This is a genomic window from Pelagibacterium sediminicola (assembly GCF_003390885.1).
Taxonomy (GTDB): domain Bacteria; phylum Pseudomonadota; class Alphaproteobacteria; order Rhizobiales; family Devosiaceae; genus Pelagibacterium; species Pelagibacterium sediminicola.
Genome location: NZ_QMEL01000003.1, coordinates 1 through 55,815, shown reverse-complemented (window position 1 = coordinate 55,815; position 55,815 = coordinate 1). Strand labels below are relative to the sequence as shown.

At 61.7% G+C, this 55,815-nt stretch carries 56 protein-coding genes and 3 tRNA genes (1 of these 59 only partly in view); 25 read left to right on the top strand and 34 right to left on the bottom strand.

All coding sequences use genetic code 11. The annotated features are described in order from the left end of the window. From nuoL to DQG18_RS06440, 17 genes are all read right to left on the bottom strand, one after another. A protein-coding gene (gene nuoL / locus DQG18_RS06520; RefSeq protein ID WP_116653449.1) for an NADH-quinone oxidoreductase subunit L crosses the window boundary here: on the bottom strand, positions 1–1,147 show its 5' portion. The gene continues 842 nt to the left of window position 1, outside the view; 1,147 of the gene's 1,989 nt are visible here — the first part of the coding sequence; the start codon lies at positions 1,145–1,147; the stop codon falls past the left edge of the window. A 6-nt stretch (positions 1,148–1,153) separates the two neighbouring features. Continuing rightward, entirely contained in the window at positions 1,154–1,468 is a 315-nt protein-coding gene (nuoK, locus tag DQG18_RS06515) for an NADH-quinone oxidoreductase subunit NuoK (RefSeq protein ID WP_116653768.1), read from the bottom strand. A 10-nt stretch (positions 1,469–1,478) separates the two neighbouring features. Next, positions 1,479–2,084 (bottom strand): NADH-quinone oxidoreductase subunit J, encoded by a 606-nt coding sequence (locus DQG18_RS06510; RefSeq protein WP_116653448.1) that lies wholly within the window; start codon positions 2,082–2,084, stop codon positions 1,479–1,481. A 9-nt stretch (positions 2,085–2,093) separates the two neighbouring features. Then, entirely contained in the window at positions 2,094–2,582 is a 489-nt protein-coding gene (nuoI, locus tag DQG18_RS06505; protein ID WP_116653767.1) for an NADH-quinone oxidoreductase subunit NuoI, read from the bottom strand. A 13-nt stretch (positions 2,583–2,595) separates the two neighbouring features. After that, entirely contained in the window at positions 2,596–3,630 is a 1,035-nt protein-coding gene (gene nuoH / locus DQG18_RS06500) for an NADH-quinone oxidoreductase subunit NuoH (RefSeq protein ID WP_116653766.1), read from the bottom strand. 72 nt (positions 3,631–3,702) lie between these two features. Beyond that, entirely contained in the window at positions 3,703–5,784 is a 2,082-nt protein-coding gene (nuoG, locus tag DQG18_RS06495) for an NADH-quinone oxidoreductase subunit NuoG (RefSeq protein WP_116653447.1), read from the bottom strand. Further along, positions 5,784–6,017 carry a hypothetical protein gene (locus DQG18_RS06490; RefSeq protein ID WP_116653446.1) on the bottom strand — a complete coding sequence of 78 codons (234 nt, stop codon included), beginning with the start codon at positions 6,015–6,017 and terminating at the stop codon, positions 5,784–5,786. Before DQG18_RS06490 ends, nuoG begins: the two co-directional genes overlap by 1 nt. A 5-nt stretch (positions 6,018–6,022) precedes the next feature. After that, entirely contained in the window at positions 6,023–7,330 is a 1,308-nt protein-coding gene (nuoF, locus tag DQG18_RS06485; protein WP_116653445.1) for an NADH-quinone oxidoreductase subunit NuoF, read from the bottom strand. A gap of 4 nt (positions 7,331–7,334) precedes the next feature. Next, complete coding sequence (locus DQG18_RS06480) at positions 7,335–7,535, bottom strand: hypothetical protein (protein WP_116653444.1); 201 nt, start codon at positions 7,533–7,535, stop codon at positions 7,335–7,337. Beyond that, positions 7,532–8,677, bottom strand: a complete 1,146-nt coding sequence (gene nuoE / locus DQG18_RS06475) for an NADH-quinone oxidoreductase subunit NuoE (protein ID WP_116653443.1) — start codon at positions 8,675–8,677, stop codon at positions 7,532–7,534. Before nuoE ends, DQG18_RS06480 begins: the two co-directional genes overlap by 4 nt. Further along, entirely contained in the window at positions 8,677–9,867 is a 1,191-nt protein-coding gene (locus tag DQG18_RS06470; protein ID WP_116653442.1) for an NADH-quinone oxidoreductase subunit D, read from the bottom strand. Before DQG18_RS06470 ends, nuoE begins: the two co-directional genes overlap by 1 nt. Beyond that, positions 9,867–10,466, bottom strand: a complete 600-nt coding sequence (locus tag DQG18_RS06465) for an NADH-quinone oxidoreductase subunit C (protein WP_116653441.1) — start codon at positions 10,464–10,466, stop codon at positions 9,867–9,869. Before DQG18_RS06465 ends, DQG18_RS06470 begins: the two co-directional genes overlap by 1 nt. Positions 10,467–10,478: 12 nt before the next feature. Beyond that, positions 10,479–11,057, bottom strand: coding sequence for a NuoB/complex I 20 kDa subunit family protein (locus DQG18_RS06460; protein WP_116653440.1), 579 nt, complete (start codon positions 11,055–11,057; stop codon positions 10,479–10,481). Next, entirely contained in the window at positions 11,048–11,413 is a 366-nt protein-coding gene (locus DQG18_RS06455; protein WP_116653439.1) for an NADH-quinone oxidoreductase subunit A, read from the bottom strand. The genes DQG18_RS06460 and DQG18_RS06455 overlap by 10 nt, the downstream gene beginning before the upstream one ends. Positions 11,414–11,650: 237 nt before the next feature. Next, positions 11,651–12,145 (bottom strand): outer membrane protein, encoded by a 495-nt coding sequence (locus DQG18_RS06450; RefSeq protein ID WP_157970038.1) that lies wholly within the window; start codon positions 12,143–12,145, stop codon positions 11,651–11,653. Between the two features lie 211 nt (positions 12,146–12,356). Further along, positions 12,357–12,911 carry an outer membrane protein gene (locus tag DQG18_RS06445; protein WP_245958389.1) on the bottom strand — a complete coding sequence of 185 codons (555 nt, stop codon included), beginning with the start codon at positions 12,909–12,911 and terminating at the stop codon, positions 12,357–12,359. Positions 12,912–13,159: 248 nt separating this feature from the next. Then, positions 13,160–13,714: an outer membrane protein gene (locus DQG18_RS06440; protein ID WP_116653436.1), complete on the bottom strand. Its 555-nt coding sequence runs from the start codon at positions 13,712–13,714 to the stop codon at positions 13,160–13,162. Between the two features lie 370 nt (positions 13,715–14,084). On the opposite strand from DQG18_RS06440, the gene DQG18_RS06435 reads away from it, so the two are divergent. Continuing rightward, on the top strand, positions 14,085–14,711 hold the full coding sequence (locus DQG18_RS06435) for a helix-turn-helix domain-containing protein (RefSeq protein WP_116653435.1): 627 nt from the start codon (positions 14,085–14,087) through the stop codon (positions 14,709–14,711). 3 nt (positions 14,712–14,714) lie between these two features. Here the strand turns inward: DQG18_RS06435 and DQG18_RS16010 are convergent, their stop codons facing one another. Together DQG18_RS16010 and DQG18_RS06430 are read right to left on the bottom strand one after the other, a co-directional pair. Beyond that, complete coding sequence (locus DQG18_RS16010; protein WP_157970037.1) at positions 14,715–14,909, bottom strand: hypothetical protein; 195 nt, start codon at positions 14,907–14,909, stop codon at positions 14,715–14,717. Beyond that, the gene (locus DQG18_RS06430; protein ID WP_116653434.1) at positions 14,909–15,307 is read right to left on the bottom strand and encodes a zinc ribbon domain-containing protein; all 399 of its coding nucleotides are present in this window, start codon (positions 15,305–15,307) and stop codon (positions 14,909–14,911) included. The genes DQG18_RS16010 and DQG18_RS06430 overlap by 1 nt, the downstream gene beginning before the upstream one ends. A 125-nt stretch (positions 15,308–15,432) precedes the next feature. Here DQG18_RS06430 and DQG18_RS06425 point away from each other — a divergent pair. The 7 genes from DQG18_RS06425 to DQG18_RS06395 all read left to right on the top strand — a co-directional run bounded on the left by DQG18_RS06425 (position 15,433) and on the right by DQG18_RS06395 (position 20,118). Next, positions 15,433–15,506, top strand: a tRNA-Cys gene (locus tag DQG18_RS06425). A gap of 23 nt (positions 15,507–15,529) precedes the next feature. Next, positions 15,530–16,177, top strand: a complete 648-nt coding sequence (locus DQG18_RS06420) for an NTP transferase domain-containing protein (protein WP_116653433.1) — start codon at positions 15,530–15,532, stop codon at positions 16,175–16,177. 32 nt (positions 16,178–16,209) lie between these two features. Beyond that, positions 16,210–16,284, top strand: a tRNA-Asn gene (locus DQG18_RS06415). A 161-nt stretch (positions 16,285–16,445) separates the two neighbouring features. After that, positions 16,446–17,129, top strand: coding sequence for a TerC family protein (locus DQG18_RS06410; RefSeq protein WP_116653432.1), 684 nt, complete (start codon positions 16,446–16,448; stop codon positions 17,127–17,129). A gap of 213 nt (positions 17,130–17,342) precedes the next feature. Continuing rightward, positions 17,343–18,344 carry a TerC family protein gene (locus DQG18_RS06405; RefSeq protein ID WP_116653431.1) on the top strand — a complete coding sequence of 334 codons (1,002 nt, stop codon included), beginning with the start codon at positions 17,343–17,345 and terminating at the stop codon, positions 18,342–18,344. Between the two features lie 136 nt (positions 18,345–18,480). Next, complete coding sequence (locus DQG18_RS06400; RefSeq protein WP_116653430.1) at positions 18,481–19,674, top strand: MFS transporter; 1,194 nt, start codon at positions 18,481–18,483, stop codon at positions 19,672–19,674. A 9-nt stretch (positions 19,675–19,683) separates the two neighbouring features. Then, entirely contained in the window at positions 19,684–20,118 is a 435-nt protein-coding gene (locus tag DQG18_RS06395; protein ID WP_116653429.1) for an SRPBCC family protein, read from the top strand. Positions 20,119–20,151: 33 nt separating this feature from the next. Here DQG18_RS06395 and cysN read toward each other — a convergent pair whose 3' ends face one another. Both cysN and cysD read right to left on the bottom strand, forming a co-directional pair. Beyond that, positions 20,152–22,041, bottom strand: a complete 1,890-nt coding sequence (cysN, locus tag DQG18_RS06390; RefSeq protein WP_198669692.1) for a sulfate adenylyltransferase subunit CysN — start codon at positions 22,039–22,041, stop codon at positions 20,152–20,154. Further along, on the bottom strand, positions 22,041–22,955 hold the full coding sequence (gene cysD, locus DQG18_RS06385) for a sulfate adenylyltransferase subunit CysD (RefSeq protein ID WP_116653428.1): 915 nt from the start codon (positions 22,953–22,955) through the stop codon (positions 22,041–22,043). The genes cysN and cysD overlap by 1 nt, the downstream gene beginning before the upstream one ends. Positions 22,956–23,315: 360 nt before the next feature. On the opposite strand from cysD, the gene DQG18_RS06380 reads away from it, so the two are divergent. Both DQG18_RS06380 and cls read left to right on the top strand, forming a co-directional pair. Continuing rightward, a complete protein-coding gene (locus DQG18_RS06380; protein ID WP_116653427.1) occupies positions 23,316–24,362 on the top strand; it encodes a cysteine synthase A in 1,047 nt (348 codons plus the stop codon). Between the two features lie 116 nt (positions 24,363–24,478). Further along, entirely contained in the window at positions 24,479–25,918 is a 1,440-nt protein-coding gene (gene cls / locus DQG18_RS06375) for a cardiolipin synthase (RefSeq protein WP_116653764.1), read from the top strand. A 122-nt stretch (positions 25,919–26,040) separates the two neighbouring features. Here cls and DQG18_RS06370 read toward each other — a convergent pair whose 3' ends face one another. The 5 genes from DQG18_RS06370 to DQG18_RS06350 all read right to left on the bottom strand — a co-directional run bounded on the left by DQG18_RS06370 (position 26,041) and on the right by DQG18_RS06350 (position 31,566). After that, entirely contained in the window at positions 26,041–27,108 is a 1,068-nt protein-coding gene (locus DQG18_RS06370; protein WP_157970036.1) for an amino acid ABC transporter substrate-binding protein, read from the bottom strand. Positions 27,109–27,302: 194 nt separating this feature from the next. Beyond that, on the bottom strand, positions 27,303–28,097 hold the full coding sequence (locus tag DQG18_RS06365; RefSeq protein ID WP_116653425.1) for an amino acid ABC transporter ATP-binding protein: 795 nt from the start codon (positions 28,095–28,097) through the stop codon (positions 27,303–27,305). Positions 28,098–28,102: 5 nt separating this feature from the next. After that, on the bottom strand, positions 28,103–29,236 hold the full coding sequence (locus DQG18_RS06360) for an amino acid ABC transporter permease (protein ID WP_116653424.1): 1,134 nt from the start codon (positions 29,234–29,236) through the stop codon (positions 28,103–28,105). Between the two features lie 9 nt (positions 29,237–29,245). Continuing rightward, positions 29,246–30,430: an amino acid ABC transporter permease gene (locus DQG18_RS06355; protein ID WP_116653763.1), complete on the bottom strand. Its 1,185-nt coding sequence runs from the start codon at positions 30,428–30,430 to the stop codon at positions 29,246–29,248. 113 nt (positions 30,431–30,543) lie between these two features. After that, positions 30,544–31,566 carry an amino acid ABC transporter substrate-binding protein gene (locus DQG18_RS06350; RefSeq protein WP_116653423.1) on the bottom strand — a complete coding sequence of 341 codons (1,023 nt, stop codon included), beginning with the start codon at positions 31,564–31,566 and terminating at the stop codon, positions 30,544–30,546. A gap of 180 nt (positions 31,567–31,746) precedes the next feature. Between DQG18_RS06350 and metC the strand changes: the two genes are divergently transcribed. Further along, positions 31,747–33,003, top strand: coding sequence for a cystathionine beta-lyase (gene metC / locus DQG18_RS06345; RefSeq protein ID WP_245958388.1), 1,257 nt, complete (start codon positions 31,747–31,749; stop codon positions 33,001–33,003). Here metC and DQG18_RS06340 read toward each other — a convergent pair. Next, positions 32,979–33,773 (bottom strand): phosphatase PAP2 family protein, encoded by a 795-nt coding sequence (locus DQG18_RS06340; protein WP_157970035.1) that lies wholly within the window; start codon positions 33,771–33,773, stop codon positions 32,979–32,981. The genes metC and DQG18_RS06340 overlap by 25 nt on opposite strands. A gap of 102 nt (positions 33,774–33,875) precedes the next feature. On the opposite strand from DQG18_RS06340, the gene DQG18_RS06335 reads away from it, so the two are divergent. From DQG18_RS06335 to DQG18_RS06325, 3 genes are all read left to right on the top strand, one after another. Then, positions 33,876–33,952, top strand: a tRNA-Pro gene (locus DQG18_RS06335). A 28-nt stretch (positions 33,953–33,980) separates the two neighbouring features. Further along, the gene (locus DQG18_RS06330; protein WP_116653420.1) at positions 33,981–34,286 is read left to right on the top strand and encodes an ETC complex I subunit; all 306 of its coding nucleotides are present in this window, start codon (positions 33,981–33,983) and stop codon (positions 34,284–34,286) included. Between the two features lie 167 nt (positions 34,287–34,453). Then, positions 34,454–35,365 (top strand): LysR family transcriptional regulator, encoded by a 912-nt coding sequence (locus tag DQG18_RS06325; RefSeq protein WP_116653419.1) that lies wholly within the window; start codon positions 34,454–34,456, stop codon positions 35,363–35,365. Between the two features lie 215 nt (positions 35,366–35,580). Here the strand turns inward: DQG18_RS06325 and DQG18_RS06320 are convergent, their stop codons facing one another. The 4 genes from DQG18_RS06320 to trkA all read right to left on the bottom strand — a co-directional run bounded on the left by DQG18_RS06320 (position 35,581) and on the right by trkA (position 39,810). Beyond that, the gene (locus DQG18_RS06320) at positions 35,581–35,913 is read right to left on the bottom strand and encodes an ArsR/SmtB family transcription factor (protein ID WP_116653418.1); all 333 of its coding nucleotides are present in this window, start codon (positions 35,911–35,913) and stop codon (positions 35,581–35,583) included. After that, the gene (locus DQG18_RS06315; RefSeq protein ID WP_116653417.1) at positions 35,903–36,859 is read right to left on the bottom strand and encodes a cation diffusion facilitator family transporter; all 957 of its coding nucleotides are present in this window, start codon (positions 36,857–36,859) and stop codon (positions 35,903–35,905) included. The genes DQG18_RS06320 and DQG18_RS06315 overlap by 11 nt, the downstream gene beginning before the upstream one ends. A 78-nt stretch (positions 36,860–36,937) precedes the next feature. Further along, positions 36,938–38,428 (bottom strand): TrkH family potassium uptake protein, encoded by a 1,491-nt coding sequence (locus DQG18_RS06310; RefSeq protein ID WP_116653416.1) that lies wholly within the window; start codon positions 38,426–38,428, stop codon positions 36,938–36,940. Next, positions 38,425–39,810, bottom strand: coding sequence for a Trk system potassium transporter TrkA (gene trkA / locus DQG18_RS06305; RefSeq protein ID WP_116653415.1), 1,386 nt, complete (start codon positions 39,808–39,810; stop codon positions 38,425–38,427). The genes DQG18_RS06310 and trkA overlap by 4 nt, the downstream gene beginning before the upstream one ends. A 148-nt stretch (positions 39,811–39,958) precedes the next feature. Between trkA and DQG18_RS06300 the strand changes: the two genes are divergently transcribed. The 9 genes from DQG18_RS06300 (at position 39,959) to DQG18_RS06260 (ending at position 50,058) form a co-directional block, all read left to right on the top strand. Beyond that, positions 39,959–40,198: a hypothetical protein gene (locus DQG18_RS06300; RefSeq protein WP_116653414.1), complete on the top strand. Its 240-nt coding sequence runs from the start codon at positions 39,959–39,961 to the stop codon at positions 40,196–40,198. A gap of 289 nt (positions 40,199–40,487) precedes the next feature. Continuing rightward, positions 40,488–41,951, top strand: coding sequence for an aldehyde dehydrogenase (locus DQG18_RS06295; RefSeq protein WP_281270408.1), 1,464 nt, complete (start codon positions 40,488–40,490; stop codon positions 41,949–41,951). Positions 41,952–42,072: 121 nt separating this feature from the next. Further along, entirely contained in the window at positions 42,073–43,266 is a 1,194-nt protein-coding gene (locus DQG18_RS06290) for an amino acid ABC transporter substrate-binding protein (protein ID WP_116653412.1), read from the top strand. A gap of 121 nt (positions 43,267–43,387) precedes the next feature. Beyond that, positions 43,388–44,257: a branched-chain amino acid ABC transporter permease gene (locus DQG18_RS06285; RefSeq protein WP_116653411.1), complete on the top strand. Its 870-nt coding sequence runs from the start codon at positions 43,388–43,390 to the stop codon at positions 44,255–44,257. Continuing rightward, positions 44,254–45,219 (top strand): branched-chain amino acid ABC transporter permease, encoded by a 966-nt coding sequence (locus DQG18_RS06280; protein WP_116653410.1) that lies wholly within the window; start codon positions 44,254–44,256, stop codon positions 45,217–45,219. The genes DQG18_RS06285 and DQG18_RS06280 overlap by 4 nt, the downstream gene beginning before the upstream one ends. Then, a complete protein-coding gene (locus DQG18_RS06275) occupies positions 45,216–45,947 on the top strand; it encodes an ABC transporter ATP-binding protein (protein ID WP_116653409.1) in 732 nt (243 codons plus the stop codon). The genes DQG18_RS06280 and DQG18_RS06275 overlap by 4 nt, the downstream gene beginning before the upstream one ends. Next, positions 45,940–47,565: an ATP-binding cassette domain-containing protein gene (locus tag DQG18_RS16680; protein ID WP_116653408.1), complete on the top strand. Its 1,626-nt coding sequence runs from the start codon at positions 45,940–45,942 to the stop codon at positions 47,563–47,565. The genes DQG18_RS06275 and DQG18_RS16680 overlap by 8 nt, the downstream gene beginning before the upstream one ends. Before the next feature lies 1 nt (position 47,566). Continuing rightward, positions 47,567–49,027, top strand: coding sequence for an aldehyde dehydrogenase family protein (locus tag DQG18_RS06265; protein ID WP_116653407.1), 1,461 nt, complete (start codon positions 47,567–47,569; stop codon positions 49,025–49,027). 71 nt (positions 49,028–49,098) lie between these two features. Then, positions 49,099–50,058: a 2-hydroxyacid dehydrogenase gene (locus DQG18_RS06260; RefSeq protein ID WP_116653406.1), complete on the top strand. Its 960-nt coding sequence runs from the start codon at positions 49,099–49,101 to the stop codon at positions 50,056–50,058. A 397-nt stretch (positions 50,059–50,455) separates the two neighbouring features. Here the strand turns inward: DQG18_RS06260 and DQG18_RS06255 are convergent, their stop codons facing one another. Genes DQG18_RS06255 through DQG18_RS06245 form a run of 3 tightly spaced genes read right to left on the bottom strand, consistent with a single transcriptional unit; the run spans position 50,456 to position 53,417 of the window. Then, the gene (locus DQG18_RS06255; protein ID WP_116653405.1) at positions 50,456–51,097 is read right to left on the bottom strand and encodes a DNA-binding response regulator; all 642 of its coding nucleotides are present in this window, start codon (positions 51,095–51,097) and stop codon (positions 50,456–50,458) included. Beyond that, positions 51,094–52,905 carry a sensor histidine kinase gene (locus DQG18_RS06250; RefSeq protein WP_116653404.1) on the bottom strand — a complete coding sequence of 604 codons (1,812 nt, stop codon included), beginning with the start codon at positions 52,903–52,905 and terminating at the stop codon, positions 51,094–51,096. The genes DQG18_RS06255 and DQG18_RS06250 overlap by 4 nt, the downstream gene beginning before the upstream one ends. Further along, on the bottom strand, positions 52,902–53,417 hold the full coding sequence (locus DQG18_RS06245) for a putative pterin-binding protein (RefSeq protein WP_198669691.1): 516 nt from the start codon (positions 53,415–53,417) through the stop codon (positions 52,902–52,904). The genes DQG18_RS06250 and DQG18_RS06245 overlap by 4 nt, the downstream gene beginning before the upstream one ends. Before the next feature lie 188 nt (positions 53,418–53,605). Between DQG18_RS06245 and DQG18_RS06240 the strand changes: the two genes are divergently transcribed. Further along, entirely contained in the window at positions 53,606–54,580 is a 975-nt protein-coding gene (locus DQG18_RS06240; RefSeq protein ID WP_116653402.1) for a hypothetical protein, read from the top strand. 189 nt (positions 54,581–54,769) lie between these two features. Continuing rightward, positions 54,770–55,555, top strand: a complete 786-nt coding sequence (locus tag DQG18_RS06235) for an SH3 domain-containing protein (RefSeq protein WP_116653401.1) — start codon at positions 54,770–54,772, stop codon at positions 55,553–55,555. Positions 55,556–55,815: the final 260 nt, after the last annotated feature.

Below are 55,815 nucleotides of genomic sequence, written 5' to 3'. Positions count from 1 at the left end.
TCCAGTAGGTGAAAGGGATCTTGTTCCTAAGCCCGCCCATGTTGCGCATGTCCTGCTCGTGGTGCATGGCGTGAATGACCGAGCCCGCGCCAAGGAACAGGAGCGCCTTGAAAAAGGCGTGGGTGAAAAGGTGGAACACGCCCGCCGAATAAGCCCCTACCCCGAGACCTACGAACATGTAGCCGAGCTGGGAACAGGTCGAATAGGCGATCACGCGCTTGATGTCGTTCTGGACCAGACCGACCGTGGCGGCGAAAAAGGCGGTGATCGCCCCGATATAGATGACGACCAGCGTTGCGGTCTCGCTCATCTCGAACATGGGCGAAAGCCGCGCGACCATGAAGACACCAGCGGTCACCATGGTTGCGGCGTGGATCAGCGCGGAAACCGGCGTCGGGCCTTCCATGGCGTCGGGAAGCCAGGTGTGCAGCAGGAACTGCGCGGACTTGCCCATCGCGCCCATGAAGAGCAGCAGGCAGATGACGGTGATCGCATCGAAATCCACGCCCAGGAACCATAGGGTGGCGCCCTCGATGCCGGGCAGTGCCGCAAAGGTTTCGTCGAACCCCAGCGTGCCGAGCATCAGGAACGTGGCGAGAATGCCCAGCAGGAAGCCGAAATCGCCCACCCGGTTGACGACGAACGCCTTCATGGCGGCGGCCCGGGCGCTTTCCTTCTGATACCAGAACCCGATGAGCAGGTATGAGGCCAGCCCCACGCCTTCCCAGCCGAAGAACATCTGGACGAAATTGTCGGCGGTCACCAGCATCAGCATGGCGAAGGTGAACAGGGACAGGTAGGCAAAGAACCGCGCGCGGTGCGGGTCCTCGTTCATGTAGCCGATGGAATAGAGATGGACGAGCGAGGACACGGTGTTGACCACCACCAGCATCACCGCAGTCAGCGTATCGACGCGCAAAATCCATCTCAAATCGAGATCACCGACCTCGATCCAGCGCATCACCTCAACTGTATAGGCCTGTCCGTCGCCAAGAAAGAACGGCAAGAAGACGACCCACGAAAAGACCGCCGAAACCATCAGCAGAACCGTCGTGACGATTTCAGCCGGGCGATGTCCGATGACGGGCCCCGCAAGGCCCGCAACAAGCGCGCCGATCAGGGGCAGGAAAACGATAGCCTGGATCATGCGGTCCTAGCCCTTCATCATATTGACATCGTCAACCGCGATCGAGCCGCGGTTGCGGAAGAAGATCACGAGGATCGCAAGCCCGATGGCCGCCTCGGCCGCCGCGACCGTCAGAATCAGCAGCGCGAAGACCTGCCCCACCAGATCGCCCAGATGGCCTGAAAACGCGACGAGATTGATGTTCACGGCGAGCAGGATCAACTCGACCGACATCAGGATGATGATGATGTTCTTCCTGTTGAGGAAGATACCGAACACCCCGATGGTGAACACAATTGCGGCTACGGTCAGGAAGTGACCAAGCCCGATAACCGGTGTCATCATAACCCCCTTAAAGCCCTTTTCCGCTCTCGATCCTGACGGTCTCGACGCCCGACCTGGTGCGCGCGACCTGTTTGGCGATGTCCTGCCGCTTGACGTTGGGCTTGTGGCGCAGCGTCAGGACGATCGCCCCGATCATGGCCACCAGCAGCACGAGGCCGCACGCCTGGAAAAGATAGATGTAATTGGTGTAGAGTACCCGTCCGATCGCACGCGTGTTCTCAACGCCCCCGTCGATCGGCACGACGCCCGCACCGGCGGCTTCGGGCACGATAAATGCCGAACCGGCCACCATCAGCAGCTCAAGCAGCAGGATGAGGCCGACGATGATGCCAACCGGCGCATGCTGCATGACGCCCTTGCGCAACTCGGCGAAATCGACATCGAGCATCATGATGACGAACAGGAACAGCACCGCGACCGCGCCGACATAGACGACGATCAGGATGAAGGCCAAAAATTCCGCCCCGGCCAGAAGGAAGATGCCCGCCGCGTTGACGAAAGCGAGGATCAGGAACAGGACCGAGTGCACGGGATTGCGCGATGAGATGACCATGAGCGCCGAAGCGACCACGATGGCCGAGAAGAGATAGAAGAAGAAAAGCGGCAGCGTCACATCGGGCTCCTAGCGGTAAGGCGCGTCGAGCGCGATGTTCTGGGCCAGCTCGCGTTCCCACCTGTCGCCATTGGCCAGCAGGCGTTCCTTGGAGAAGTAGAGCTCCTCGCGGGTTTCGGTCGCAAACTCGAAATTGGGGCCTTCGACGATGGCGTCCACCGGGCAGGCTTCCTGGCAGAAGCCGCAATAGATGCACTTCACCATATCGATGTCGTAGCGCACGGTACGGCGGGTGCCGTCGTTCTGGCGCGGCCCGGCCTCGATGGTGATGGCCTGCGCCGGGCAGATGGCCTCGCACAGCTTGCAGGCGATGCAGCGCTCTTCGCCATTGGGGTAACGGCGCAACGCGTGTTCACCCCGGAAGCGCGGGGAGACCGGGCCCTTCTCGAAGGGGTAGTTGATGGTCGGCTTGGGCGCAAAGAAATAGCGCATCGCCAGAAAGAAGGTCGATACGAACTCCCTGAGCAACAGCGCGTCGAAGAAACGCAGGGCATTCATCGCGTTTTCTCCTTTAAGCCATGCCGCCATGCCAGCCCCAGCCCGTAAACTGGAGGACGGCGGCGACGATAACGATCATGGCGATCGAAATGGGCAGGAATACCTTCCAGCCCAGGCGCATCAACTGATCGTAGCGGTAGCGGGGAACGATGGCCTTGACCATGCCAAACATGAAAAAGACCGCCGAAAGCTTGAGGACAAACCATACCACGCCCGGAATCCAGGTGAAAGGCGGCAGATCGATCGGCGCAGTCCAACCCCCGAGGAACAGGATGGTCGTCATGGCGCACATCAGGATGATGGCGACATATTCGCCGAGCATGAACATCATATAAGGCGTCGAGCCGTATTCGACCATGAACCCGGCGACCAGTTCGGATTCCGCCTCGGGCAGATCGAAGGGCGGGCGGTTCGTCTCGGCGAGCGCCGAAATGAAGAAGATGACGAACATGGGAAACAGCGGAAGCCAGAACCAGTTGAGGAAGGTCAGCCACGGCACGCCCAGCATGTGCGCGAGCCCCATTTCATATTGAGCGATAACGATATGGGTGAGGTTGAGCGAACCGACGCACAGCAGCACGGTGATGATGACGAAGCCGATGGAGACTTCGTAGCTGACCATCTGCGCCGCCGAGCGCAGCGCGCCGAGGAACGGATATTTCGAGTTCGACGCCCATCCGCCCATGATGATGCCATAGACGCTGAGCGAGGAGATCGCGAAGATATAGAGAATGCCGATGTTGATATCGGCCAGCGCCCAGCCCTCGGCCACAGGCACCACAGCCCATGCGGAAAGCGCCAGCAGCACCGTGATGAGCGGAGCGAGCAGGAACACCGCCTTGTCGGCCCCCGCCGGGATAACAGGCTCCTTGAAGACGAACTTCATGAGGTCCGCGAAACTCTGCAGCAGGCCGAACGCGCCAACGACGTTGGGACCGCGCCGAATCTGAACGGCCGCCCAGATCTTGCGGTCGGCGAGCAGCACATAGGCCGTAAAGACCAGCAGCGTCACCAGCAGCAGCAGCGCTTTCCAGACAAAGCCGACCATCGTGCCGAGCCCCAGGATGGGGGCGCCGAGGAGGTAGTCGAGCGCGTATAAAAACCAGTCCATATCGCTGCCTTATTCCGCTGCCTGCTTCATGCCCGCCATCAACTGCGAGCATTCGGCCATCACGGCCGACGCCCGGGCGATGGCGTTGGTGAGGTAGAAATCGCTGACGGGGGACACCAGCGCATAGCTCTTTTTCGGGGTCACGGCCCTGGCGAGCGCCGTAACGTCCTTCGCCTTGCCGGCAGCAATGCCGTCGACATGCGCCATATGGGGGAAATCGCCGTAAAGGTTTGCGCGCAGCGCCTGGAGCGAGTCGAATGGCAAGGTGTGGCCGAGCACGCCCGAGAGCGCACGCAGAATAGCCCAGTCCTCGCGGGCATCGCCGGGCGCAAAGATCGCCCGGTTGGCCATCTGCACGCGGCCTTCGGTATTGACGTAAGTCGCCGATTTTTCGGTATAGGCCGCCGCCGGCAGGATGATGTCGGCGCGGTGCGCACCGGCATCGCCATGGGTGCCGATATAAACGACCGTCGTGTTGCCCAGAGAGGACATGTCGATCTCGTCGGCCCCGAGCAGGAACAAGAGATCGAGTTTGCCTGCGCCCGCCGCCTCGACCATGCCGGCGGTATCGAGCCCGCCACGGCCCGGCACAAAGCCGATATCGAGCGCACCGACACGGGCGGCGGCGTTGTGAAGTACCGCAAAGCCGTTCCAGCCGTCCTTGCCGTCGGCAAGCGAGGCCGCGAGAGCCAGAACGTCCTTGCCGGACGCGCCGGTAATGGCCCCCTCCCCAACGATAACAATGGGATGATTGGCGTTCTTCAACACCTGGGCGAAATCGTTCCTGCCCGCAGCCAGATCGGCCAGCGTATCGATGCCGGCGCCCAGATGAGTGTAATCATAGGTGAGGTCCGCGGCTTCGCCGACGACCCCGATCGCAACGTCGCCATTGCGCCACGCCTTGCGGATGCGGGCGTTGAGCACCGCGGCTTCGCGGCGGGGATTGGTGCCGATCAGGAGGGTCGCGTCGGCCTTTTCGATTCCCGCAATGGTCGGATTGAAGATATAGGAGGCGCGGCCCGCCCTGGGATCGAGCGCGGAGCCCGCGGGGCGCGCATCGATATTGGCCGAGCCCAGCGACGCCATCAGCGTCTTGAGCGCGTACATCTCTTCGATGCCTGCAAGGTCACCGGCGATTGCGCCGATGCGGGTGCCTTCGGACTTCTTGACCGCGGCGGCAACGGCGGCGAAAGCCTCGCCCCATGACGCGGCCTGCAACCTGCCGCCCTTGCGGACATATGGCCGGTCGAGGCGCTGGGTGCGCAGGCCATCCCAGACGAACCGGGTCTTGTCCGAGATCCATTCCTCGTTCACGTCCTCATGCAGACGCGGCAGGATGCGCAGCACTTCCTTGCCCCGGCTGTCAACGCGGATGGCCGAGCCGACCGCGTCCATGACGTCGATGGATTCGGTCTTGGTGAGTTCCCACGGACGCGCCTGGAAGGCGTAGGGCTTGGAGGTCAGCGCGCCGACCGGGCAGAGATCGATGACGTTGCCCTGCAATTCGCTGGTCAGCGCCCGCTCGAGATAGGACGTGATCTCGGCGTCCTCACCTCGCCCGAGCAGCCCCATTTCGGTGATGCCGGCGACTTCGGTGGTGAAGCGCACGCAGCGGGTGCACAGGATGCAGCGCGTCATGATTGTCTTGATCAGCGGGCCGATATACTTGTCCTCGACCGCCCGCTTGTTCTCGTGGAACCGCGAGGAATCGACGCCATAGGCCATGGCCTGGTCCTGCAGATCGCACTCCCCGCCCTGATCGCAGATGGGGCAATCGAGCGGGTGGTTGATGAGCAGAAATTCCATCACGCCTTCGCGGGCCTTCTTGACCATCGGCGTGTTGGTGAAGATTTCGGGCGGCTCGCCATTGGGGCCAGGGCGCAGGTCACGCACGCCCATGGCGCAGCTCGCCTGCGGCTTGGGCGGTCCGCCTTTCACCTCGACGAGACACATGCGGCAATTGCCCGCCACCGAGAGGCGTTCGTGATAGCAGAAGCGTGGGATTTCCACGCCCGCCACTTCCGCCGCCTGGAGCAGCGTGAAGTGATCGGGAACCTCGACCAGTTCGCCATCGACCTTGATTTGCGCCATTATCTCAACTCCGGGCCAACCAGATCGAGGCGTTTTTCGATCCGGGCCACCCTTTCTTCAAGCCTGTCCATCCGCCGGTCGAGGCTGCTCAACCGTTCTTCCTGAGCGGTCATCCGAACCTTTATCTCATGCAGATCGAACTCAATGTGTTCGAGTCTTTCTTCCATGCGCGTCAGTCTGCCTTCGATCCTACGCAGCATTTCCAGCACGAGGCTTTGGGGGTCTTCAGCCATCGTTCTTACTCCGCCGCAACGGACGGCACGGCGCCGTCCGAGGTGGACTTGTAGGTGTATGCGTCGATCCGCTCTTCGATCACGTGGCGGAAGTTGCGGATCAGCCCCTGGATGGGCCACGCCGCCGCGTCGCCAAGCGCGCAGATCGTATGGCCCTCGACTTGCTTGGATACGGCGAACAGCATGTCGATCTCACGCTTTTGCGCTTCGCCGCGCACCATACGCTCCATCACGCGCATCATCCAGCCGGTGCCCTCGCGGCAGGGCGTGCACTGGCCGCAGCTTTCGTGCTTGTAGAAGGCTGAAATCCGCCAGATCGCCTTGATGATGTCTGTGGACTTGTCCATGACGATCACAGCGGCGGTGCCCAGCGAGGAGCCTGCTTCGCGCAGGCCATCGAAGTCCATATGGGCCGATTTGATCCTCTCCGCCGGCACGCAAGGCACCGAAGAGCCACCCGGTATGACGGCGAGCAAATTGTCCCACCCGCCCCGGATACCGCCGCAGTGCTTATCGATCAGCACGTCGAACGGAGTTCCCATTTCCTCTTCAAACGTCGCCGGGTTGTTCACATGGCCCGATACGCAGAAGAGCTTGGTGCCGGTGTTGTTCTCGCGGCCCAGCCCGGCGAACCAGCCTGAGCCGCGGCGCAGGATTTCCGGCACGACGGCAATGGATTCGACGTTGTTGACAGTGGTCGGGGAGCCGTAAAGCCCCATGCCTGCCGGGAACGGGGGTTTCAGGCGCGGCTGCCCCTTCTTGCCCTCGAGCGATTCGAGCAGCGCGGTTTCCTCACCGCAGATATAGGCCCCCGCCCCATGGTGGACGACGATATCGAAATCCCAGCCATGGATGTTGTTCTTGCCGATCAGCCTGGCGTCGTAAGCCTGCTGCACGGCGGCCTCCAGATGCTGGCGCTCGCGCATGAACTCGCCGCGAATGTAGATATAGGCGGTATGCGCATCCATGGCGCGGCCCGCGATCAGGCACCCTTCAATCAGGTGATGGGGGTCGTGGCGCAGGATTTCTCGGTCCTTGCAGGTGCCCGGCTCGGATTCGTCGGCGTTAACGACGAGATAGTGCGGGCGGCCATCATTGACCTTGGGCATGAAACTCCATTTGAGGCCGGTCGAGAACCCTGCCCCGCCCCGGCCGCGCAGCCCCGAAGCCTTGACTTCGTTGGTCAGCCAGTCGCGGCCCTTGTCGAGCAGATCCTTGGTGCCGTTCCACGATCCGCGGCGTCTGGCGCCTTCCAGGCCCCAGTCACCCTGGCCGTAAAGATTGGTAAAGATACGGTCCTTGTCCGTGAGCATCGGGTCAGGCCCTCCCGCGTCTGAGAATCGCGAACCACATGAGAACGCCGCCGGACCCGGCCAGCGCGCCCGCCACGGCGCCGGGCAGGACGAGCCCCAGAGCCGGCAGCATGACGGTGAAGAACGCGACGGCGAGCAGGACGCACGCAACGCCGATAATGATGGATTTCACGTTGAGAATATCTTGCCTTGCGAGCTTGCTCATCGCGGATCCTTACCGAAAACTTCGCGGTAGCGCTCGACACCACCTTCCGCCAGTGCCTTGGCCTGCCCAACCCAGTTGTCGCGTTCGACGCGCCCCCTGAAATTGAGCACCGCATCGACCCGCGCGATGTCTTCGGCGGAGAATGCCGCGACCTGCGCGTATTTCCTGATTCCGAGTGCGTGGAGCCGACCTTCGAGCACGGGGCCAACCCCCGAGATCAGCTTGAGATCGTCGGGCGTACCTTCTGGCGCCTGAAAGAGAGGCGTTACAGGCGCGGTCTTCTCGATCGCGGGAGATTCCGCGCCGGTGGCACCTTCACGCATCGCTTGACCCGGCTTGCGGCGGGCGGGCCCCGCAGCCTTCCTGTTCTCGCTCTCGGCCTCTTCGAGCGAAACCTTGGCGTTGGCGGGGGCGGGAGATTGAATTGCGGGAGCGGCCTCCTGGCCCACCTTGCGCTTGCGTCCGGGCCGAGTGGCATCAGGTCTGCCGGTGCTCACCGGTTTTGCCGTCCCTGTCCCGGCATGATTCTCCACATCGTCGAGCAGCGTCGTCTGCCCCGCGAGCGGTGCCGAAAATATGCGGCCGTTCTGCGGGCCCGGCGGAATCGTGTCGCCCTTGCCGTCGCGGAACGCGAGAACGATTTCCTCAAAGCGTTCGGGGGTCAGGTCCTCGTAGGTATCGAAGCCGATGGTGACCATCGGAGCATTGACGCATGCGCCCTGGCACTCGACCTCTTCCCAGCTCATCGTGCCGTCTTCATTGAGACTATGTGGCTCGGGATGGATGTGCTTCTGGCAGATGGCGCGAAGATCTTCGGCGCCGCGCAGCATGCAAGGGGTCGTACCGCACACCTGGATATGGGCGCGGGTGCCCACCGGCTGGAGCTGGAACTGGGTATAGAACGTCGCCACTTCGAGCACCCGGATATAGGGCATGTCGAGCATGTCGGCGATGGTCTCGATGGTGGCGCGGGAAACCCACCCATCCTGTTCCTGCGCGCGCATAAGCAGCGGGATCACGGCGGATTGCTGGCGCCCTTCGGGATAAAGGGCTATCCGCTTTTCCGCCCACGCGGCGTTCTCCGCGGTGAACGCAAAGGATGCGGGCTGAACGGATTCGTCTGCAAGGCGGCGCACGCTCATCAGCGATCAACCTCTCCGAACACGATGTCGAGGGAACCCAGAATGGCCGAGACGTCGGCCAGAAGGTGCCCGCGACTGATAAAATCCATGGCCGAAAGATGCGCGAAGCCGGGCGCGCGGATCTTGCAGCGATAGGGCTTGTTGGTGCCGTCGGCGACCAGATAGACGCCGAACTCGCCCTTGGGAGCCTCGACAGCGGCATAAACCTCGCCGGCAGGCACCCTGTAGCCCTCGGTATAGAGCTTGAAGTGATGGATGAGCGCTTCCATCGAACGTTTCATCTCGCCGCGTTTGGGCGGTACGATCTTGCCGTCGGTGGTGTTGACCGGCCCCTGCCCTTCGGGCGAATTGAGCAGATCGATGCACTGCTTCATGATGCGGTTGGACTGATACATCTCTTCCATGCGGATGAGATAGCGGTCGTAGCAATCGCCGTTCTTGCCGACTGGGATATCGAAATCGAGCCGGTCGTAACACTCATAAGGCTGGTTCTTGCGCAAATCCCACGCTGCCCCCGAGCCGCGCACCATGACCCCCGAAAAGCCCCACGCCCAAGCATCCTCGAGCGAGATGACGCCGATATCGGCGTTGCGCTGCTTGAAGATGCGGTTGTCGGTGATCAGCCCGTGGATATCATCGACCGCCTTGGGAAAATTCTCGGTGAACTTTTCAATGTCGTCGATCAGGGCCTGCGGCAGATCCTGATGAACGCCGCCGGGGCGGATATAGGCAGCGTGCATGCGCGAGCCCGAAGCGCGCTCATAAAAAATCATCAACTGCTCGCGCTGCTCGAACCCCCAGAGCGGCGGGGTGAGCGCGCCGACGTCCATCGCCTGGGTCGTGACGTTGAGCAAATGTGACAGCAAACGCCCGATTTCCGAATAAAGCACCCGGATCAACTGCCCCCTGAACGGAACCTTGATCCCGAGCAGTTTTTCGACGGCCAGCGCGAACGCGTGCTCCTGGTTCATCGGCGCGACGTAATCGAGCCGGTCGAAGTACGGAACAGCCTGAAGATAGGTCTTGTGCTCGATCAGCTTCTCGGTGCCGCGATGCAGCAGCCCCACATGCGGATCGACCCGCTCGACGACTTCGCCGTCGAGTTCGAGCACCAGACGCAGCACGCCGTGCGCAGCAGGGTGCTGGGGGCCGAAGTTGATGTTGAACGTCCGTACGTCGTGTTCGGTCATCAGTTCGCCTTTTCATCGCCCGGAAGCACATAGTCGGTGCCTTCCCACGGGGACAGATAGTCGAAATCGCGGAATTCCTGGGCGAGCTTCACCGGCTCATAGACGACGCGCTTGCGCTCCTCGTCGTAGCGGACCTCGACAAACCCGGTGAGCGGAAAGTCCTTGCGCAGCGGATACCCGTCAAAGCCGTAGTCGGTGAGAATGCGGCGCAGGTCGTGGTGGCCCGAAAACAGAATGCCGTAAAGATCGTAAGCCTCGCGCTCGAACCAGTCGGCACCGGGGAAAACGCCGGTGATCGAGGGGACCGGCGTCTCCTCATCGGTCGTGACGCGTACGCGGATACGCAGGTTCTTTACCGGGCTTAGCAGGTGATAGACCACATCGAACCGTTCCGCGCGATCCGGATAGTCCACACCGCATACGTCGATGAAACAGATGAACTGATAGTCCGGATCATCGCGCAGCAGGGTCACCAGGTCCACAATGTGTCCGGCCCTGGCTTCAAGCGTCAGCTCGCCGAACGCAACATCATAGCCATCGAGCGCATCGCCTGCCTTGCTGGCGATGTGCGCGCCAAGATCTGAAAGGGCATCTGCCATAGTCGCCAAGCCTTATCGCTCGATGGTGCCTGTGCGGCGGATCTTTTTTTGCAGAAGCAGCACGCCATAAAGCAGCGCTTCCGCAGTCGGCGGGCATCCGGGCACGTAAACGTCGACCGGAACCACGCGGTCGCACCCGCGCACCACCGAATAGGAATAGTGGTAATAGCCGCCGCCATTGGCACAGCTTCCCATCGAGATGACGTAGCGCGGCTCGGGCATCTGGTCGTAGACCTTGCGCAGCGCGGGCGCCATCTTGTTGGTGAGGGTGCCGGCAACGATCATCACGTCGGACTGGCGCGGAGAGGCGCGCGGGGCGAACCCGAACCGCTCGCAGTCATAGCGCGGCATCGACATCTGCATCATTTCGACTGCGCAGCAGGCGAGACCGAACGTCATCCACATGAGACTTCCGGTACGCGCCCAGTTGATGAGTTCGTCGGTCGAGGTGACGAGAAAACCCTTGTCGGCGAGTTCGTCGTTGATCTCGACATAATAGGGGTCGGTCGCGCCCACCGGCCGGTTGGTCGCGGGATCGATTACACCGCGCGGACTGGGTGCAATCAGGGTGTCGCTATCGGTCAATCCCATTCGAGTGCCCCTTTGCGCCATTCATAGATGAAGCCGATGGTCAGGACGCCAAGAAACGTCATCATCGACCAGAATCCGAACCAGCCCAGTTCCCCGAACGCGACCGCCCACGGGAACAGGAACGCAACCTCGAGATCGAAAATGATGAACAGGATCGCGACCAGATAGAATCGCACGTCGAACTTCATGCGGGCATCGTCGAACGCCTCGAAACCGCATTCGTATGCCGATACTTTTTCGGGGTCGGGACGTCTGATCGCGATGAGAAATGGAGCGACCAGCAGCGCGAGGCCGATAACGCCCGACAGCCCCACGAAAATCAGAATTGGCAGGTAGTTGCTGAGCAATTCATTCATAAGACAGCCATGCCTTGTCGATGAGCCCGGAAAAGAGAGCCCGGGCGCGGCGAATCCTGTCATTGCGTGATGACAGGCAAACCGTTCGGTGTGGGCTTAACCCACACCCATAGCGGTTTCAAGGGGGCATAAACCTGATGATTTATATCATGTTTCTGAATCGCAGAAACCGCAGCGCGTTCCCCGTGCTGCGGCAAATTCAAAGCGGTGGCCGACAATGGTGCCGGCGGCAGTCAGTCAGAGATGAAAGGCAAGCCCCACCGCCAGCCGCATATCGGACGGCCCGCCACCCCAAGCGCCAACCCCCAGGGCCTCGCCGCGAGCCGACATCGAGTTGGTGAAGGCGTATTCAGCGCCCGCGCCGAAAGCATAGCCGAAACTGCCCTGCACGAAGCCCGTGCCGGCCGTACCGTACACCAGCGCCTCGCCGAGCGAGAGGCCGCCCTTCCCCATGATCAGCGCATCCATGCTGGTCGAGGTCCCGAAATCGCCGCCAAGCTGGGCCTCAACACCGAATACGGCGCTGTCGACGGCAATATTGACGCCCGAGAAGATACCCGCACTCCACGATCCGCTTCCGGTCGGCACGCCGCCGCCATAAACACCGGCGTAAAAACCGTCCCAGTCAAAGCCGGTGCCATAGCCATAAGGGCCATAGTCCTGCGCCGCTGCAGGCACGGCAGCCACCCCGATCATCGCAAGGGCCACGATGAGTTTGCGTCCAGCAGACATGCGCATCACTCCCAGTTAAGGTTAACTGGATGCATTATTGCGTACGAGCGCGACGCGGCAAGCAAAGCCTCCGAACGTGCCTAAGACTTTACTAAAATTGCAGCGATCGCACCGCCCTGCCCCGCGCCAGCCAGTTGCGCCACCTATCGTGCAAACAAAAAAGGCCACACCGCGAACGGTGTGGCCCTGATCGAATTGAGTCGACTTCCGACTAGAAGTGGAAGTTGGCGCCGACCGTGAACTTGTGGATGTCGGTCTTGCCAGCGGTCTGCGACCAGCCATAGACGTAGCGCGCATCGAGCGAGACGCTGTCGGTGACGGCGAATTCCGCACCCAGACCCGCAAGGACGTGAGCACCTGAAGCCTGAGGAACGGTCGAACCGAAGTCGGTGCCGTAACCGACAGTGCCGTAGACCAGGACTTCAGGAGCAACCAGCACACCGCCGCGAGCGGTGATCTCACCGTAAGCGAAAGCGTCGGGCTGCTCGAAGACGGCGTCAACGGCCAGTTCCGCACCCATGACGAACATGTCGTAGGCAGCGTTCACACCGATTTCAACACCAATGAGCCAATCGGTGTCGCTGATGGGAGCAACCTGATTTTCTGCACCAACGCGGACACCGGCGTAAAAGCCGTTCCAGTCAAAGGCGGCCGGGATCGGCGCAACCGGAACAACCGGAGTGGGCATGATGGGGTCGGCGGCAAGCGCAGCACCGGAGACGGCTACGACGGCGGCACCTGCGAGAAGAATGGACTTGAGTTTCATGATTCACCTCAACGAACGCGATTGGAGTTGACATCTATATAACGCACGCGGCCCCAAACGCACAGTCCCGCCCCTATCAAATTTTCACATTCAGGCCCGATTACGGACGCATTGCCGTCAAATGTTGCCATTTCAGCACAACCAATCGGGTAACCCTAACCGTTCATTAACGTACGAAAAAGGCGGCCCGCGAAATTTGCGGGCCGCCTCGAAAGACTCAGGCGGGCGTCGAACGCCCCTCGCGATTCCTAGAAATGGAAGTTCGCGCCGACCGAGAACTTGTGGACGTCGTTGCCGGCACCCGACTGTTCCCAGCCATAGAGGTACTGACCGCGGATCGACACGGCATCGGTTGCTGCGAATTCGAGACCGCCACCCGCAAGGATGTGCTCGCCCGAACCGGTTGCCGCACCAAAGTCGGTGCCGTAACCCACGGCGCCATAGGCCAGAAGGTCGTTGGTCACGAGCGCACCGGCGCGGCCAAGGACCGTACCATAGGCGTAGCTATCGGGGGTATCGAAGATGCCCTCGACACCGAGTTCGGCACCGACCACGAAGAAATCGAAGGCCGCGTTGAAACCGGCATGAGCGCCGACCGCCCAGCTGGTGTTGCCGGTAACTTCGTTCTGGGCGCCAACACCCAGGCCGGCATAAAAGCCATTCCAGTCAAAACCGCTATAATCGACGACGGGAACTTCCGGAATCGGCGGCGGCGGCGTGGTGATGGCGTCGGCAGCAAGAGCGCTACCGGTCGCGGTTGTGGACAAAAGAGCGACGAGAGCCACTTTCTTGAGCGTGTTCATGAATATTCTCCTTTTATACCGGCGTGGAAACACAATGAAGCCGGTGGGCATGGGTTCCGGTCCGTCCTCGGCCCGATAACGCAAGACGCGGGAGGTGTTGCCTTGCGGCCACAACAGCGTCGGACGGATCGTCTCCATACGATTGGCGGACTGTCACGCCGGAGTGCGGACGAAGTGGGGCCCGCCCATGGCGAGAATGGGGCAAGCGCGCAATGTTGCTCAAAAGCAACGCAATCGTGGTTAGCACCCGGTTAAATCAGGATTATTGGGCAAAGCCCGCCCTTTTCCCTGTCTGCGGATTGGCCGTTGTCATCCTGGCCATAGCCAGTAGAATCGCGAACGGGGACAGGCAGGGGGCCAGGATTTCAGCATGGACGGTATGGCCAATACCTCACAGGCAGCAAGGGTGGGCGCACTCATCCGGGCGCGCCGCCACGCCTTGCGTATGACGCTGCAGGCGCTGGGGCAGGAAGCGGGGGTATCGGTCGGGTATCTCAGCCAGGTCGAGCGCGATCAGGCATCGCCTTCGATCAGCACGCTTGCTGCGATTGCCCGGGCGTTGAAACTGGGAGTGGATTATTTCATTGCAACCCCCAGCACGCAGGACGCCCTGACGCGATCGGGGCGCAGGATGCCGTTCTCGGTCAGTGACCCTCGTATCTCCTACGAACGCCTGCACGCCGAATTCCCCGGTAACGTCCTCTCGTCCTTTCTCATCACCATCGCGCCCGGCTACCGGTCCGAGAACGCCAGCCATGAAGGGGAGGAACTGGTGTTTGTCACGGCGGGCGAGTTGACACTCATGATCGAAGACGAGGAAATGCGCATTGGGCCGGGTGACAGCATCCACTTCCGCGGCAACCGCATCCATAGCTGGGCCAACAACAGCACACTCCCCGTCAAGCTCTTGTGGGCCGGCACGCTCACCATGTTCCGCTCTTCGCAGGAAGGCTCCGCCTTCCGGACGGCATCGCCGGAAAACGAAGCGCCGGATTAACGATCAACGAGTGTGTCGAGCCCTGAACTTGCCTGCGCACCAGAAGAACGGCGCCACGGCAAGATAGACAACGCCAAGGACAAGCAGGACAGCACCGATCCCGATGCCGCGCAAGGCTGCGGCCAGTGGATTGGCCCGCGCCACGATTCGCCGCGATGAACCCAGTGGTGCAATGACTATCGTCGTGCGCAGGGACATTATCGCGTACCTCCCCCCGCATCGTGCTTTTTAGTGCCCTTGAAGCTGGGAAGGGCAAAAAGCCCCAGGACGATGGTACCCCAGATCCAGAGCATGATCAGATACCCCACCCCGAAGCCGCCTCCCACGGGGGTGCCGGCAGCATCACCCCCTCCCAGCGCCGCGCTGAGGATACGCGGGGCGAGCAAATCCGTCTTCCCGGCAACGAGATAAAAGGCAAGCCACCCGATCATGAGGGTATTGAAGGCAACGAAGGCCCAGACGAACACCGGGCGCGCCACATCGCGCGGCGGCTGGCGCAACGGCGCATGGCAACCGGGACAGACGGTGCTCTGGGGACTGATCTTGGAGCGGCAATTGGGACATTCGGCAAGCATGAGCGCTTCCATCGTGGACATGCGATAAAAACGCCAAACCCAAAGAAGCGGTTCCCAGGCCAGACGTACGCTTGAAGATAATTCGCCGGGCGGCGCGCCTGAGCCCTTGCCTCGGGCTTCGCGCTAACATAGAACCCTGCGCCAGAGGCCTCGTGGCGGAGTGGTGACGCAGCGGATTGCAAATCCGTGTACACCGGTTCGATTCCGGTCGAGGCCTCCATCTTTCCCTCGGAAAGACCGGCAATGATTGCAGGGCTGATTCTGGCGGGCGGCGGCGGGCAGCGCCTGGGGGGCGTGCGCAAGGCGCATCTGCGCCTGGGCAACACGCCGCTCGTGACATGGAGCGCCGCGCGGCTGGACCGTCAGGTCGATGCGCTGCTGCTCTCGGTCGCTGAAAATGCCTCCGAATATGCCGATCCTGCCATTACCACCCTCCCCGATTCATCGGACGGCATTACCGGCCCCGCAGCGGGGCTGGCGGCGGGCGCGCAATGGTGCATCGCTGCGAGCGGATTCGATCTCATGGTATCCATGGCGGTCGATACGCCATTTTTTCCGCGTGATTTCGTCAAACGTGCACGTCCCCTGCTCGATTCCGGGGTCGGCTGCGTCATGGGCAGCTACAAAGGACGCAACTTTCCCACCTGCGCGCTCTGGCACGTCCCTGCCCTGCACAACGCGCTGGCGGGCGAACAGCGCACCACGAAAGGCCCACGGCTCCGCGACATCGCATCGCGAATCGGGGCCGCGCCATGCAGCTATGACAAGTTGCCGGAAAACCCTTTTGCCGGGATCAATACACTGTCAGACCTGATGGCGCTTTCAGACATCATCCGCGATGGTGGCAAGCTGCGCGAATTGGGGGTTGGCAAGCGCAACCAAATTGGCTAGATGGACGCACCTGCCAAGCAGTGCTGCCTTGTTCCCCGGTAGCTCAGTGGTAGAGCAACCGGCTGTTAACCGGTTGGTCGCTGGTTCGAATCCGGCCCGGGGAGCCATTCATTCCTTTTATATCCGACGCCTCTTATGCGCGGTCGCCGCTGGGCCGCTGCATATTTCCGTGTTTGAAAAATCTCTTCGCAGGCATCTTGGCATTGAGTCTCGATCGGACTTATAGACAGGTCCCCTTCCTTGTTATCTTCCCCCTGTTGAGGCCCCCATGTTAGGGATAGATCCCAGTTTCCTGAGTTCTCTAGTTCAGGTCATCCTGATTGACCTGGTTCTTGCCGGCGATAATGCCGTTGTCATCGGTCTGGCTGCGGCAGGGCTTCCCGCCGATCTGCGCCGGCGCGCGATTCTGATCGGCATCATCGCCGCCACGGTCCTGCGCATCGGCTTTGCGCTCATCACCACCCAGTTGCTTTCGCTGGGCGGTGGGTTGCTGATCGCGGGCGGCATCCTGCTGCTCTGGGTTTGCTGGAAGATGTATCGCGAACTCACCGTTCCCCTCGAGGAGGAACACGAGGCGACCGAGGCGCTGGCCGAAGCCGATCTCAATGCGGACGGGTCCGTTGCCGGGCGCGCGCCGCGCAAGACGCTCCGGCAGGCGGTTATCCAGATCATCATCGCCGACGTATCGATGTCGCTCGACAACGTGCTGGCCGTGGCCGGCGCCGCACAGCACCATTTCGAGGCGCTGGTCTTCGGCCTTGCCCTTTCGGTCGTCCTGATGGGCGTTGCCGCCACATTCATCGCCCGCCTCCTGCACAAGCACCGCTGGATCGCCTGGATCGGACTTATCCTCATCCTCTATGTCGCTGCGAAGATGATGGTGGAAGGCGCGGGAGACTTTATCGATATTCCGGCCATCCCGCTGTTCTATTCGCCACACACACCGGCGTAAATCAGGCCGTTCAATCCGCATTCCCATTGCCCGGTACAGCCCGGGCAATGGGCCTTCCGGCCTCATGGCCAGAAAAAAATCCATGCAATCCCCTTGAAAGCGGGTTTTGCCTTTCCCACATTTCTGCCCGCAGTCCGGGCCCCTCTGGCGTAGCGCCCTTGAGCGCCGCGTGATGTCGGAGCTGCTCCAACAACACATGGAGATGGTCCGGCGATGGAAATCCTCGCACAATTTTTCACCGATCAATTTCTCGGCACGCCGGTCTGGTTCTGGCTGGCCTTCATTGTCGTGGTTGCGGCAATTCTGGTTTTCGATCTGGGGTTTCTGCACAAGGAACAAAAGGAAATCAGCGCGAAAGAAAGCTTCCTGCTCTACGGCATGTATGTTGCCGTCGCGCTCGCTTTCGGTGCATGGGTCTGGTTCGCGCGCGGCGCGGAATCCGGGCTTGAATATTTTACCGGCTACATCATCGAGCAGTCGCTGGCGATGGACAACATCTTCGTCATCGCTTCGATCTTCACCTTTCTGGGCGTGCCGCGCGTGTACCAGTACCGGGTACTGTTCTGGGGCATCATCGGGGTGCTGGTCTTCCGCGCCCTGCTGATCGGTGCGGGTGTGGCGCTGGTGATGGCGTTCGAGCCGATCCTGTTCGTGTTCGGCGCTTTCCTCGTCTTCACCGGGATCAGGATGTTCTGGAAAGTGGAGGAAGACGACGACATCGAAAACAACAGGATACTCGTCTTCCTGCGCCGGCGCTTCCGGATCACGCCCCAGTTCCACGGCAACAAGTTCATCGTCGAGCAGCCCCATCCCCAGACCGGCAAGATGGTACTCTGGCTGACCCCGCTGGCCGTGGCGCTCATCATGGTCGAGTTCGTCGACGTCATCTTCGCGGTCGACAGCGTGCCGGCGATCTTCGCGATCACGCAGGATCCGTTCATCATCTACACCTCGAACGTATTCGCGGTCCTCGGCCTGCGGGCACTGTTCTTTGCGCTTTCGGCGGCGCTGGCGCGCTTCCGCTACTTGCAGTTCGCGCTGGCGGTGGTGCTGGTCCTTGTCGGTATCAAGATTTTCCTCGTGCCGCTCCACATCCATATCGACACCGCACTGTCCTTGCTTGTCACGATTCTCATTCTGGGCGCGGGCATCGGCTATTCGCTCTGGAAAACCCGTAGTGAAGGCACGATGATCGAAGATAGCGAAGCCAAATAACGTCTGCCGCTTCGGGCGATGACGCCCGAAGCGCTCCCCTTCGGCCATATGGGTGTGAGTTGACAGCATCCTGCGGGGGGACTACCGCTGGCAAAGCAGCGCTCGGGCTGCCGACGATTTTATAGGCTTGCATCAAATGTCCACGACCACGGCCGGGCCGGTTCCCGCCGCGCGGAGCACCTCGCTATGGGTGATATTCGCGGTCAGCTTCTCTCATTTCCTCAATGATCTGATGCAGGCATTGCTGCCGGCGGTCTATCCCCTGCTGCGCGATCTTTACGCGCTCGATTTCACCCAGGTCGGGCTGATCACGCTGACCCACCAGTTGACCGCCTCCTTCCTCCAGCCGCTTGTAGGTTTTTATACCGACAAGCACCCCCAGCCCTATTCGCTGCCCATCGCCATGTGCTTTACGCTTTGCGGGCTGTTGCTACTGGCCAATGCAGATACCTATCCCGCCCTGCTCTCGTCAGCGGCGCTCATCGGCGTCGGCTCGGCCATCTTCCATCCGGAAGCCTCGCGGGTTGCGCGCATGGCATCGGGCGGCAAGCTGGGCTTTGCGCAATCGCTGTTTCAGGTCGGGGGCAATATCGGCACGGCGCTCGGCCCGCTGATGGCGGCATTCATCATCATACCGCGCGGGCAGGGAACCGTGAGCTGGTATGCGCTGGTGGCGCTGACGGCGATTGCTGTGCTCTGGGCAGTCGGACGCTGGTACGCGACCCAGAACCGGATCAGCAAGGCTGCGCCGAGACCAGCACGCGACCCGAGCATCTCACAGCGGCATCTGTTCTGGATTTTCATGATTCTTGGCCTGCTGGTCATCTCCAAGAACGTTTACATGGCCTCGATGACCAGCTTTTATGCCTTCTTCCTCATCGAAAAGTTCGCCCTTACCGCAAGTCAGGCCCAGGTGTACCTGTTCGTCTTTCTGGGCGCCGCTGCCGCCGGGACCTTTATCGGCGGCCCGATCGGGGACCGTATCGGGCGCAAGGCGGTGATCTGGGTTTCTATTCTCGGCCCCCTGCCCTTCACCCTTGTCTTGCCCTATGCAGGGCTCGAATTGTCCATCGCCCTGACAGCCATCATCGGCTTTGTGCTGGCATCCGCGTTTTCCGCCATTGTGGTTTACGCTCAGGAACTGCTGCCGGGCCGGGTGGGAATGATCGCGGGGCTGATGTTCGGCACGGCCTTTGGCGCGGGCGCGCTGGGCGCGGCGACTATGGGCGTCATCGCCGACCAGACCAGCATCATCTTCGTTTTCCAGCTTTGCGCTTTCCTGCCCGCCATCGGCCTGCTCACCATTTTTCTGCCCGATACGAAGGTATAGGATCAGACCATGAGCACTGACGGCGAAAAGAGCATAACGCTTACCCGGACCATCGACGCACCCGCCGAAGAGGTCTTTGCGGCATGGACAGACCCGGCCCTGCTCGAACAATGGCAGGCCGACCACGCCGATTTCGAGGCTTTCGAGGGCGGCACGCTTCGCTTCGAGACCGCCGATGAGGACGATCCTTCCGTCAGCCATGTGGTGAATGGTCAGGTGGCAGCCTATGAGCAGGACCGCAAGCTCGTGGAGATCTGGCGTTTCGGCGAAGAAGGTGACATCGAGGAATCAACGCTCATCATCACCTTTCGGCCCCTTGATGACGAGCGCACCGAGATCACGCTGGTCGAAGTCGACGAAGCCCACACCGACCCCGAATCCCGCATCTTTTCGATCGAAGCGTGGAGCGCGGCGCTGGATGAACTGGCCGAACTGCTGGAATAGATCGAGCATCTCTCGAGCCGTTTTGGCAGCCCCCTACCCACTCACCCTTTCATAAAGCTCCTCGGCCATGTCCTGCGGTGATTTGGTTGCACCCTTGAGGATGACATCGGGGGTTTCGGGCGGCTCGAAGGGGCTGTCGATGCCGGTGAAGTTCTTGATCTCGCCCTTGCGGGCGCGGGCGTAGAGGCCCTTGGGGTCCCGCGCCTCGCAGACTTCGAGGGGGGTATCGACAAAGGCTTCGATGAAGGTGATCTCCCCGGCGATCTCGCGGGCCAGCCGCCGCTCGTTGCGGAACGGGGAGATGAACGAGACGAGAACGATCAGCCCCGCATCGGCCATCAGCTTTGCCACCTCGGCCACCCGGCGGATGTTTTCGATACGCGCCGCGTCGGTAAAGCCCAGATCCTTGTTGAGCCCGTGCCGCACATTGTCGCCATCGAGGATGTAGGTGTGCTTGCCCTCAGCTGTCAGCCGCTTTTCCATGAGGTTGGCGACCGTCGATTTGCCCGAGCCCGACAGCCCGGTGAACCAGACGATGGCGGGGGTCTGCCCCTTTTGCTGCGCGCGCACGTCGCGTGTGACGTCGAAGGACTGATAGGAAAGGTTCTCGGCCCGCCGCAAACCAAAACTGATGGTGCCCGCCCCCAGCGTCTGGTTGGCGATGCGGTCGATGAGGATGAACCCGCCCATGGCGCCGTTCTCGGCGTAAGGGTCGAAGGCGATGGGCCTGTCGGTGGCGATGGTGAGCGTGCCGACCTCGTTGAGCTCGAGCCGCTTGGCGGCGGTTTTTTCCAGCGTATTGACGTCGGTGCGGTGCTTGAGGTCGGTGATGGTCGCCGGGATAAGCTGGGCGCCGAGCTTTAAAAGATAGGAGCGCCCCGGATAGGCCGGCTCGTCCGCCATCCACACCATTTCGGCCTGGAACTGGTTGGAATAGTGCGGCGTCCGGCCCGGATGGACCAGCACATCGCCGCGCGAGACGTCGATCTCGCGGTCCAGCACCAGCGTCACCGCCTGCCCGGCCACGGCGCTTTGGAGATCGCCGTCCATGGTGACGATGCGGGCGATCCTGGCGGGTTTGCGCGAGGCGGCGTCCAGCACCTCGTCGCCGGTCCTCACCGTCCCCGAAGCGACCGTCCCCGAAAAGCCGCGGAAGTCGAGATCGGGCCGATTGACCCATTGCACCGGAAAGCGGAAAGCGGCCTTTGAGCGATCCTCATCGACAAGGAGCTCTTCGAGATAGGGCAGAAGCGGCGCACCCTCGAACCAGGGGGTGCTGGCGCTGTTGGTGACGATATTGTCGCCCTTGAGCGCGGAAACCGGCACCGCGGCGATCGAGGCAAAGCCCAGATCTTTGGCAAACTCCCGGTACTGGCTCTCGATGCCTGCGAACACATCGGCGTCATAGCCGACAAGGTCGATCTTGTTGACGACGAGGACGACGTGCTTCACCCCGAGCAGCGAGAGGATGAAGCTGTGGCGCCTTGTCTGGGTCAATATCCCCTTGCGCGCATCGACCAGCAGCAGGGCCAGATCGGCGTTGGAAGCACCGGTGGCCATGTTGCGGGTATATTGCTCGTGGCCCGGCGTATCGGCGACGATGAACTTGCGCCTTGCGGTTGAAAAGAAGCGATAGGCCACATCGATGGTGATGCCCTGTTCGCGCTCGGCAACCAGCCCGTCGACCAATAGCGAAAAATCGATGCCCTCATCGCCCACGTGCCGGTTGCGGCTTTCCTTCTTGAGCGCGGCAAGCTGGTCATCAAGGATCAATTGGCTGTCATAGAGCAGCCGCCCGATGAGCGTGGACTTACCATCGTCGACCGACCCGCAGGTCAAGAACCGCAGCAGCGATTTATCGGTCTGCTCGGCAAGCCAGTCCGCAATACCGGCGTCGGGGACGAGAGGAGAGGTGGCCATCATCAGAAATAGCCCTCCTGCTTTTTCTTTTCCATCGAGCCGGCCTGATCGGAATCGATCAGCCGCCCTTCGCGCTCGGAGGTGCGCGAGGCCTGCATTTCCATGATGATCTCGGGCAGCGTTGCCGCAGGCGAGCGGATCGCCCCGGTCAGCGGATAGCAGCCCAGGGTCCTGAAGCGCACCAGCTCCTCGCGCGGCGTCTCGCCCGCTTCGAGCCGGAACCGCTCGTCATCGACCATGATCAGCGTGCCTGAACGCGCAACGACAGGCCGGTGCTGCGCGAAATAGAGCGGCACGATGGGGATGTCCTCGGCATGGATATAGGTCCAGATGTCGAGCTCGGTCCAGTTGGAGAGCGGGAAGACCCGCATCGATTCCCCCGGATTGAGCCGTGTGTTGAACACCCGCCAGAGTTCTGGCCGCTGGTTCTTGGGGTCCCAGGCGTGGGCCGCGTTGCGGTGCGAGAAGATGCGCTCCTTGGCGCGGCTCTTCTCCTCGTCGCGCCGCGCCCCGCCAATCGCCGCATCGTACTGCCCCGCGCCCAGCGCCTGCCGCAAGGCTTGCGTCTTCATGATGTCGGTATAGCGGGCCGAGCCGTGATCGAAGGGGTTGATATTGGCGGCCAGCCCCTCGGGGTTGGTGTGCACGCGCAGCTCAAACCCGTATTCCTCCGCCATGCGGTCGCGAAAGGCGATCATCTCGCCGAACTTCCAGGTCGTATCGATGTGGAGCAGCGGAAACGGGATGCGCGAGGGATAGAACGCCTTGCGCGCCAGATGCAGCAGAACGCTCGAATCCTTGCCGATCGAATACATCATCACCGGCCGCTCAAAACTCGCCGCAACCTCGCGGAAAATCTCGATGCTCTCGGATTCAAGACGAGAAAGGTGTGTGAGACTCGCGCCGGAAATCGCCATGGCTGGGCACCCGCAATCGATCAGGAAGACAAACCGACTACGATGAATGGAAGGCCCCGACAAGCGCGCGTGCCCGCCGCTCTTGCCGTCTCCGCGCCGCTATTGCGCGTGCCGGGACGTTGACGCGGTCGCGGTTCCACGCAACTCGCAATCGGTGGGTGATCGATGCGCCAGCGGCCGCCAAATTCAGAAATCAATTTCCCTCGGGGTATGGTGTTTTGCCTTTACCGCCTTGCGCGGCATGGCTTTCTGCCGAACCGGACGACAGGGAAAAGCCTTCCCGAACAGGCTCAGTCCGCTTGCCGTCGACAGGGGCGCTGGCTACCATCCGGGCTTTCTCCCAACGTTTCCTCAGGTTCCATGTCCCGCTATTCCGATATTACCCAGGCCATCGGCAACACGCCCCTCATCCGTCTCAACAAGGTGTCGGAGGCGACGGGATGTGAAATCTGGGGTAAGGCGGAATTTTTGAACCCCGGCCAGTCGGTCAAGGATCGCGCGGCACTGTTCATCATCCGCGACGCGGTGGCGCGCGGCCTGTTGAGGCCGGGTGGAACGATCGTCGAGGGGACGGCCGGAAACACGGGGATCGGGCTTGCGCTGGTCGGCAACGCGCTGGGTTTCGAGACGGTCATCGTCATCCCCGAAACCCAGAGCGAGGAAAAAAAGGACGCCATCCGGCTGGCCGGCGCGGAACTGATCGAGGTGCCCGCCAAGCCCTACAAGAACCCCAACAACTACGTGAAACTCTCGGGCCGGCTGGCGGAAAAGCTCGCGGCGGAGCGCCCTAACGGCGCAATATGGGCCAACCAGTTCGACAATGTGGCCAACCGTCAGGCGCATGTCGAAACGACAGGCCCGGAAATCTTCGAGCAGACCGGGGGCCGGGTCGATGGCTTTATCTGCGCGGTGGGCTCGGGCGGCACGCTGGGTGGCGTTGCCATTGCGCTCAAGGAGCGCAATCGCGACATCAAGATCGGCCTTGCCGATCCCGAAGGCGCTGCTCTTTTCAGCTATTACAAGGACGGCGAGCTCAAATCGGAGGGCAATTCGATCACCGAGGGGATCGGCCAGGGGCGGATCACCGCCAATCTTGCCGATCTCGAGGTCGATTTGCCATACCGTATTCCAGATTCCGAAGCCCTGCCCTATATATTCGATCTGATAAGGGAAGAAGGGCTTTGCCTGGGCGGTTCCTCCGCGATCAATATCGCAGGGGCGGTGCGCATGGCACGGGATCTGGGGCCGGGAAAGACAATCGTCACCATTCTGGCCGATTACGGGAACCGCTATCAATCCAAGCTCTTTAACCCTTCGTTCCTGCGGCCAAGGGATCTTCCCGTGCCCGCATGGCTGGAAGCGGCGGCGACGGTCGATGTCGGAGAGGTAATCGAACCGGACGCATAGAGTGCGGTCAGGAAAAGTTGCAGACTTTTCCGGTTCGACCGCACGATCTCAACAGGTTGGAGTTTGATCCGGATTCATCGAAACCGGATCAAACTCTCGGAGCAAAGACGGTATACGTGGATCTGGTCCGGGCGTTCATCGATAATTTCAGCTTTATCGCAACGCTCTACGCGATCAATTACGGTCTCGCTTTTATCTGCGCGGTGCGCGAGATCATGAATTCGCGGACCTCGCAAGGCACGATCGCCTGGCTGATTTCGCTGCTTGTCCTGCCCTTCCCCACCACCTTCATCTATCTCGTCTTCGGCTGGAAGCTGTTCGACGATTATGCCGAATCCCAGACCCATTCGGGCCGGTCCTGGCGGCTGGCACGGTCGGAGGATCTGAGGATCGTCGATGTGGATTCGGGCAAGGACTGGCCGGTGCTCCACCGGGTCGCCGAACTGCCCTTTCTTTATGGCAACGCCGCCAATCTCCTGATCGATGGCGACGAAACCTTCGCCTCGATTCTCGACGGCATCGCGCGCGCCAGGGACTACATCCTCATGCAGTTCTATATCATTCGCGACGATGCACTGGGGCGGCGCGTCGCCGATGCGCTGGTCGCGCGGGCGCGGGCCGGAGTGAAGATTTACGTGCTCTATGACGATGCCGGGGCCCACCAGCTCCCGCGCGCTTATAAAAGGCGGCTGAGGGATGCCGGCGTCCACATCTATTCGTTCAATCACCGCCATCCCTATCTCCGGCTCTACGGGCTGACGCGCATCAACTACCGCAATCACCGCAAGAACGTCGTGATCGACGGCAAGGAAGCCTGGGTGGGCGGGCACAATATCGGTATCGAATATCTCGGGCAGGACCCCAAATTCGGGCGCTGGCGCGATACGCACGTCCACGTCACGGGCCCGGCAGCGCTGGCCTGCGTCCTGATGTTCCGCGAGGACTGGCACTGGGCGACCGGCAAGGAACTGCCCGCGCGCTACCCTTCGGACATTCCGACCCCCGGCAACCAGCCCGTGCTGGTCATGCCCACCGGCCCCGCCGACAAGCTCGAGGATTGCGCGATCGCCTTCACCGAAGTCATTTCGCGGGCACGTGAAAAGCTCTGGATCGTCAGCCCCTATTTCGTGCCGGGCATCGAGGTTCAGACCGCGCTTTATGCCGCTTCCCTGCGCGGAGTCGACGTCCGCATCCTGCTGCCTGAAAAGGCCGATCACATGCTGGTCTGGCTCGCCAGCTACGCCCACGCCGACCAGATGGTCTCGCACGGCATCAAGGTGCACCGCTACGAAGGCGGATTCCTGCACCAGAAGGTGATCCTTTGCGACGACGAGATCGCCGGCGTCGGCACCGTCAATTTCGACTACCGCTCGTTCAACATCAATTTCGAGGTGACGCTGTGGTTCACCGGCGAACAGATGATCCGGAACGTCAAGGAAATGCTCGACATCGATTTCGCATCCTCGCGCCTGACGACGGAAGAAAACCTCAAGCGCCGCTCCTTCACATTCCGCCTCGCCTGCCAGGCAGCGCGCCTGTTCTCGCCGGTGCTGTAAAGGCCGTCCCGTTGCCGCAGGGCCATTTTTCCGAAGCGAACAGGAAGAAGTGGTTGCCCCAAGTCTTTGTTATATTGCGTTTCATAACCGCATAAGTGGTATCCACTTATACTGGAAACACTCTAACTGATCGGCGGCGCGAAAATCAGGCCGCCATGGGTCCAAAGGGCGTTCTGGCCGCGCCGGAGCGGCGTGGTGTTGCCCGATCCGAAATGGCGCTCATAGAGCTCGCCATAGCTGCCGACCGCGCGGATCACCTCGCGCATCCAGGTAGGTGCGAGCCCGAACGTCTGGCCGAAATCGCCCTCGACGCCAAGCAGCCGCCGGATCGCCGGGGTCCGGGCCGAGAGCATGGAGTCGATATTGACCGAGGTCACGCCCAATTCCTCTGCATTGATAATGGCGAACAACGTCCAGCGCACGAGGTCTTCCCATTGAGTGTCGCCGCTACGGACAACGGGGCCATAGACCTCCTTGGACAAGCGCTCGGGCAGAATGCGGTGGATGCCCGGCTCGGGCATGGTGCGTCTTATGGCGTGCAGCCAGCTCGCCGACCCCGTGATGGCTTCGCAGCGGCCCGAGCGGTATGCCACGGCGAGGTCTTCCCGGTCTTCGTATAGCAGTTCCTCATGGTCGACCTGCTCGGCAGCAAAGAAGGCGCGCATGCGCATGAGGGCTTCCGAACCCGCCGGCGCGCAAACCGTGACGTCGCCCAGTTCATAGGCCGAAACGGCCTCGACCCGATCCGAGATCATGAATGCCTGGCCGTCATAAAAGGCGGGCGCAACATAGGTAGCGCCGTAACCTGTATCGCGCGTCATGGTCCAGAAGGCATTGCGCACCACAAGGTCGACTTCCCCCTGCTCGAGATGAGCAAAGCGGCTTTCCCCAGAGAGCGGTCGGAACTCGACGCGCGAGGGATCGCCGAAGATGGCCGCCGCGACAGCCCGGCACAGATCGACGTCAAAACCGGACCACAGGCTGTCGGCGCTGATCTGGGCAAAGCCGGGCAAGGGCCGCGCCGCCGCGCAGATGACATAGCCCCGGGCACGCACCGTTTCGAGTGTCGAGATGGAAAAGGGCGCCGCACTTGTCCCGGATTCCGGCTGCGCCATGGCTGGCATGGCCGATCCGCACACCAAGGCAATCGCAACGATTGCACGCACCAGCCGGTTCAGTATTTTTCCCATGGCGTGCAATACAAATGCGGCGCGAACCGCTCCCTGGAGTCGATGGCGCATATTGGCATCGCACTATCGAGGGTCAAGGCACCGCGCATGCAATCGGATTGAATTTTAAGTGTAATCGACCGATTTCTTGCGATGTCCACAATGCGGAAACAGCGGCCCGAGGGACCGCCGCTGGTGGTTTCCGATGCGCCCGGTCAGTGCAGGATCTGACTCAGGAACAGCTTGGTGCGCTCGTGCTGCGGATTGGAGAAGAACGCCTCTGGCTCGTTCTGCTCGATGATCTGGCCCTGATCCATGAAGATCACGCGGTTGGCGACCTGCCGGGCAAAACCCATTTCGTGGGTGACGCACAGCATGGTCATGCCGTCCTCGGCGAGTTGGACCATCACGTCGAGCACTTCCTTGATCATTTCCGGATCGAGCGCCGATGTCGGCTCGTCAAACAACATAATCTCAGGGTTCATGCACAGCGAGCGGGCAATGGCCACCCGCTGCTGCTGCCCGCCCGAAAGCTGGCCGGGGAATTTGGCGGCCTGCTCGGGAATCTTGACGCGCTCGAGATATTTCATCGCGAGTTCCTCGGCCTCGGCCTTGGGAATACCACGTACCCAGATCGGAGCGAGCGTGAGATTTTGCAGGATCGTAAGGTGCGGGAACAGGTTGAAGTGCTGGAACACCATCCCTACGTCGCGCCGCACTTCATCGATACGCCTGAGATCGGATGTCAGTTCGACACCATTGACGATGATATCGCCTGTCTGATGCTCCTCAAGGCGGTTGATGCAGCGGATGAGCGTCGATTTGCCGGACCCGGACGGCCCGGCAATGACGATGCGTTCGCCCCGCATCACCTTGAGATCGATGTCGCGCAAGACGTGGAAGTCGCCATACCACTTGTTCATCGAGCGTATCTCGATGGCAACGTCTGTGGTCGAAACCGACATTTTCGGACGGCTGGGCGTATGGTCGGTAGCGGTTTGGGTTTGCATGACGATTACCTCTTGTGTCCGGTATGCAGCCGGCCTTCCATGTAGATGGAATAGCGCGACATCCCGAAGCAGAATATCCAGAACATGAAGCCGGCAAAGACATAGCCCGTTATGTCGCTGGTCGGAGACGACCAGTTCACGTCGCGGGCCGCGGACCTCACGGTATTGAGCAGTTCAAACAGGCCGATGATCGTCACGAGCGACGTATCCTTGAACAGCGCGATGAAGGTGTTCACGATGCCGGGAATGACATGCTTGAGCGCCTGGGGCAAAACGACGAACACCATCGTCTTGACCTTGCTGAGGCCAAGCGCCGACGATGCCTCGAACTGGCCGCGCGGGATGGCCTGCAACCCTCCGCGCACGACCTCTGCCATATAGGCCGATTCAAATAGCACGATGCCGATGATGGCGCGCAGGAGCGTGTCGGGCGTAACGCCCTGGGGCGTGAACAGCGGAAACATCACCGAGGCCATGAACAGCACGGTGATAAGCGGCACCGCACGCCACACCTCGATGAACCCGACGCAAAAACCCTTGATGATCGGGAGCTTCGATTGCCGTCCGAGCGCGAGAAAGATGCCCAGCGGCATCGAGACCGTGATGCCGATCACCGAAATGATCAGCGTCAGCGTCAGTCCGCCCCACTGCGCGGTCGGCACCTGCCGAAGCCCTAGAATACCGCCCGACATGAGGATAAAGGCAACGACCGGAAAGACGAGGAAGAACAAGAGCGCCGCCGTCCGCCCGAATGGGGCCTTGGGGACGAGCATGGGAACCAGAAGGACGATGGCGATCACGAACATCAGGTTGATGCGCCACAATTCCGAATTGGGAAAGAACCCGTAGATGATCGTGTTCCAGCGTCCCTGGATCATGACCCAGCATGCACCGACACCCTCGAAGCGGCAAGCCTCGCCGCGAAGACCTTCAGGATCGGAAAAGACCGCATCGCCGATCAGGAATCCATAGAGCGGAGGGATGATCCAATAAAGGAACAGCACCGCGAGGATAGTGACGATCGTGCTGGGGACCGAGGAAAACAGGTTCGTCCTCAGCCACAGCACCACTCCGCTCGTGCGATGGGGCGCCGGTAGCGGCGGCTGAATGTGATCGCGGACAAAAAGGAGATCTGACATCGCCGCCCCCTATCGCTGCACAAGCGCGACGCGCGCGTTGTACCAGTTCATGAACACCGAGGTCACAAGCGAGATGACCAGATAGACCAGCATCGTCATGCCGATGATCTCGACTGCACGCCCGCTCTGATTGAGTGCGGTACCCGCAAAGACACTTACGAGTTCGGGAAAGCCGATGGCCGCTCCGAGGGACGAGTTTTTCGTCAAGTTGAGATACTGGCTCGTCAGCGGCGGAACGATGACGCGCATGGCCTGGGGGATGATGACCAGTCGCAACCGATCGCCTTCCTTGATCCCGAGCGCGGCGGCGGCTTCGGTCTGTCCATAGCTTACCGACTGGATGCCGGCACGCACGATCTCGGCGATAAAGGCGGCAGTGTAGATCACCAGACCCATCATAAGCGCAGTCAATTCGGGTGGCGCCGTGAAGCCGCCACGATAATTGAATCCTTGCAGGGCCGGCGCATCGAACGTGACCTCGGTTCCGCTCAGCACAAAGGCAACTGCCGTCGGTACGATGAATATGCCCATCACCGGCAACCATACGGGATAGCGGTTACCGCTTTCCTCGGATCGCCGCAGGGCGAACCTACGCCAGAAAAACCCGGCAAGAAGCGCCAATACGCCGATCACGGCAACCCAGACGAAGCTGTCGTCGAGGATCGGCATGGGAAAGGAAAATCCGCGCTGGTTGAGCACGAAATCGCCGAAGACGATGCTCTGGCGTACCGACGGAAGGGCATTGAGACTCAGGAAGTACCAGAAGAACAACTGCAGCAGCAGCGGCGTGTTGCGCACGACCTCGATATAGATCGTGGCCCCGGTGCGGATCAGGAAGTTCTTCGATAGCCGCGCGACACCCATGACAAAGCCGAGTACGGTGGCAATGGCAATACCGATCACCGCAACAAGCAGCGTGTTGGTAATCCCGACGAGGAACACCTGCATGTAGCTCGAAGCCCGGTCATAGGGCAGCAGCGTAAAGCCGATCTCGAAGCCGGCGGCTGAATTGAGAAAGCTGAAACCTGTCGCCTTGTTCTGACGGGCAAGGTTTGTTGCAGCGTTGTTACCGAGCCACCAGAAGAGCGCGACAACGGCAACGAGAAGCAAGGCTTGATAGACAAGTCCACGAAATTTCGGATCGTTGATAATCGCCGACGCCTGTTCGCGCCGCGTTTGAACCCCCGCGGTCATCTGCACCCTCTGTTCCATTCGGCATTGGATGATGCCCCGGGCCCCATATCGGGACCGCTGGACGAGGATCCGGCACGGGGTGAACCGTGCCGGATTATCACACTATGAACGTGTCACCGAATTGGCATCGGATAGTGAAGGCCACCATTCGTCCAGAGCGCGTTCAGGCCACGGTCCAGCCCCAGAGGCGTCGAGGGGCCGACATTGGCCTCATAGGACTCACCGTAGTTACCAACCTGCTTGACGATGTTGTAGGCCCAGTCCGCAGAAAGCCCGATGGGGGCGCCGAAATCGCCTTCCACGCCGAGCAGGCGGCGGATTTCAGGGTTTTCCGATTCGAGCATCTCGTCGACATTGGCGGAGGTCACGCCCAGTTCCTCGGCACCCAGCCAGGCATTGAGAACCCAGCGGGTGATATTGAACCAGCGGGTATCGCCGGAACGGACAGCCGGCCCAAGGGGCTCCTTGGAGATGATTTCGGGCAGGATGATGTGATCGCCGGGCACATCGAACTTCGTGCGGTCGCCAGCAATGCCCGATGCGTCCGTGGTATAGGTATCGCAACGGCCCTCGATATAGGCCTGCACCGTTTCAGGACGCGAGGCGAAGGTCAGGAAGTTGGAGGCATCCATCCCGTTCGCGGCGAAATAGTCGGTGGCGTTGAGTTCGGTGGTGGTGCCGGACTGGATGCAGACCGCAGCGCCATCGAGTTCGAGTGCCGAGGTGACCCCGTCGGCGGAGCGCACGATGAAGCCCTGACCGTCATAATAGGTCACGCCCGCAAACGAGAGGCCCAGATCGGTGTCACGGCTCATGGTCCATGTCGTGGTGCGCGAGAGCACGTCCACGTTGCCGTTGGAAAGGCTTTCAAAGCGGACCGCCGTGGTCAGCGGCGTGTAGCGCACGGCATCGGGATCATCGAAAATGGCAGCAGCGAGAGCGCGGCAGTAATCGACCTCAAGACCTGTCCATTCATTGTTGTCGTCGGGGTTCGAAAAGCCCGGAAGCCCCTCCGTCACGCCGCACTGGACGTACCCCCGCTCCATCACGTCATCAAGGAGATCGGCCTGAGCGACCGACGTCCCCGCCATCAGCACCGAGGTTGCAACCGCGACGCTAAACAGGTGTTTTTTCATATCTTTGCCTTTGTTTCCTAACCCTTTGACTATCCGGCTTGCTGACCATGGATCCCAAGCCGTGCCCAATATTGATATTGAGCTCAATCGCCCTATTGCCATTGGACGATTTGATGGTCAGCATCGAAACTCTGTTTGTTGTCCGCGTCAAGGGCTGTCGATAAGAATTTAACCAGTTGAATGGTTGCGCCTAAAATAGCAGCAACAACCCTGACCTATCTCGCCCAGCACAAGTCGATCCCCATGAAGAAGTCGAAAATACACAAAGATCATCCAACCCGGACGGAGACGTTGCTTACCCATGGGGGGCGCGAGCCCGCCGCGCATGGCGGGTTCGTGAACATGCCGGCCTATCGCGGCAGCACGATCGTTTTCGAGGACCTGGCGAGCCTTGATGACCACACCATCCGGCATCGCTACGGGCGACAGGGAACGCCACTGACCGCCGGGCTCGAAGACATCGTCACCGAACTCGAAGGCGCCGTGGGAACCTGCTTGGCCCCGAACGGGGTCAGCGCCATCTCGCTCGCGCTGATGGCCTGTCTCGATGCCGGCGACGAGGTTCTCATCACCGACAGCGTTTACGAGCCGACCCGCAAGCTGGCCGACAAGCTCCTCACTCGTTTTGGAATTTCCGCGCGCTATTTCGATCCCCGCATCGGCGCCGGGATCGCGGACCTGCTCGGCCCGGCAACGAAAGCCGTCTTTCTTGAAAGCCCAGGCTCGCTCACCTTCGAGCTGCAGGATATTCCCGCGATCAGTTCGGCCGTCTCGGGCCGGGATATCGGGATCATCGTCGATAATAGCTGGGCGACGCCTCTCTCCTGCCGCCCGCTGGCGCTGGGGGCGGATATTGTCGTCCACTCGGGCACCAAGATGTTCGTGGGCCATTCCGACGCCATGCTCGGCACGGTCTCGGCCAATGAAAAACATTGGCCGCGCATTCTCGAAACCGCCCACGCGCTGGGCATCATCGCTTCACCCGACGACAGCTTCCTTGCCACGCGCGGCATGCGCACGCTGGGGGTGCGCATGAAGGAGCACGAACGCCGCGCCCTCGACCTCGCCCGTTGGCTCGAATCACAGGAAATCGTCACACGCGTCCTGCACCCCGCCCTGCCCTCGCACCCCGACAAGGCCATTTTCGACCGCGATTTTTCGGGCTCGGGCTCGCTGTTCTCGTTCGTCCTGCCCCTGGCGGAACGCAGCGTCATCGCCGAATTCGTCGACCACCTTGCCCTCTTCGCCATGGGCTATTCATGGGGCGGATTCGAGAGCCTGATCCTGCCGTTCGATCCGACAAAGATCCGCACAGCGACACCGTGGAACGAGCACGGCAATGCGTTTCGGGTTCATGTCGGCTTCGAGGATATGGATGATCTCAAGGCCGATCTGGCCGCCGGTCTCGAACGCTACCGCAAGAGTTTGGGGACATGACCGCGCCGCAGCGCGCGCCATAAGGGCCCAAAGCCGGAAAACAGCCGGAAACGCACTCTCCTGTTTTCGATGCGCATGCCCAGCCCCCGGCTCGCGAACCAGTCGCGCACCAGCAGCCCCCCGACCGTTCCCCAGAACATGCCGGCGAGAACATCAGTCAGGAAGTGATGCTCGCCAACGATCCGGCTAAGCCCGATCCCCACCCCGACAGCAATGAGCGTCCGGCGCAGGCGGCCGTTGAGCAGCGTTATCAACACGACCGTGAAAGCCAGCGCAGTCGTTGAGTGTCCCGAGGGAAAGCTCTGCATTGTCCAGTCAACCAGAGAAAACGGCTCGAAATGCAGCGTGCCGTATTCTTCCAGATGCAAGGGGCGCGCCCGGCCGATCACCCGTTTGAGAATGGCCGAAACCAGACCTGGAAGCCCGACGCCGACAAAGATGAAGGCCGAAATCCCGCCCAACGCGCGCGCCGCCCAGCGCCAGCTATAGGCAAGTGGCAGGCGCGCGGTAGCCAGTCCAATGATAAGCCCGGCCAGCGCGGGCGCGAGAATCCAGTCGGATTTGCCAAAATCGGTCAGGAACTCGAAAAAAGCGCGCTCATGATCGGGCCAGGCGATCAGCGCTTCGGTCACCGGCGCATCGAGCGTCAACGCCAGAAAGATCAGCCCCAGAAGCGCCGATACCGGCCACCAGAAATAGACGCGCCTGCGTCCGTACAGCTCCGCCAGCCTTTTGAGCGTACGCCCGCTATAAGTTTCGTCGGCAAACACGTTTCCTGGCCGTCCTCCGTTTTCTCGTGCCCGGAAGGCTCGCACCCGGTATCATGCCTTGCCGTGACTGGAAAGAATGTGTATCGGATCGGCGTGGCATGTCGGGGTATAGCTCAGCTTGGTAGAGCACCGGTTTTGGGAACCGGGGGTCGCAAGTTCGAATCTTGCTGCCCCGACCAGCCACGGCAACGAGAGGATGTTTTCGGAATGCTCGCTCGCATTTATCGCCCCGCTCCCAATGCCATGCAGTCCGGCAAGGCCAACAGCCGCCACTGGGTCCTCGAATATGAACCCGAAGTGCCGCGTTCCATCGATCCTCTGATGGGTTATACTTCCTCGACCGACATGAACCAGCAGATCAGGCTGCGCTTCGAAACCGTAGAGGAAGCAGAATCATATGCCCGCCGGTCCGGTATTCCGTATCAGATCGAACCGGTGCAGGATCGTTCGACGAAGAAAGTCAGCTACCCCGACAACTTCCGCCACGACCGCAAGTTTCCCTGGACGCACTGACGCCGCTCCAGTTCTTTGTTAGCGCGTCGGATTTTCCGAAAGCCGCGTATGCGCTTTTCGCTCCGATGCCCTAACGCGCCGGCCAGCCGATATCGCTCCGCCCGGACTTTACTGATTTCCCGGACACGTAAGCTGCTATAACTACGTTCCTTTCAGCGGGGAACGCCATGACCCATTTCGACCCCGTCACCGCCCGCCTGATTCTGGCGCTGGCGCGTGACGGCTCCATCGCCCGAACCGCCGGGCGCGAGAATATCGCACCCTCGGCGGTCAGCCGCAGGGTGGCCGACATAGAAGCCAGAATGGGCGTGATACTGTTCGACCGGTCGGCGAGCGGAGTGAAGTTGACTGCGGCAGGACATGCCTATGCGGAAGGGTGCCGCCGCATATTCCGCGAAATTGCGGACCTCGAAACGGCCATGACCGGCTATGCCGCCGGATCGGCGGGGCAGCTACGCATCGCCTCGACCAATTCGGCACTGTCGGGCCGGCTACCCGAACTGCTCGCCCGCTACGTTGCGGTCAGCCCCGGCGTCACGCTCGACATCCGGGAAATGTCGAGCCTTGCGGCGGTGACCGCGCTGGAGGACGCGCAGGTCGATATCGCCATCTGCGCCGACAACTACGATTTTTCGAGCTTTGAGATCGAGACCTTTGAGGACGATCATATCTGGGTCATCGCATCGCCCGACCATCCCCTTGCCAATGCCATGTCCAACGAGACGCCGATGGCGTTCGGGACCGCCATCGCCCACGAAGTCGTGGGCGTCCACCATTCTGGCGCACTCGACCGGCTGATCAAGGACGCCGCGCGCAAGGCGGGGCATAAGCTGGGCGCACGGGTCCATGTCGAAACGTTCCCGGCGCTGGTGCGGATGGTGGAAGCCGGGTTCGGCATCGGTTTTCTGCGCAACACCTCGCTGCACCTTCTGGCCGGCACCGATCTGGTTTCCGTGCCGCTGGCGGAAAGCTGGGCCAACCGCAAGCTGCTGCTGGTGCGCCGCAAGCGCGTGCCACTCGCCGCTCCCGTCACCGCGTTCGTAAAGATGGCGCACGAAACCTACCAGCCTGCCCGCTGAGCCGTTGCGTGCCGGATCAACATTCAGTTTTTGGCCGGCACCGCAGCCCCCCTCATCCGACCTTTCGCTTGCGCGAAAGCCCACCTTCTCCCGCAAGGGGAGAAGGGTAATCATGCGGATGTTGCGGCTTTTGAGCCCCCCTCTCCCCTTGCGGGAGAGGGGCTGGGGGTGAGGGGTGCTGCGGTGCCAGCGCCATTCCTGAATATCGATGCAGCCTATTGCGTATCCTCGCTCTCGGCGGCATGGGCAACCATATCGGAGACGATGTGCCGGATATGGTGGTCGTCGGCCTCATAATAGACCTGCTTACTCTGCCGGGTGCCCTTCACCAGCCTTGCCGCGCGCAGCAGGCGAAGATGATGGCTGACCAGCGATTGCGAGGCGTCGATCCGCCTGGCGATCTCGCCCACCGAAACGGCGCCATCGAGACATTCGAGCAGGATCTTGAGCCGGGTCGGATCGCCCAGCAGACGAAAGGTTTCGGCGATGACGACGATCTCGCTTTCGCCGGGTCGCGCCGTTTTTTCCCCCGTGCAATCAGTGTGCATGGTCAATCCCGATCGGGCATTCCTGCCCTCTCCCGCCCCAGTCGATTTCAACCGTTGCGTGCCCGATCGCATAACGGTCGGCAAGAACCTTCTTGACGGACGCCGTTACAAGGCGCGGGTCGGCGCCGTCCTCAAGCATGACATCCAGCGTTGCGGCGGCGTAGCCCGATGTGATGGACCAGACGTGCAGATGAGCGACATTGGCCACGCCGGAAACCGATCGCATCAGGTCGATCCGCATGGCCGGCAGATCGATATTGGACGGCGTACCTTCCATCAGGATGTGCGCCGCATTGCGCAGCAGTGCCCAAGCGGCGCGCAGGATGAGAAGCGAGAGCAGGATCGAGAGAATGGGGTCGATCGGCGTCCAGCCGGTGAACCAGATGAGAACAGCTGCAACGATCGCCGCGACCGATCCCAGCAGGTCGCCCAGGACATGCAACATCGCGCCCTTGATATTCACATGTTCGGTGTCGCCCTGATGCAGCATCCAGAAGACGCCGAGATTGACCAGCAGGCCCAGCACCGCAACGACGAACATCGGCCCGGCGAGGACCGGCTGGGGCGCGAACAGGCGGTTGACTGCCTCGTAGGCGATCCATGCGACCAGCAGGAAAAGCGTTATGGCATTGATGAACCCGGCCAGCACCTCAAAGCGCATATAGCCGAAGGTGCGCCGCGAATCCGATACGCGCCGTCCGAGGCGGAACCCGGCCCAGGCCAGCGCCAGCGCCGCGGCGTCGGTCAGCATGTGCCCCGCATCGGCGATCAAGGCCAACGACCCGGACAGCAGGCCGCCGACGATCTCGGCGACCATGAAGCTGGCGGTCAGTAGAAAACCGGCAAAGACTACGCGCTCATTGTTTGCCCCGACCCGTGGTGCATGGCTGTGCGCCCCCTCGCCTTGGCCATGATCGTGTTCTTGGTGTGTATGCGGAATACCCATCGGCACCGTTCCTTCTCTTCGGCGCCAACATATCAACACGTATTCATATGTAAATAGTTATAGCACTCGTGAGTGCTCTCAACCCCGCCAGAAACGGGGGGCGAAAAGGATCAGGACGGTAAAAAGTTCAAGCCGCCCGAGCAGCATGCCGATGCTCATGAGCCACTTGGCACCATCTGGCAGCGAGCCGAAATTACCGGTCGGCCCAATGATGCCGCCAAGGCCGGGGCCGACATTGGCGAGCGCAGTCGCCGCGCCGCTGGCGCTGGTCAGGAAATCAAGCCCAAATCCCATCAACGCGATGGTGAACAGTGAATAGCACAGGAAGAATACGGCGAAAAAAGCCACGACCGACCGGATGACCTCGTCATCGATCAGGCGCTCGCCATAATAGCTCGGGAATACGCCATTCGGATAGAGGAGCCGCATGAAGTGCGCCCTGAGCATCAGCGCCATCACCTCGAAGCGGAAAATCTTGATGCCCCCTGAGGTGGAGCCCGTGCAGCCGCCTACGAACATCAGCCCAAAGAACAGCCCCACCGCCCAATTGCCCCACAGGCTGTAGTCTGCCGATGCAAAGCCGGTGGTCGTCACCACCGATACCACGTTGAAGGCGGCGTGACGGAAAGCGGGTTCGAGAGCGTACTGGCCCGAAAGGGCGAGCCAAAGGCCGACCACGGCAACGACCATAGCAAGGAAAGCCAGAAGCGTCCGCACCTGGCGGTCCCATAGTGCCGCCCCTTCCCCGGCGATGAGCCTTACATAAACGACGAACGGGATCGTGCCCGAAAGCATGAATAGCGTTGCAAACCACTGAATGCCGTTCTCGTCCCACGCTGCGAACGAAGCGTCCGACGTGGAATAACCTCCAGTTGCGATCGATGACATGGCATGAGCGAGTGCATCGAACGGGGGCATGCCCGCCAGCCAGTAAACCACGAAAGCCAGGATCGTAAGCGAGACATACACCAGCGCAATCGTCCCCGCGATCTGCCGCACGCGCGGCATGGCCTTTTCCGAGCGATCCGAGGATTCCGTCCTGAAAAGCTGCATACCGCCAATGCCCAGCGCGGGGAGAATGGCGATGGCCGTGGCGATGATGCCGATGCCCCCCATCCATTGCAGCAGCGCCCGCCATAGCAGGATACCGGGCGGAGCATGCTCCAGGCCGGAAATAACGGTTGCGCCAGTGGTCGTTATGCCTGAAACCGATTCAAAGAACGCATCGACCAGAGAATTGCTGACAGTGCCATACTCGGAGAAAAAGAACGGCAGCGCGCTGACGGCGGCGACGCTGACCCAGCTAAGCGGGGTCAGGAGAAAGGACTGCCGCAGCGTCAGCCCCGATTTCAGCGATTTCTTACTGTAGCGCACCAACAGGCCGCCGATCACCACCGACAACATCGCCGAAGCGGCAAAGGCCTGCCAGTCGGCGTGGCGGTAATAAATGTCCACGATCATGGGGAATACCATCATCGCAGCCGTAGCCAATAGGACGAGACCAGTCAGGTACAGAACCGGCTTGATCCCCTGCACGGCAATGCCGGTGGCGTGAACCGGAGCACTCATAGAGCGCGCGGCCTTTCGGCGCCGAGGAGGGCTTCGGCAAGACGCAGATAGCTATAGGTGACAAGCGCAACGATATGATCGCCTTCCTCGAGCCAGATGTCGGGGTTGGGCGTGAAAACCTCGCCCCGGCGCATGATAGCGCCGATCTTCATGCCTTGCGGCAATCCGAGTTGGCCGAGCGGACGGAGCAAAAGCCGTGAACCCTCGGTGATTTCCGCCTCGATCACCTCGCCGAAATCCTCGCGCAGCGTATAAAGCGCCGAAATAGGGCCGCGCCGGATATAGCGCAGGACCGTCGAGATGGTCACCGCACTGGGACTGACCACCGCGTCTATGCCCAGTATGGGGATCAGATTTTCGTACGAACTCTTGTTGACCAGCGTGATGGCGCGCTTGCAGCCCGCCTGTTTGGCCAGCACCGAGGTAAAGATATTGGTCTCGTCGTCATTGGTGACGGAGACGATGGTTTCCGCCTGCCCGGCCTGCGCTTCCTCAAGCAGCGCCCTGTCCAGTGCATCGCCATGGAGCACGATCGCCGCACCGCTCAGTTCGCCTGAGACGAATTCGGCGCGCTGACGGTCCCTTTCGATGATCTTGATGTCCATCCCGGGTGAGGTCTTGCGCAGTTTGCGCACAAGATGCAGCCCGACATTGCCCGCCCCGACGATGACGAGGCGGCGGGCTACGCGTTCGCGATGCCCAAAAGCGGCCATCACGTCGTCGACGACCTCGGCGCGCGCAACGACGTAGACGTCGTCGCCGACCTCGATGCGATCGGTCTCGTCAGGCACAAAACAGCGCCCCTTGCGAATCAGCGCGACAATGGATGTCCCCTGGAGCTCACCGCTGCGGGCGATATCGACCAGCCGCTCGCCAACCACGGGGCCATGCGTTTCCTCGGCGTGGATGCCGAGCAATTCGACCTTGCCGCGCGCCATCGGCACCATATCGAAGGCTCCCGGCGTGCGCAGCCTCCGCGCAATGCCCTCCGCGATCTCGATCTCGGGGGAGATGATGATGTCGATGGGCAGGTGTTCGGCGGCGAAAAGCCCTGTGCTGTCCTTGGCAAGATAGCCGGAATGGCGCAGCCGTGCGATACGCTGCTTCACCCCGAAGAGCGAATAGGCCACCTGACAGGCCACCATGTTGACCTCGTCGGAACGGGTGACCGCGATCAGCATGTCCGCATCCTTGACTCCAGCCTTGCGGAGCGTTGAGGGATGAGAAGCATACCCAACGATACCGCGCACGTCATAGCTTTCGTCGACCCGGCGAACCTGATCCTGATCGTTGTCGATGACAGTGACATTGACACCTTCGTTCGCGAGGTGCCGCGCTATCGTGGTGCCGACCTGACCGGCCCCGCAAACGACCACTCTCATATCCGGTCTCCGAGTACTCGTGGGGTTCCAGGCCCCATGGATAGCGCATATTAAAGTCACTGGACACAGGTGTGATAGGCGCTCAAACTGTGCATAAAGCAGACCTTGGTCTGGCCGTCCATCGTGTTGCAGGCATGGAGACACACAAATGTATGTCGCGCGGCTTCTGGTCGAAAGAGGCTCGATCCGTTCTCCGTCACAGGACTGGGGCGACTATTGCTTCTTGTCGGCCCCCTCGCCCGGCGACCGGATCGCCTGTGAATATGACGGCGCGACCCACTTCCTCACGGTCATCAGCGTACATCACAAGCCGGTTAGCGCCGCAGCGCAAGCAGCCGGATCGGCGCCCGGCGCGGAAGTCGTCGCCAAATGGACCAGTTCGGAATAGCTGCGTATCCTGGTAACAAAATGTATACCACACCTCCTTATCGGCGTCGTTGCCTGGCGGCGGCGCAATGGAGAACCTCGATCAGCCGGCCTTATCACATCGATAAGAAATACTGATTGAGACACGCGTTGCTAAAATTTTTACACCCACGTATGTATACATGCAATTCCAGTTCGCCGCGACTTTCTGTCAGCCGGGGAATGGCGGAAACTGAAAAAATGTGGCTAACTGCGCATAGAGCCTGAAAAGGGCCGGCCAGGCGAAAAGCGTCACAAGGGAGAGAATGGAAATGAACGCGATGATGCGTGGCGCCGCCGCGCCCAAGGCCCCGGAGAAATTCTTCATCGGCGGCAAATGGCTCGAACCGATTTCGCGCCAGCAACTCAAGGTCATTTCGCCGGTCACCGAAGAGCTGGTCATTACTTATCCGGAAGCCGGAAAGGCGGACATCGACCGCGCTGTCGCCGCCGCGCGCGACGCGTTCGACAACGGCCCGTGGCCGCGCATGGCCCCCGCCGAGCGCGCGCGCTATCTGCGCAAGGTCGCCGAATATCTCACCGAACGCCTCGATGATATCGCCCAGTCATGGACCCTCCAGGTCGGGGCACCGATCATGCTCACCAAAAAGCTGGTGGGCCAGAATCCGACCCTTTTCAGTTATTATGCCGATCTGATCGAAACCTATCCTTTCGTCGACGAGCGCAAGCGCGACGATGGCGGGCGCGTCCGCGTCGCCAAGGAACCGGTCGGCGTCTGCGCGGCGATCACCCCGTGGAACGCGCCGCTGGTACTCCTGAGCTACAAGGTCTCGGCCGCCCTTGCTGCTGGTTGCACTATCGTTGCCAAGCCGTCACCCGAGACCCCGCTCGAAGCCTATATCCTTGCCGAGTGCATCGAAAAGGCCGGGCTGCCCGAAGGTGTCTTCAACCTCGTGCCCGCTGACCGCGAAGGCGGAGAGTATCTCGTGGGGCATAAATCGATCGACAAGGTCGCCTTCACCGGCTCTACCGGCGCAGGCAAGGCCATCGCGAAAATCTGCGCCGACCGCCTGGCCCGCGTCAGCCTCGAACTGGGCGGAAAATCCGCCGCGGTCCTGCTCGATGACGCCGACTTCCACGCCGCGCTCCCCAGCCTCATGGCCTACACCATGCCCATTACCGGGCAGGTCTGCTTTTCGCTCACCCGCATCCTCGTGCCGGAATCGCGCAAGACAGAGTTCCTCGATCTCTATGTCGGCGCGGTCAAGAACATCAAGGTTGGCGACCCGTTCGATCCTGCAACCCAGATGGGCCCCCTCACCATGGCCCGCCAGCGCGCGCGGGTCGAAGGCTATATCGCCGCCGGACGCGCGGAAGGTGCGACGGTTGCGTGTGGCGGCGGACGCCCGCAGGGATTCGACAAGGGTTTTTATGTCGAGCCGACCGTCTTCACCGACGTCACCTCACACATGAAGATCGTGCAGGAAGAGATTTTCGGGCCTGTCGTTTCGGTGCTGACCTACACTGACATCGACGACGCCGTCGCCAAGGCGAACAATTCCAGCTACGGGCTTTCGGGCGCGGTCTATACCGCCGATCCCGAACGCGGCTACGAGGTTGCCCGCCGCATGCGGACCGGAAGCGTCACGATCAACGGCATGATCGTCGATCCCAAGCACCCGTTCGGTGGCTACAAGCAATCCGGCATGGGCCGCGAAGGCGGGCCCGAAGGGCTCGACAACTACATCGAGACCAAGACGATCCACTATGCCTGACCGGGCCTGCGGGCAACCGCATACCCCGGTCCCCCTCCGTGAACAACGGAGTTCATCGGAACATGTGCCGATTATAGCGGCAGATGTAACTCAACGCATAAAAACCCCTGGGAGGAAAACCATGAAAAGAAGAACATTGTTCGCGGCGGCCATTTGCGCGGCCGGCCTGACACTCGCGCCGGCCGCCTTTGCGCAGGACGTCATCAAGATCGGCGCAAGCGCGCCCAAGACCGGGCCGCTCGGCGGCGGCGGGGCCATGACGCACTGGCCCAACATCGAACTCTGGGTCCACGAGATCAACGAGGCGGGCGGCCTTCAGGTCGGCGACCGTCAGATGACCATCGAGCTGATCGAATACGACGACCAGACCAACCCCGAAATCGCCATCCAGAACATCCAGCGTCTGGCCACCATCGACAATGTCGATTTCATCGTCACCCCCTATTCCACCGGCATCAACATCGCGACGGCGCCGATGATCGCCCAGCACGGCTATCCGCACATCACGACCAGCGCGGCAACCGATGGCGTGGCAGAGTTCGCCCAGCGCTGGCCAAACTCGTTCTGGATGCTCGGCACGGCAACCCAGCTTGCGGTGGGCGCTGTCGAGGCATTCAGCAAGCTCCGCGACGCAGGGGAAATCGGCGACACCGTCGCTCTGCTCTATGTGGGCGACGCCTTCGGTCAGGAACACATCAACGCCGCCAAGCCCCTGCTTCTCGAAGCCGGCTTCGACATCGTCTATGAGGCCTCCTATCCGTTCGGCACCCAGGACGTCGCGCCCATCATCGCGGCGGCCAAGGCCGCCGAGCCCGACAGCTTCATGGCCTTCTCGTACCCCGGCGACACTTTTGCGCTGACCGAGCAGGCTCAGATCCAGGGGCTTGAGGTCGGGGCGTTCTACACCGGCGTCGGTACCGCCTTCCCCAGCTTCCGTGACCGTTTCGGCGATGCAGCCGAAGGCATCATGGGCATCGGCGGCGTCAATCTCGACGACCCCAAGGTGGCCGATTATTTCGATCGCCATGAAGAGCTGACCGGCTCCGAGCCCGACTACTGGGCAAGCGCCACGACCTATGCGGGCCTGCAGGTTCTGGCCCAGGCTATCGAGGAGACGGGTTCGCTGGACCGCGCCGCCGTGATCGAAACCATCCAGAACGGCACCTTCGATACCGTCATCGGCACCATCGATTTCGTTGACAACGTCAACCCGAACGTGTGGACGGTCGGCCAATGGCGTGATGGCAAGTTCGTCGCCGTTGCCGCCGACGGCATCGCCGTGGGCGCCGAGCCGGTGGTCAAGCCGGCCTGGTAATCTGTCGAAGAGAGCCTGCCGTCCGTCACACGCGGGGACGGACGGCAGGCTCGCTCGCCGCCTATAAACCATCCGGCGCGATTGCGGGGGCCCCGGACAGGTTCGATGATAGAATGATTTCATGACCCAGATTATCGTCACCGGCATCCTGCTGAGCGGCACCTATGCGCTGATCGCGCTGGGCCTGACCCTTCAGTACGGCGTTGCCCGCATCATGAATCTTGCCAATGGCGAAACGCTCGTTGCGGGTTGTTTCATCGCCATGTGGCTGTTCACGACGCTGACCATCAACCCCATCGTCGGTCTTTTGCTCATCGCTCCGGCGGCCTTTGCCGCAAACTGGGCGGTCTACCGGGTCGCGCTCGAGCCGCTGGTGAAGCGGGCCAAGAACCGCGGGCAACTGGAAGTCGATTCCATCCTCGCAACATTCGGTCTTTTGTTCCTGTTCCAGGGGATGATGCTGCTGACCTTCGGGGGGGAGTACTTCAACTATACCTTCCTTGCCCAGCGTTTCGACATCTTCGGCTCGGGCTTCGGGCTCAACCGGGTCGTGGCGTTCGCCGCAGCGGTCGTGATCGCTGTCGGGCTGTATATCTTTCTCTACCATACGCGCTACGGCACGGCGATGCGCGCGGTCTCGGCCGATCCCAAATCGGCCAATCTCGTTGCCATCGACGTTGCCCGCACCGCTGCCATCGCCTTTGCACTGGGCGGTGCGCTGACCGCGTGCGGGGGCGCCCTGCTCTCGACCTTTTACACCTTCAACGCCTCGATGGGCGTGGTCTTCACCATGAAGGCGCTGATCATCGTCATCATGGGCGGGGTGGGCGACGTGCGCGGCGCGGTGCTCGCCGCGATCATTCTGGGAGTGGCCGAAACGGCGGTCGCCAGCCTTATCGATCCGAGCCTCACGCTCGCCGCCACCTATACGCTGTTCATCGTCGTCCTGCTGTTCCGCCCGCAAGGCATATTCGGGAGGCCCACATCATGAATAGCCTTTCGCAGAAGGAAATCATCATCGGAATCGGCGGCGTCCTTGCTTTCGCACTCGCCGCTTGCCTGCCGCTGGTCGATCAGGGCTATTACCTCTCGCTGGCCGTCAACATCACGCTCTATGCGGCGCTCTGCACGGCATGGACGCTGTTTTCAGGCCCGACCCATTATGTATCGCTTGCGACCGCCGCCTTTTTCGGGCTCGGCACCTATGCCGTGGCGCTTTGGGTCGACGTACTCCCCTTCCCGCTCCTCGTTGCTTTCGGCGCGCTGGCGGCAGGCGCGCTGGCCGGTATCGTGGGCGCGGCGACGCTGCGGCTCTCGGGCGTCTATTTCGTGATCTTCACCCTCGGGCTCGCCGAACTCGTGCGCCAGATCGTTACCTGGGCGCAGGCGACGTTCACGACCCGCATGGGGCTTTACGTCTTCACCGACCTGCGCGAAATGCACATCTTCTGGATGCTGCTGGCACTCACCGCCGTCATCTTTCTCACCGGCTGGCTCATCAACCGCTCGCGGCTCGGCTTTGCCATGCGCATCATCGGCGACGATGAAACCGTGGCGCGGCACGTGGGGATCGATACGGCGAAATCCAAGATCGTGCTGTTTATCATCTCGGGGGCATTCATCGGCATTGCCGGGGCCATCTGCGCCCCGCGCTACGGCTACATCCAGCCCACCTCCGCTTTCAACCCGATGACCTCGTTCCTCGTCGTCATCATGGCGCTGCTCGGGGGCACCAGAAAGCTCTGGGGCCCGATTGTCGGCGTCATTCCGTTCGTGATCCTCATGGATTTCATCACCGTGCGGTTCTCCAATTACATGCCGGTGGCGATGGGTCTTTCCTTCCTCGCCATCGTTTTCCTGCTGCCCAACGGCGTCACGGGACGGCTCGAACAGGCATGGAACAAATTCCAGTCGCGCAAGAGTGCCCCTTCGAGTACGGAGACGGCGGCATGAACGCGATCGCACTGAACGTTTCGTCCGCCCGCAAGGCGTTCGGCGGGCTCGTTGCCGTCAACGATGTGAGTTTCGAGGTCCGCCAGGGCGAGTTGCTGGGGCTCATAGGCCCCAATGGTTCGGGCAAGACGACCATGCTTAACCTCATCTCCGGCGCGCTCAAGCCGACATCCGGCGAAATCGCGCTCGATGGCGCCCCCATTGCCGGGCTGTCCGCCTACAAGATCGCCCGCAAGGGCGTCGCCCGCACGTTCCAGCTCGTGCGCGTCCTGCCTTCGATGACCGCCGCCCAGAACGTCATGGCCGGAGCGGTTTTCGGGCACCGGCGCCTTTGGGGCGAGGATGCCATGCACCTCGCCCATGAACTGCTCGAACGGGTAGGGCTGGCCGGGCGCGGCAGCCTGCCGGTCGGCGCCATGACCTATATCGACCAGAAGCGGGTCGAACTGGCCCGCGCGCTCGCATCCGATCCGCGTGTCCTCCTGCTGGACGAATGGCTGGCCGGGCTCAACCCCAGCGAACTCAAGATCGGCATCGCGCTGATCGAACAGTTGAGCGGCGAGGGTCGGACCATCATCATGGTCGAGCACGTGATGGACGCCATCCGCTCGCTCTGCGACCGGTGCGTGGTGATGTCGAGCGGCATCAAGATCGCCGAAGGCGGCGTCAGCGAAACATTGTCAGACCCCGAAGTGGTGCGGGCCTATCTGGGGGACGACGATGCTTGAGGTCAGAAATCTCTCGGTCACCTACGGTTTCCACCGGGCGCTCGAAGCGATCAGCGTGACCATCGCCGAGGGCGAGATCTGCGTTATCCTCGGCGCTAACGGGGCGGGAAAATCCTCGCTGCTCAAGGCCATCGCCGGAATGGAAAAGGCCGATCCGGGCAGCGAGATCGTGATGAACGGGAAGCCGATCACCAAGCTCAAGCCCCACAAGATCGTCGAGGCTGGCATCGCGCTGGTTCCCGAAGGGCGCGGCATTTTCGGGGACCTGACGGTGGCCGAAAACCTGCAACTCGGCGCCTTCGCCCATCGCGCGCGTGGCGAGGAAGCCGCCACCCTGCGCCGGATTTACGAGCTCTTCCCCCGCCTTGCCGAGCGCAAGGGCCAGATCGCGCGCACCATGTCGGGCGGCGAACAGCAGATGGTCGCTATCGGGCGGGCGCTGATGTCGAAGCCTGAAATTCTCATGCTGGACGAGCCTTCGCTCGGCCTGTCCCCGCTCCTCAGCCTCGAACTCTTCCGCTCGCTGGCCGATGTCGCCAAAACCGGTGTCGGCATCCTTCTGGTCGAGCAGAACGCCAAGCAGAGCCTCAAGATCGCCGAGCGCGGCTATCTCATAGAGAACGGCCATGTGGTGGGCGAAGGCAGCGCGGCGGCGCTTGCCAACGACCCCGCCGTCATTTCCGCCTATCTCGGCGGCGGCGGTGCCGCCGCGCCCGTCAATCCGGCCATCACCCTGCCCCCGCCCTTCCGCCTGCCGGGCTCGCTTGCAGCCATCGGGCAATCGGCGGGCGCGCTCGGCGCGCGCGCGGGTGATATCCAAAGCGCCTTCATCCGCTCAAAACGCCGAGAAGGGCCCCTGCCCTCGGCCTTCGTGGGACGCTATGATCCGAAGGCAGGGTCCGATCCATGGGAGGAAATCGCCATGACACAGCAACAACCCGTCCTGCCGCCTGCGGTCCCCCGTGTTGGCGCGCAGGCCCGGCAGTTAGCCGGAAACACCGACGCCATGGTGCGCCGGGCAACCGAGCGGCTGGCCGATCATATTCGCACGATGCGCCTCAGTGCCCAGCGGCCCAGCGGCTTTTCCGCGCCTGCCCAGCATCAGCCCCGCCCGGCGGCACCGGTAGCCTCGCCCGCCGCCCGGCCCGTGGCGGTCGAATCCCCGGCCGATCTTGCGCGGCGCGCGGGCGAGCGGATGCGGGCCCATATCGCGCGGATGCGTGCATCAACGATGCGTGCATCAACGGCGATGCCGAGCGCCTTCGCGGTGACCGAACCGCCCCGCCGCGAAGAAACCGAACCGGTGCGTCAGGTAGGCCATCACGGTCAGATCGGGCACAACAGCGCCGCTTTTGGGATCGATGCCGAGCCGGAACCTACCCCTGCAGCGCCCCAGATCGATTCCGCCAGCGGGCTTTCCATAGCCGACATCGTGGCCCGCGCGGCAGCGATCCATGCAGAACATGTGGCGCGCCAGCGCAAGCTGGTGTCCACCTTTCCCTCGACAGAGGAACGCCAGCGGCTGACTGCCTTTAAAATGCCGGCACTCAAGCCTGCACCCTATGAAAATCAGGATGACCCTGCCCCCACGGGACAGGAAAGCGACAAGGAGAGCTGAAATGGCCCGTACTTTCGGAGGCATGTATATCGGCGGCAACTGGACCGCCACCGCAAAAACCTTCCAGGACCTCAATCCCGCCAATGGTTCGGTTTGGGCCGAAGTGCCCGATGGGGGGCGCTCGGAGACCGCCGCGGCCATCGAGGCCGCCCATGCCGCCTTCCCCGAATGGTCGCAGCTTCCCTTCTCCAAACGCGCCCATGCGCTGCACAAGGCCGCTGAAATCTGGGAAAAGCGCAAGCAGGATATTATAGATGCCATCCAGGCCGAAGGCGGCGGATGGTTCGGCAAGGGCATGTTCGAAACCGGTTATGTGACCGAGGTCTTCCACGCCGCCGCCGCCTCGGTCTGGCAGTCGACCGGCGAGGTCATGCCGTCCGAATACGGCAAGGTCTCGATGGCGGTGCGCCGGCCCATGGGCGTGGTGTCGGTCATCAGCCCGTGGAACTTCCCCTGTATCCTGTCGGCACGCGGCTTCCTGTTCCCGCTCGCTGCGGGCAACACCATCGTCTTGAAGCCTTCCGAGGAAACTCCCTATCTCGGCGGCCTGCTGTTCGCGGAGATTTTCGAGGAAGCCGGATTGCCCAAGGGCGTCTTCAACGTCGTCACCTGCTCGCGCGACAACGTCGCGGAAGTGGGCGACGAGTTGATCGAGCACCCCTACGTCAAGGGCGTATCCTTCACCGGCTCGACCGCCGTCGGCCGTCAGGTCGCGGCCAAGGCCGGCGCGCATCTCAAGAAGTGCTGCGTCGAACTGGGCGGCAAGGATTCGCTGATCGTCCTCGAGGACGCGGATATGGAGCGCGCCACGCAGGCCGCCAATTTCGGCGCCTTCATGCACCAGGGGCAGATCTGCATGTCGGTCGAGAAAGTCCTTGTCCATGAGCGGATCTACGACGATTTCCTCAAGCGTTTTGTCGAGCGCGCCTCCAAGCTCAAGGTTGGCGATCCGACCAAAAGCAAGGAGAACGTCATCGGCCCGCTGATCAACGACAAGCAGGCGGCCAAGGTGCGCGAGCAGCTCGAAGACGCGGTCGCCAAAGGCGCCAAGGTCGTGCTGGGCGGCAAGATCGATGGCCGGTTCGTCGAGCCAACCATCCTCACCGGCGTCACCCCCGAAATGAAGCTCTATCAGGACGAGACGTTCGGCCCCGTGCTCCCGGTCATCCCATTCCGTACGGACGACGAGGCGATCCAGATCGCCAACGACACCGAATACGGGCTCTCGGCGGGTGTGATGACCCGCGACGAAGGCCGGGGCCTTGCCATCGTCAACCGGCTCGATACCGGCAATTGCCACATCAACTGTTCCTCGGTAAACGACGAGCCGCACATCCCCTTCGGCGGCTTCAAGGCATCGGGCAGCGGCAAGCATGGCGGGCGCTGGTCGCTCGAGACCTTCACCGAGACTCGCTGGATTACCCTCGATCGCGGCGGACGGCCCTATCCGCCGGTCTTCTGATCGAACCATCAGGGCGCGGATGCATTCCGCGCCCACCCAGCCCCCGGATATATCCGGTACGGAAAGCCGATATGAATTCCCCCACCGAAATCGTCGTCCTTCAGACCACCGCCCTGCCTCAAGCGGCGGAAGCCGCCCTTGGGCGGCGCTTCACCCTCGTGCCTTTGCCTGAGGACGGAGCCGAACGGCAGGCCGTTCTGGCCCAATATGGGGAAAAGGCGCGGGCCATTGCTGGCAGTGGCAAGGGCAAGGTCGACACCGAACTCCTCGCAGCGTTGCCCAGGCTCGAGATCATCTCGGTCACTTCCGCCGGGCTCGACGCCATCGACACGGAAGCCGTCGCAGCGCGCGGCATCCCCATCTTCAACACCTCCACGGTGCTGGCCGATGACGTGGCCGATCTGGCGCTGTGGCTGGTTCTGGGCACCACCCGCAACCTCAACAACGCCGACCGCTTCGTGCGCAAAGGCGGCTGGCTTACGACACACCAGTTTCCGCTGGGCAAGACGATCACCGGCATGCGGATCGGCATTCTGGGCCTTGGGCATATCGGCAGGGCCATCGCCCGCCGGCTGGAGGTGCTGGGCGCAACGCTGGGTTACACCGGCCGCTCCCGCAAGCCGGACAGCCCCTACGAATACTTCTCCGATCTCGAGCACCTTGCAAAGTGGAGTGACCTGCTGGTCGTCAGTTGCGCCTCGACGCCTGAAACCTATCGTCTGGTCGATGCAGAAATCCTGCGCGCGCTCGGGCCGGAGGGGATCGTCGTCAACATTTCCCGTGGCAACATCATCGACGAGGCGGCGCTGGTCGAAGCGCTCGAGAAGGGCACGATCCTCCGGGCCGGCCTCGATGTGTTCGAGGACGAACCGCACGTGCCCCAGGCGCTGATCGAAAGCGACCGCACCATCCTCCTGCCCCATATCGGCAGCGCCACCGATGGCACGCGGGCCCGCATGTGGCAGGCCATGGTCGATGCCCTGATCGGGCATTTCGACCTCCCCGCCGCCGACTGGCGAACCGAAACCTAGAACGTTTCAGGTTTTGATTGAACCGGCACAGAGCGGCGTGTTTTGAAGGATCGCGCTGGATTCCGGGAACGGGTCCCGGAATGACATTGGTGGCTTTGGCCGATACCTGCCCTATTCCCGCCTGTCACCCCGGGATTTATTCCCGGGGTCCAGACCGAACCCGCCGCAATCGCGGGAGCCTCGATGATTCCATCAAACACTGATCTGCTCTAGAACGTTTCAGGTTTTGACGGAGTCAGCCTCAAGCTCCTTTGCTGCCCCGGCGAAAGCCGGGGCCCATGCTGCAAAGTCCACCGTGTTGGATGGTACACTGTGGATCCTGGGCCGAGCCCGGGATAGCGACGGAGGCAAGCTGATCGTTTCCATCAAAACCTGAACCGATCTGACCGTTCCGCGACTATATCCTGAGCAAAACCGACACAAGCGCCGCCTGTCTGTTCGTACCGGTCTTGTCGAAGATGTTGCGCATATGAAACGCCACGGTCGTACGCGAGACGCTGAAATCCCTCGCGATATCAGCCAGAGGATGGCCGTCCATCAGCGCTTTTGCGATGCGCGCTTCGGTCGCCGTAAGCCCGAAGCGGCTGGCAAGCGTATCGGTATCCGCCGTCCCTGCATGCGAAACGGCGCGGATGCGCTCGATCTGGCGCAGGCGCGCGCCAACCGTCGCCAATAACAGATCGTAATCGATCGGCTTGACCAGATAATCGTCAGCCCCCAGCTTCTTGCCATCGACCACCTGCCGGGGATCGGCAAGCGCCGAGAGGAACACGAACGGGATTTCAGCATAGGCGGCCCCTTTCCCCTGCACCGCCGCCAGAACGTCATAGCCATTGAGGCCCGGCATGGAGATGTCGCACAAGATAAGATCGGGAGCCGTTTCATCGAGAATAGCGAGTGCCTCCTCGCCGCTGCCGGCCTCGATAACGCCATATCCGGCCTCTGCCAGTTCATCGGCGATATCCCGGCGCAATTGCGCTTCATCCTCGATGCAGAGGATGACGGCGCACTTTTTCTCCAGGTGATCCCCTGCCGTCATGCCGGCTCCTGCTCCAATAGCGCGGTTTTGAGCGCGCCGGGGTGACGCGCGGCACACGGTAGCAACAGTGCGAACTGCACCGTGCCCGATACGGAATGCAATAGCCTGACATCGCCGCCCTGCAGACGCGCCAGCGCCCTTGCCATATAAAGCCCCACGCCGATGCCGGGCCGGCCCTCCGCATTGCTGCCGCGGAAATATCGCTCGAACAGCGCCTCCCGTTCCTCCTCGTTCTGCAATACGCCCTTATTGGCGACGACGCACTCCACATCGTCGCCGGTGGCGGCAAGCGTGATGCTCACTTCCGTGTCCTCGGGCGAATATTTGATCGCGTTGGTCACGAGATTGGTGAGGATGTTTTCCGCGTGGATCGGATCGCAATAGGCCAACGTCGATCCCCCCTCCGCGATATCGACCGATATGGCCCGGCCCGGCGTCTGCTCGGCCTGCCGGGCGCATATATCGGCGATAATGGTGGCGAGGTCGCACGGCTTGCTGCGGATTTCGATCTGGCCTGCATCAAGGCGGGCTGCATCGAGCGTGCTTTCGACCAATCCGGTCAGCCGCGCGATCGCCTGTCGGGCATTGCCGCCCCGCTCCAGAATTTCGTCGGGCGTGAGCCTGTCGCGCCGCCGCATAAGGCGTTGGAGCGCGGAATCGACGATAGCCAGGGGCGTACGGAACTGGTGCGAGATCATCGTACCGAAATTACGGTAAAGTTCCGCGGTTGCCCGCTCGCGGGTAAGCGCCGCGTCGAGCTCGCGGGTGCGCGCTTCCACGAGCTGTTCGAGGTGATCACGGTGGTCGGCAATCTCCTTTTGCGCCTCGCGCCGTTCCGTAACGTCGGATATGAGCAGGATCGCCCCGATGATCCGCGCCCCGTCGCGCAACGAAAAGCAGCGCAGGTCCACGTAAAGAGGCCCGGCCCGTTTCGGCGCGAAGAACGGCTGGTCGAGCAGCGAAGCCGAACGGCCTTCGAGCGCGGCGGCGACGGCCTTTCCGATCACGCCAACCTCGAAAAAACCGGAAATGTCGGCCAGCGCACGGCCCAGCGTGTTGTTGGCGGGTTGATCGAACAGCCGTTCGGCTGCCTCGTTCCACACCGTGCAGCGGCGCTGGTTGTCGACGGCCACGATCCCTTCGCCGCTCGACCCGATGAGCAGTTCCGAGAACGCCTTTTCCTTGTCAAGAAGCCGCGTGCGCCGCCGCGCGTCGCGGATCGCCCAAAGGAAGTGCCCGCAAAGCGCAGCCCCTGCCAGCGATATACCGATCAACGAAACGATGATCTGCCAGAGCTGCTCGCGCGACGTATCGAGCGTGTTGCCCAACCCGTCCCATTCGGCCACCATGGCCTTGTTCCCCGCCTGCCCCAGCGCGCGGTTGTAAGGAAAAAGTATCGCCTGGATGCGCGGCAGGTTCTCGGGCGTGAGGTCCGTCATCAGCCCACTCAGTTCCGGCAGGCTGGAGCGCAAGGCGTCCAGAGCGTGGGCGAAACCAAGCTCTTCCATCCGCCGGCGTTGCGGCCCGTCATCGAGCAATGCCATGCGGCTCAAAAAGACATCGTAGCGCAGTTTCATCAACTCTTCGTCCAAAGCGCCCGCGGCCTGTTCGGCAGCGGCTGCACTCAACTGGAGGCTGGCAATATGAGCGCGCGAGATCACCCAGAGCATGTTCTGGGTGGCCTCGATCCGCATGTCCTTTTCGATGTCGGAAAGGCGCATCAGGGAAAACGCCAGAAGCAGCACAAATATGAGAATGGTCAGCACCGGCAGCGCTATACCCAGCAGTGCGCGCACGAACCTGCTCATTGGATTTCCAGCCACCGCAACTGCCACACCCAGCGATAATCATAGCGGATGTCCTGCAATTCCTTGTGCCGGTCGCGCGGGTAGACGATCCAGAGCGGCCCCTTGTCGCTGGGCAGGAGCGCCTCGCCATCCATTTCGTAGGCAACGAGCACATCGAACCGCTCGAACTCCTCGATATCGATCTCAATGGCGTAGTCGTTAAGGGCAATGGCCGTCACGCTCGACCCATGTGCGCCGACATGATCGAGCAGATCCCGCATCAGAAAGCCCTCGAACCGGCGCGTCCCGTCGGTCACTGCGGTGCTTGTCTCAAGCTGGGCAACCGGAAGCGCCTTCAACATCTCCATATCGAAATGGGCGGCACCGTCCCGATTGCCGCGCGAAAGAGCGCCATCCACCTCAAGAATCAGGGGGCCTTTGGGCAATGGCAGCGCATCGGGGCCGTGCTCCTGCGCCATCACCGGAAAGCAAAGCGGTACAATCGCTAGAAAGACTTGGAAAAATCTCTGCAAATCGGCCGTGCCCTCCTCAAAATCACATCCGGTTCGCGGCGTCCCCGCTGGCGGTCATTGTTTGATCTTGCCGCGACAAGCCTGCTGCTGTTTATAGCGCGGATTCTCTGTATGTCCCCCTTCAAATGAACGGGGCGCACCCGGTTTCCTGCTGTTAGTCTCTGCATCTCTGCATCGAGGAGAGCTATATGTGGGATTTTAATACGGGCCGTGCACTGTCAATGATGATGCGCACATTGCCATTCGTGCTTTTGCGCGCGGCGGTCTATTTCGGCATTACGCTGGTTTACATTCTGGCAACAGGCACGGGAATCGGGCTCGGCTGGGGCGTAGGCGCGTTTGGTGACGATGAGTTCCGCGCAACCTCCATGGCCTGGGGCGGACTGGCCGGATTCGGCATCACCGGCGCCGTGATGTACTGGGTGCGCGAATACGTTCTCTATATCGTCAAGGCCGGCCACATCGCGGTTCTCGTCGAACTGCTCGACGGCACACCCTTGCCCGAGGGGCGCGGACAGATCGCCCATGCCACTGCGGTGGTCAAATCGCGCTTTGGCCAGGCGTCGCTCCTTTTTGCGCTCGATCAACTCATCAAGGGCGTCATCCGTGCCGTCACCAGCCTTGCCCGGGGGATACTGACCCTGCTGCCCATTCCAGCACTCCGCCAGTTGATGGGTATCGTCGAGGCTTTCCTGCGCATCGCCGTCGGCTTTATCGACGAAGTGATCCTTGCCCACGCCATCCGCACCCGTTCAACCGATCCCTGGGGATCGGCCCGTGAGGCGCTGGTGCTTTACGGACAGAACTGGAAGGTGATGCTGAAAAACGCCGCCTGGCTGACGGCCATTACCTATGGGCTGGCCTTTGTGGTCTTTCTCGTCATGCTCGCCCCGGCGGCGGCATTGGTCTATGTCATGCCCGGTTTCTGGTCGGCGGGCGGCTTTATCTTTGCGGTGCTGTTTGCCTGGAGCATCAAGGCCGCCTTTCTCGAACCCTTCGCCGTCATCTGCCTGATGCAGGTTTATTTCAAGACGATCGAAGGCCAGCGGCCCGATCCCGAATGGGATGCCCGGCTTGAGCAGATGTCAGGACATTTCCGCAAGCTCAAGGCGCGCATCACCGGCAAAACAGCGCCCGCCCCCCGTACCGGACAAACCACATGACACGCCCCTGACGGCGGCCCGTGCTGCCTTCGCGGACATCCTTTCGGGTTTTCCAACCAACCAGAGCATGCGCCTGCCGGATCGGTGACCGAAATTGGCTGGCGGACCAGTTGAACCAGAAGGCGGGCCCGGCTTCCGGCTGGCCCCACCTTTCACCCGCCGAAGGCGGGCAGATCAAGGGGAACTTTCATGATGAGAACCGTCCGAGCGCTGACCATAGCCGCCGCGATCGCCATATCCATAGCCAGCACCACGGCCCGGGCCGAGATCGACGGCCATGGCCCCGATGCCTGGCGTGTCATCGGGGTTTCGTCCAACGATGCGCTCAATGCCCGCATGGGACCCGGCACTGGCTATCCTGTGATCGAGACATTTTCCCATGACGAACGCGGTATGCTGCTCGTCACCTGTGTTCCGTACTATACACTGGCTCACTATGAGAGAATGACGCAGGCACAGATCGACGCTCTACCTTCGCGCTGGTGCCTGATGCGCAACGCGTCGCTGTCCAAGGCGGGATGGGTCGCCCAGCGCTACATCATGCCCGATGGCGCAGAACCCATTTCTCCGACGGCCCCGGAAGCGTCTTCCGGCGATGCGATGATTGCCGAGGCAACATCCATCGTCCGCGCGCTATACGAGGCGAACGCCCGTGCCGAACGGGGCCAAGGCCCCGATCCGCTGCACGGCTCCCTGGCCTCCCAATATTTCACCTCCGATATTCTTGCCTTTTTCCGCTCTGGCGGTCTGGGCGCCCATCCGCTCTATGGCGCGCAGGATTTCGACGGCAGCATCTTGCGCATCGCGCCCGATCCCGACGAACCGATGCTGCGCGGGATGATCACCATCGATGTCGGTTTCACCAATTTTGGCCAGTTACAGCAGGCAGCTTTCTATCTGCGCGCCGACACGACGCAACAAGGGGCTCCCTTGCGCATCTTCCGCGTCGAGCATGAGGGCTGGTCCTATCCATGAGCGACGGCGGACGCAACAGGCCGGCCCCGGCCTTACATAGAATTTGATGGCAACGGCCTGCCACGGCAGTTGGGGTTGGATCGCGCTGGTTTCGGGGGACGAGTCCCGGAATGACATTGGTGGTTTGGCCGTTATACCAACGGCTTTGGCGTGTGACTCTCGGGGGATTCCCAAACTGGCGGGTTGCTGATTCGATAGCGGGGAAGGAGATTCGCTCATGCCCGGATCGATACGATTGCGACAGGACTATTCCGCCCCTG

Bases quoted from the DNA above. Each gene is read 5' to 3' on its own strand.
- nuoK (WP_116653768.1), bottom strand. From the start codon at position 1,468: ATGACACCGGTTATCGGGCTTGGTCACTTCCTGACCGTAGCCGCAATT.
- nuoI (WP_116653767.1), bottom strand. From the start codon at position 2,582: ATGAATGCCCTGCGTTTCTTCGACGCGCTGTTGCTCAGGGAGTTCGTA.
- nuoH (WP_116653766.1), bottom strand. From the start codon at position 3,630: ATGGTCGGCTTTGTCTGGAAAGCGCTGCTGCTGCTGGTGACGCTGCTG.
- nuoG (WP_116653447.1), bottom strand. From the start codon at position 5,784: ATGGCGCAAATCAAGGTCGATGGCGAACTGGTCGAGGTTCCCGATCAC.
- DQG18_RS06490 (WP_116653446.1), bottom strand. From the start codon at position 6,017: ATGGCTGAAGACCCCCAAAGCCTCGTGCTGGAAATGCTGCGTAGGATC.
- nuoF (WP_116653445.1), bottom strand. From the start codon at position 7,330: ATGCTCACGGACAAGGACCGTATCTTTACCAATCTTTACGGCCAGGGT.
- DQG18_RS06480 (WP_116653444.1), bottom strand. From the start codon at position 7,535: ATGAGCAAGCTCGCAAGGCAAGATATTCTCAACGTGAAATCCATCATT.
- nuoE (WP_116653443.1), bottom strand. From the start codon at position 8,677: ATGAGCGTGCGCCGCCTTGCAGACGAATCCGTTCAGCCCGCATCCTTT.
- DQG18_RS06470 (WP_116653442.1), bottom strand. From the start codon at position 9,867: ATGACCGAACACGACGTACGGACGTTCAACATCAACTTCGGCCCCCAG.
- DQG18_RS06465 (WP_116653441.1), bottom strand. From the start codon at position 10,466: ATGGCAGATGCCCTTTCAGATCTTGGCGCGCACATCGCCAGCAAGGCA.
- DQG18_RS06460 (WP_116653440.1), bottom strand. From the start codon at position 11,057: ATGGGATTGACCGATAGCGACACCCTGATTGCACCCAGTCCGCGCGGT.
- DQG18_RS06455 (WP_116653439.1), bottom strand. From the start codon at position 11,413: ATGAATGAATTGCTCAGCAACTACCTGCCAATTCTGATTTTCGTGGGG.
- DQG18_RS06450 (WP_157970038.1), bottom strand. From the start codon at position 12,145: ATGTCTGCTGGACGCAAACTCATCGTGGCCCTTGCGATGATCGGGGTG.
- DQG18_RS06445 (WP_245958389.1), bottom strand. From the start codon at position 12,911: ATGAAACTCAAGTCCATTCTTCTCGCAGGTGCCGCCGTCGTAGCCGTC.
- DQG18_RS06440 (WP_116653436.1), bottom strand. From the start codon at position 13,714: ATGAACACGCTCAAGAAAGTGGCTCTCGTCGCTCTTTTGTCCACAACC.
- DQG18_RS06435 (WP_116653435.1), top strand. From the start codon at position 14,085: ATGGACGGTATGGCCAATACCTCACAGGCAGCAAGGGTGGGCGCACTC.
- DQG18_RS16010 (WP_157970037.1), bottom strand. From the start codon at position 14,909: ATGTCCCTGCGCACGACGATAGTCATTGCACCACTGGGTTCATCGCGG.
- DQG18_RS06430 (WP_116653434.1), bottom strand. From the start codon at position 15,307: ATGTCCACGATGGAAGCGCTCATGCTTGCCGAATGTCCCAATTGCCGC.
- DQG18_RS06420 (WP_116653433.1), top strand. From the start codon at position 15,530: ATGATTGCAGGGCTGATTCTGGCGGGCGGCGGCGGGCAGCGCCTGGGG.
- DQG18_RS06410 (WP_116653432.1), top strand. From the start codon at position 16,446: ATGTTAGGGATAGATCCCAGTTTCCTGAGTTCTCTAGTTCAGGTCATC.
- DQG18_RS06405 (WP_116653431.1), top strand. From the start codon at position 17,343: ATGGAAATCCTCGCACAATTTTTCACCGATCAATTTCTCGGCACGCCG.
- DQG18_RS06400 (WP_116653430.1), top strand. From the start codon at position 18,481: ATGTCCACGACCACGGCCGGGCCGGTTCCCGCCGCGCGGAGCACCTCG.
- DQG18_RS06395 (WP_116653429.1), top strand. From the start codon at position 19,684: ATGAGCACTGACGGCGAAAAGAGCATAACGCTTACCCGGACCATCGAC.
- cysN (WP_198669692.1), bottom strand. From the start codon at position 22,041: ATGATGGCCACCTCTCCTCTCGTCCCCGACGCCGGTATTGCGGACTGG.
- cysD (WP_116653428.1), bottom strand. From the start codon at position 22,955: ATGGCGATTTCCGGCGCGAGTCTCACACACCTTTCTCGTCTTGAATCC.
- DQG18_RS06380 (WP_116653427.1), top strand. From the start codon at position 23,316: ATGTCCCGCTATTCCGATATTACCCAGGCCATCGGCAACACGCCCCTC.
- DQG18_RS06370 (WP_157970036.1), bottom strand. From the start codon at position 27,108: ATGGGAAAAATACTGAACCGGCTGGTGCGTGCAATCGTTGCGATTGCC.
- DQG18_RS06365 (WP_116653425.1), bottom strand. From the start codon at position 28,097: ATGCAAACCCAAACCGCTACCGACCATACGCCCAGCCGTCCGAAAATG.
- DQG18_RS06360 (WP_116653424.1), bottom strand. From the start codon at position 29,236: ATGTCAGATCTCCTTTTTGTCCGCGATCACATTCAGCCGCCGCTACCG.
- DQG18_RS06355 (WP_116653763.1), bottom strand. From the start codon at position 30,430: ATGACCGCGGGGGTTCAAACGCGGCGCGAACAGGCGTCGGCGATTATC.
- DQG18_RS06350 (WP_116653423.1), bottom strand. From the start codon at position 31,566: ATGAAAAAACACCTGTTTAGCGTCGCGGTTGCAACCTCGGTGCTGATG.
- metC (WP_245958388.1), top strand. From the start codon at position 31,747: ATGGTTGCGCCTAAAATAGCAGCAACAACCCTGACCTATCTCGCCCAG.
- DQG18_RS06330 (WP_116653420.1), top strand. From the start codon at position 33,981: ATGCTCGCTCGCATTTATCGCCCCGCTCCCAATGCCATGCAGTCCGGC.
- DQG18_RS06325 (WP_116653419.1), top strand. From the start codon at position 34,454: ATGACCCATTTCGACCCCGTCACCGCCCGCCTGATTCTGGCGCTGGCG.
- DQG18_RS06320 (WP_116653418.1), bottom strand. From the start codon at position 35,913: ATGCACACTGATTGCACGGGGGAAAAAACGGCGCGACCCGGCGAAAGC.
- DQG18_RS06315 (WP_116653417.1), bottom strand. From the start codon at position 36,859: ATGGGTATTCCGCATACACACCAAGAACACGATCATGGCCAAGGCGAG.
- DQG18_RS06310 (WP_116653416.1), bottom strand. From the start codon at position 38,428: ATGAGTGCTCCGGTTCACGCCACCGGCATTGCCGTGCAGGGGATCAAG.
- trkA (WP_116653415.1), bottom strand. From the start codon at position 39,810: ATGAGAGTGGTCGTTTGCGGGGCCGGTCAGGTCGGCACCACGATAGCG.
- DQG18_RS06300 (WP_116653414.1), top strand. From the start codon at position 39,959: ATGTATGTCGCGCGGCTTCTGGTCGAAAGAGGCTCGATCCGTTCTCCG.
- DQG18_RS06295 (WP_281270408.1), top strand. From the start codon at position 40,488: ATGAACGCGATGATGCGTGGCGCCGCCGCGCCCAAGGCCCCGGAGAAA.
- DQG18_RS06290 (WP_116653412.1), top strand. From the start codon at position 42,073: ATGAAAAGAAGAACATTGTTCGCGGCGGCCATTTGCGCGGCCGGCCTG.
- DQG18_RS06285 (WP_116653411.1), top strand. From the start codon at position 43,388: ATGACCCAGATTATCGTCACCGGCATCCTGCTGAGCGGCACCTATGCG.
- DQG18_RS06280 (WP_116653410.1), top strand. From the start codon at position 44,254: ATGAATAGCCTTTCGCAGAAGGAAATCATCATCGGAATCGGCGGCGTC.
- DQG18_RS06275 (WP_116653409.1), top strand. From the start codon at position 45,216: ATGAACGCGATCGCACTGAACGTTTCGTCCGCCCGCAAGGCGTTCGGC.
- DQG18_RS16680 (WP_116653408.1), top strand. From the start codon at position 45,940: ATGCTTGAGGTCAGAAATCTCTCGGTCACCTACGGTTTCCACCGGGCG.
- DQG18_RS06265 (WP_116653407.1), top strand. From the start codon at position 47,567: ATGGCCCGTACTTTCGGAGGCATGTATATCGGCGGCAACTGGACCGCC.
- DQG18_RS06260 (WP_116653406.1), top strand. From the start codon at position 49,099: ATGAATTCCCCCACCGAAATCGTCGTCCTTCAGACCACCGCCCTGCCT.
- DQG18_RS06255 (WP_116653405.1), bottom strand. From the start codon at position 51,097: ATGACGGCAGGGGATCACCTGGAGAAAAAGTGCGCCGTCATCCTCTGC.
- DQG18_RS06250 (WP_116653404.1), bottom strand. From the start codon at position 52,905: ATGAGCAGGTTCGTGCGCGCACTGCTGGGTATAGCGCTGCCGGTGCTG.
- DQG18_RS06240 (WP_116653402.1), top strand. From the start codon at position 53,606: ATGTGGGATTTTAATACGGGCCGTGCACTGTCAATGATGATGCGCACA.
- DQG18_RS06235 (WP_116653401.1), top strand. From the start codon at position 54,770: ATGATGAGAACCGTCCGAGCGCTGACCATAGCCGCCGCGATCGCCATA.